This window comes from Alteromonas sp. S005 (assembly GCF_036864475.1).
In the GTDB taxonomy this organism is placed as follows: domain Bacteria; phylum Pseudomonadota; class Gammaproteobacteria; order Enterobacterales; family Alteromonadaceae; genus Alteromonas.
Genome location: NZ_JAZETN010000016.1, coordinates 57,672 through 115,342 on the forward strand (window position 1 = coordinate 57,672; position 57,671 = coordinate 115,342).

Genomic DNA, 57,671 nt, shown 5'->3' on the forward strand with positions numbered 1-57,671 from the left:
GCGCAAGCATTGGGGTAATAGAAATTAACGAAACCACGCAAAGTGCGGAAGCGCTTATCAAAGCTGCCGACAATGCGTGTTACAAAGCTAAGCACCTAGGTCGAAACCGTTACTTTGTGTTTCATGATAATGACTCACAAATGGCTATTGATGATAGTGAAAACCAAGTATTGCATGCGTTACATCATGCATTGCAAAACGACGGCTTCGAATTGTACAGCCAAGCTATTATGCCGCTTAACGTGCCAAACCAAGATATGGCCAGCCACTTACAGCATTATGAGATTCTACTTAGGCTTAACGGGCGTGAGAGCGGACTTATTAGCCCCGGACTATTCATCCCACTAGCAGAACGCCATGGCTTAATGAATAAGGTGGACATGTGGGTGGTGGATAACACCCTCAAAACACTCGAAAGTAACCCTGCTCACATTGATAACGTAGGCAAAGTTGCAATTAATTTGTCGGGTATTACTTTGGGTGATGAAATGGCGCTGCACAAGATTGCCAAGCGTATGCAAAGCACCACGGTACCTGCTGAGAAAATTTGTTTTGAGATTACAGAAACAACAGCGGTAACTAACTTAAGCGCTGCTAAACATTTCATTTCTACACTTCGCGATTTGGGGTGTAGCTTTGCCTTAGACGACTTTGGTGCTGGTATGTCCTCGTTCACCTACCTGAAAAACCTAGATGTTGATTACGTTAAGATCGACGGCTCCTTTGTGCGAAATATCGTTCACGACCCCATCGATCATGCTACAGTAACTGCGATAAATAATATTGCGCACAGCATGGGTAAACAGACTGTGGCCGAGTTTGTGGTCGATAACGCGACCGCCGAAGTTTTACGAGAGCTTAAAGTAGATTTCGGTCAAGGCTTTGCTTTAGATAAACCCAAGCCACTGGCGCATAGAGTTCAATGGCGAGTTAAACTTGCCTCTGCCTAAAAGGAAATGTCATGGGTTTATTTGATACCATCATGGGTAATGCGAGCGAGACTAGCGCTTCAGATGTTCAAGAAGAGCTTACGCCTATACTAGCTGCGAACGAGACTGTTACCTCAGCGTTTAAATTAGTTCGCGATTTAAGTGTATTCACGAACAAGCGCCTAATCCTTATTGATAAGCAAGGCCTTACCGGGCGTAAAGTGAACTATCACTCTATTCCTTACAAATCTATTACTCAGTTTATCGTTGAGACGGCAGGGCATTTTGATACTGACGCCGAGCTTAAAATTTGGCTGTCGGGCAAAGCCGATCCTATTGAGATTGAACTAAGTGCATCGTCTGCTCAGGCGGTACAGCAAAACCTAGCAACCCAGATGTTTAGCTAGTTTCTGTATTTGTAAAATTTGATTAATGTTTTGAACTAGCAAGTGAAGAAAGTCTAATCACCCTACAAGTGCAGCAAAGCACTACAACGCAACCATGTACAAAATAAGCGTTAATTAAACTGACGAAACAAAAAAGCGATGCCTTCATAAGCATCGCTTTTTGCTACTTTCTAGGACTTGTTGAGCTTAGATGTACAGTAGAGATCAACAGGCCCCAGGCTCTAAACGTATTAGTCTTTCAAGTTACGGTTAAAGAAGTTAGTAATAGTTTTGTATAAATGAATGCCCGTTTGCTTGCCACGGATGCTGTGCTTCTTGCCCGGGTAATCCATAGTTTCAAATGGAATTGCCAAGTCTTGAAGATGCTTGTATAGCATCGTTGAATGGGTAAACAACACGTTGTCATCTGCCATGCCGTGGTAAATCAAAAGGTCGCCCTTCAGGTCTTTTGCGTAAGGGAATACTGAAGACGCAGTGTATGCATCGTCATCCGTATTTGGGTTGCCCATGTAGCGTTCAGTGTAGTGGGTATCGTATAGGCGCCAGTCAGTTACCGGCGCACCTGACACACCCGCTGCAAAATAGTCGCCCGCTTTGAACATGGTCATTAGCGTCATGTAGCCGCCATAGCTGTGACCGTGGACACCAATACGCTCAGCATCAACGAAAGGAAGTGTGCGCAAGAACTCTACGCCAGCAACCTGGTCGTCCACTTCAATAAAGCCCATTTTTTTATAAATTGGATCTTCAAAGCCTTTACCGCGATAGTTAGAGCCTCGGTTATCTAGCGTAAATACCACATAGCCTTGATCAACCCAGTGTTGGAATAGCAAGCCACGGTTACCCGCCCAGCTGTTTGTTACCACTTGTGCGTGCGGGCCGCCGTAAAGGTAAACAATAACAGGGTGCTTCTGTTTAGGATTTTGCTTGGCACTGTCAGGCGTGTAAATTCGATACTTAAGGGTTGCGCCATCCTTTGTGGTGATGTCACCAAACTCAGGTGCCGTCCAGTTATCCATGTAAGCGTGTAGAGGGTGGCCTTCTTCGACTTTATTTTCTTCAAGCCAGGTAATTCGCTCGCCGGTGGCACTATTTAGGCTAACTTGTGCAGGCGAGTTAATGGTAGAGAAACGGTCGATAAAGATAGAGGCATCTTTGCTAAATGCCGCGCTGTGATACGCGCCTAGTTCAGTAATACGCGAAATCTCGCCGCCATCTAAAGGCACGCTATAAACATGGCTTTCTAATGGGGTGTCTTTGCGGCCAGAGAAGTACAAACGGTTGTTCGCTGTTTCAATAGCTTCAACACTGTCTACAACCCAGTCTCCTTTGGTTAACTGCTTAACCAGCTTGCCTTTATTGTTGAAAAGGTAAAGGTGTTTAAAACCGTCGCGCTCAGACGCCCAAATAAATTGGCCTTTGTCTTTTAGGAAGTAAAGGTCGTTGTGCAGGTTTACCCAGGTATCGCTTGTTTCTGTAAGCAGTACGTTTTCTTTTTCGCTGTTAAGGTCGAAGGCGCGTAACTCTAGTGTTTGCTGGTCACGTGTCTGCCACTGGTAGGTAAAGGTAGTGCTATTTGGCATCCACTTACCGCGGGCAAAATAAATGTCTTTATCTTTACCTAAATCAACCCAGGTGCGTTCGCCAGAGGTGATGTCTTGAATAGCAAGTTCAACCAATACGTTTGGCGTACCCGCTTTCGGGTATTTCTGTTCGATAAGCTTGATATCGTCAGCATAGATTTCAGAGCGCGTGATCACGTCTACCGGGCTTTCATCAACCTTGGTAAAAGCAATTTTAGTCTCATCTGGTGACCACCAGTATCCTGTCATGCGGCCCATTTCTTCTTGGGCTACAAACTCAGCCATACCAAATTTTATGTTGCCGCCGCCTTCTTTGGTAATTGCCGTTTCTTTACCTGACTCGATATGTTTTACATAAAGGTTCTGGTCGCGAATAAACGAAATGTAGTTACCTTTCGGCGATAATTTAATATCCGTCTCAAATGCTTCAGTATCAAGAAGCTGCTTTGCGCCTTTTTCACCTAGCTTATGATAGAAAACATCTCCGCCCAGTGGGAATAGCAAGGCTTTACCATCGTCTGACCATTGGTAGCTAACAATGCCGCTACCAGATAAGCGCATACGCTCACGTCGCGCTTTTTCTTCATCAGAGAGGACTTCTTCGCCGCTTTGAAGGTCGTTTGAGTCGAACAGCATGCGAGTTTGACCGCTTTCAATATGGTATTCCCATAAATCTAGGCGCTCGTAGTCAGTTTGCTTACCTTTTAAGAAGGTAACACGTTGGCCGTCTGGGGATACTTTCAATGAACGTGGTGCATTGCCATCAAGTGAAGGAGAAGAGAAAATGCGCTCAATAGTGAGCGTTTCAGCGTTTAAAGCAGTAGAGAGCATAGCGGCTCCAATTAAAAGGGCTTTTTTCATTTTTATCTGCATATTTGACTGTCGAAGGTTTGATTGTAGTTATATCAATTTATGATACAAGGTGCGACGTATGAAATCCGCAATGGTGCTAGGAGCGACAGGTTTAGTAGGACGAACGCTTGTAAATATGCTGTTACAGGACAGACGGTACAATGAAGTAACCTGCTTAGTCAGAAAACCGCTTTCTTCTAGCATGTTTAACGACCCACACAATAGGCTCAAGCCTGTGGTTATCGACTTTGACAACCTGCAAGACTACCAAGGTTACTTCAGCGTAAACCATGTTTATTGCTGCCTAGGGACCACGCTTAAAAAGGCGGGGTCTAAACAAGCCTTTCGCCGTGTGGATTTTGAGTATGTTCATGTTGCTGCACAGCTTACCCGTGCACAGCGCGCAGACAGCTTTGTATGGATATCTTCAGTAGGCGCTGATGCTAAAAGCAGTAACTTTTATTTGCGGGTGAAAGGAGAATTAGAGAACGCCATTATGCGCATGCCGCAATTACCCCATGCCTCGGCAGTTCGTCCTTCGTTGTTGTTAGGAGACAGAGGGGAATCACGAACTTTAGAAGATATTGCGCAGAAGACTGCGCCTATCTGGCAAAGCATAATGAACGGGCCGTTAAAGAAATATCGTCCCGTTCATGCCATTGATGTGGCTAGAAACATGATGTCGCTGCAGCGCTGGCAATAAGTATGTGCAATATTCGCTAACAGTATATGTCACCAGCTTAACGTGAAGCACAATCAAACTTGGTATAAACTGCGCGCTTTTTAACGTATCAGGTAAGTTGACTTCCTCATGTTCCGCTGTAAACAATTCACCGTAGCGCAAGATAAATGCGCCATGAAAGTGAACACCGACAGCCTAATTTTAGGAAGTTGGGCTATGCTTCGTGCAGACGTAAAACACGCACCGCGTATTTTAGATATTGGTACCGGCAGTGGTATTTTAGCCCTAATGATGGCGCAAAAAGCCGAAAGTCAGTTAGTCGACATTGAATTTCGAATTGATGCCATCGAAATTGATAAAGATGCGGCGGCGCAGGCAGTAGTTAACTTCAAAAAGTCAAAGTGGGCAGAGCAGTTGCATATTCACAGTTGCGATCTGGCTGATTTTAAGCCGGCTTATTTGTATGACACCATCATTTCTAATCCGCCTTATTTCGACACGCCAGCGAAGGTTTCTAATGCATACAATAAGCAAAGCCACAATCGTTCAGTAGCAAGGCAAACATCTACATTAAGCCCTGACGAGCTTTTTAACGCTAGCAGCGCATTATTGATAGAAAGTGGACAAATGTACTGCGTTTACCCCGCGTCGATGGAAGCTGACATTATCAAAACTGCAGCCGGTCATGGCTTATTGCTGGAAGCGATGCTTTATGTAAAGCATACATCGGATAAAGACCCGTACCTTTGTGCATTTCGCTTTAACAAAGAAATGAGGAATGCTAATGACGGACATGCAGATTGCACTGCATATGTAGACCGCCAGCATTTCACTGCAAAAGTTGCGAATGAAAATGCGCTGATAATTAGAGATCGCGAGGGTAATTACACAAATGAATACAAAGCCCTTTGTCAGCCTTTTTATCTTAAATTTTAACGAGCTTATATAAATGAACATAGTTGCAGAAGGTTTTGGCGCGATAGCCGTTGTTTTAAATTTTATTGGGTATCGCCAAACCAATGTCGATAAATATTTGCTTATTTCAGCCTTTGCCTTAAGCGCACTTAGTGTGCACTTTTTTATGTTGGAGGCTATGGCCGCAGGCATCGGGACTCTACTTGCCAGCGTTCGTAATTTCGTTGCCATTAAACATAGAAGTAATATCATTTTATTCTTCTTTGTTGCGGTGAATTTAGGTTTTCTGGCTTATGAATGGTTTGTACTAGATCACAGCTGGATCATTTTCATTGCCTATGCGTCGTCACTTATTTTTACAGTGGGATCACTGGTTATTCGCAACACACATACTATTAGAAAAGTCTTTCTTCTAGCTGAAACTTTGGGGCTGCTGTACGCCATTTCTGTAGGAAGTATTTTCGGCACGGTATTCAACGTAAGCAATTTGATCAGTATTTTAAGTAAGCTGCGCAAACCCTAGTTAAAACCTTCAATACCTTTATCTACTCAATTAGTCTAATTCCCCTCCCTTTTTGCTCAAAAAAAGTTCAGTTTCCGATGGTTAGAATTCTTAAAAATACTTAACCAAGCGGTCAATAAATATCATGTCAAATCTCTGCGCGCCTTGTTTTTAAAAGGGTATACCAAAGTCCAATGGGCTAAAGTTCAATATCTTAATTCTAATATAAGCGTATCATTATTAATCAGTAAGTATGGTTTCAGCAATTTTTCCTCTAGGTGTGTGGAAGTAAACTCGACGTGTAGTAATGAGGGGAGTATGCGCAGTGAAATTAGTCGATAATAAAGAACAATTTAGCCAATCTGATCTGCTTGAACAATCGTTTCAGAGCGCCATAAACGATGGTGCTGCCGTTAATGTATTTGAGCGAGCGAGACACTTTCGTGATGTCGCCTCGGCAAGCGAACAGCCCCGTCTAGTCGAAGCACGAACAAGCTTAGAAACAGAAAACCTGTGGAAAAAGCGCCTCAATATGTTGCTAGATGCAGAGAATAAACTTATAAAAGTTATACGTTTGCGCAAAATTACTGGTATATTTACTGTATTGAGCACGGCTATGTTTTTATTTTCCCTGTACTTAGCGCCGTCTATGTCGCCAGTCGTTTTTTACGCATTGAGCGCCATCGCTGCTTTCTGCATTGCAACTTACCCTGCGTGGTTTTTGGTATCAAAAAGCAATAGAAAGCGCAGAGATCACATCTCTAGTTTGTTTTACAAAAGCAATCACGAGGTAGAGATAGCAGATGGAAAAATGACGTTAATCAACAGGGCGAACTATGCAAGTGTAACGCAAATACACATAATGGATCGCAACTTTGGTTCAATGGCAAACTAATAAGCATCACTACACGTCACACCTAATTACTGTATTGTTGGTAGCGTCGTTTGTCCTTGGGGCGCTACTGCTAGCACCAATGGATGCGCTCGGACAACTCCTCGCATCCGTCACTATCCTCATCTTTATATCGCTTTGTAGTAAAGAAGCTAGGCATTCTCAAAAATATCAAAACTTATTCCGAGTGCTTGCGCTCGTGCTTGCTATTGCCCTCAGTGTTAGATATCTACTTTGGCGTGGCATCTATACTCTGACCTATTCGGATGTACTCTCGATGATTGCGGTTTGGCTTTTGTTTGCCGCAGAAATTTATGCCGGATTTACATCTGTTCTTGGGGCTATTGTGAATGCCTTTCCGCTCAGTCGTCCTCTTTTGACTTTAGAAGGAATGGACAAATCTTTACTGCCGACCGTAGACGTTATGATCCCGAGTTATAACGAAGATGAGGAGATTCTCGAGGTCACAATTCGAGCCGCACAAATGTTAGATTATCCAAAAGATAAGCTTCATATTCACTTGCTCGACGACGGCGGAACAGATCAGAAAATCAATGCAGATAACCCTATCGCGGCGGCATCAGCAAAGCAGCGAAGACAGGATCTTCAGACACTTTGTTCCCGCTTAGGTGTAACGTATCACACGCGCGCTAAAAATGAATTTGCAAAGGCAGGTAACGTTAACAGTGCTATACAAAACACTAGCAGCGACCTAATCGTTATTCTTGACGCTGACCATGTTCCTACTTCTGATTTTCTCGATAGAACCGTACCCTGGATGCTTAAAAATGAAAAAGTGTTCTTGGTTCAAACGCCTCATTTCATGGCTAACCCTGATCCAGTCGAAAGAAACTACTTCTCTGCGTTTACACGCATGCCGTCGGAAAACGACATGTTCTACGGTACTATCCAAAAAGGGTTAGATTATTGGGGGAGTTCGTTTTTTTGTGGTTCTGCCGCATTAATGCGAAGAGAGCACCTCGATTTGGTGGGCGGAATCTCTGGTGACTCCATTACCGAAGATGCAGAAACCGCGCTAGACCTGCACAAGATGGGCTATGAGTCTGTGTATGTTGATAGACCTATGGTAAGCGGACTTGCTCCTGAAACCTTCGATGCGTTTATTCAACAGCGTATGCGTTGGGCGCAGGGAATGACACAAATTTTACTACTCAAAAAGCCATTTAAAGCGGAAGGTCTGAAGTGGTACCAGCGGGTAGGCTACATGAGTTCAATCATGTTTTGGCTGTTTCCTTTTGCCCGTATTATTTTCTTGCTAATGCCGCTGGCGTACTTAGTTTTTGGCCTTCAAGTGTATCACGCCTCATTACTTGAAATTTTTGCGTTCACTCTGCCCCATGTAGCAGCGACATATATGATATCGACCATGCTCTTTGGTCGAACGCGATGGCCACTGGTCTCAGAGTTATATGAAATATTGCAATGTGCTTTTACGCTAAAAGCCTTAGTTAAAGTTTTCTTGAAACCTCGCGCTCCTTCTTTTGTGGTAACGCCAAAAGGAGAAAGTCTGGAAAAAACCTTTGTATCACCACTTTCGAATATTTTTTACTGGCTGATTTTGATCATCACTTTCGCACTAGGCTCTGGTATTTATAAATTTATTACTGAGCCGATCACCAGAGAGTTAACCGTAGTGGTAATGCTTTGGAACGTATTCAACTTAATATTATTGTTGTCTGTACTAAGTGTCTTACTAGAGCGAAAACAGGTTCGCAGTCAGGCACGTTTGCCTGCCACTAATAGCGTGGTTATCAAAACTGAAGACAGCCAGGCGTGGGTAGGTGATTTAGTAGATATGTCGCTTGGTGGGGCAAGGCTACGGTTAAAGGGAGAGGGCGCTTATGTCCCCGAAGGCGCGATGTTAACTTCATGGAGCCATGCGCTTAATAAAAATGTGCATGTTCCAATAAATGTGCTGCACTATGATAGTAAGACAAAAATGCTTCGTGTGCGCTTCGTGCCAAAAACTTCAGAGCAAGAGAATGAAGTCATTGCCCTTTCACTTTGTGATAGTTTGCGCTGGCTATCGTTTCAGCGAAGAAGAACACGGCCTATATCGTATTGGTTTGGGGCTAAACATGTACTTAAAGTCGGGCTCAAACCCGCTTTATTGCATATGCTTGTATTAATGGGTAAATTCGCCAGTAAATTGGGGCTGATTGCTAAGTCGGCAAAGGAATAAAAATGATAAAAAAATACCTTATGTTCATCTTTTGTTTGTGTATGCCTTTTACCCTTGCGGCACAAACTGATACCTACCGTCTCACCGATTTTTTCGGTGGCGATAGCACAGTTCGCCTCGAGGGAAAGGCTGCTTCCATAGACATTCCTATACCTTTGAGCCCGGCGACTGACGTAGATAGTGCACTATTAACGTTAGAAGTGGTTAGTTCACAGGCACTCATAAAAAAACGCTCACAGCTTGTTGTCAGGTTTAATAATGCCACCATTGGCCAAATTGCGTTTGACCCTGACAGGCCTTCTTTGGTCTCTGAAGTTGTTGTTCCGAAAAAGCTATGGCGTGAAGGGTTTAATTCATTGTCACTGGCTGTAAGTCAGCATTATGCAGAGCAATGTGTTGATGGGAGTGCCCCTGAATTGTGGAGTGAAATTAATGCATATAATTCAACACTTAAGATGTCTACCTCGCTTAATGAGAAGCGCTTCACTCTTGAAGAACTTAGCGGTTTTTTTCACCCAGGTATTGGTGGGCAGAGAAAGGTCCAGCTATACACGGCGCGACAAACAGATGAGCGAACTAAGTATCAAACTTTGCCTTTAGTTGCCCAAGCACTTGCATTGAGAAACCAATACCAACCTCTTGTTATCGAGACCGCTAGCTTCGATGACGGCTATGTTTTACCACAGATAGAAGATACAGAGAATAGCTTTTGGAATGAGCGCAATGTTGCAAGGTATGAGCGTGCAGCTTGGTATTTAAATGCAATCCCAAAGCAGCCAATTCACGTACTTGTCGGCACTGTTGAAGCGCTGTCTCCCGTGTTGTCTGACGAAGTTATAAATGACATTGACGGCGCGTTCCTTAAGACTCAACGCACCCCAGCATTCATTAGGGATAATCAAGTCATCGTGCCTGCGAGCTATCGTCTTATTGTCAGCGGTACTACTCAAAACGAAGTATTAGAGGCAGCAAAAGCATTAGCGGTGATGGATGATGTTATTAATCCTATTTCACAAGTCACAGTTCTCTCGCAGTCTCAAATGAACCCAGAAACGCTGCAGCGTAATCTTGTGCTAAACCCCGGTAATAATTATACCTTTGAAGACTTTGGTGTTTCTACGGCGCAATTCCGGAACGAGGGAAGTTTTAATAAACGGGTTTCATTTAGGTTACCTGCTGACTTTTATGTGCCCGAAAACGCAAGCGTGGAGTTACTCTTAGACTTTGGTTACGGCGCCGGTTTTGGACCGGGCTCTGTATTGAATGTGAACGTGAATGACGAGCTTGTTCATGGCTTATCACTGAACAACATTAACGGTCAGTCTTTCAGAGACTATCAATTACGAATACCCGCGCGCTTTTTCAAGGGCGGTATAAATAATCTAGATTTCGCTGTAACTATGCGAGCGCCTCTAGCGGGTGTGCCGTGTGATGATATTCCTGGCTCACATTTGGTTTTCCAACTCGATGACTCTTCCGCTATAAAACTTCCTGAGGCGGGAAGTGTGGCCGTGCAACCTGATTTGGCGTTGTTTTCTGAAACCGCATACCCATTCGCACGTTTCAAGTCGGCTCCCCCTTCGACGATTGCCATCCCATCAGTCGACTATTTAGATTCTGCATTAACATTATTGGCAAAATTAGCTCAGGTTGCGCAAGCACCTTTGTTAAATGTGCAAGTAGCATCGGGTAATGATCTTTCCACCGAGGGTTCTGTCATTGTGCTTGGTACGCCAGATACATTAGATGAGATAGAGCAGAGCGAATTCAATACGGCAATTGAAGCAACCAAACGTTGGTCGTACAGATTACAAAACAACTTATACAACCGTATTCGAACAATGACAGGCGACTTGTCTTACAAAGAGATGCGAGTTGACGGGCATACCGTACAAAAAAGTGATTTAGGTGAGCAAGCTATCCTTACCGCGCAGGCACACCCTGTATCCAGTCAGACTGATACCTTGTTCATTTTGGCAGCTCAAACCCCTGAGTTACTAAACGCCAGACTCGAAGATTTAGTTAGTTTGGCAATGTGGGGACAAATGGGGGGAGATTTCTTTGCGTGGAAAGATGGGCTTTCTCCGTCACTTATTATGCAGGTAAGCGATAAATATGAGGTTGGCGAAGCTGATGATACCTGGCTGCACTTAAGGTTATGGTTATCGAATAATCCGTGGTATTGGTTAATAGGCTTTGTATTTGTGGTGTTCTTTGTAAGCCTGCTAGTGTACTTACTGCTTAAACGCAGAAATAAACAAGTTCAGGACTCATGGTAAAAATGCACCGCGTTATCAAAGCAGCACTTTTGCTTAGCATTGCCTTTTTCGTAGTGTCTTGCTCTACCAAAGATAATAGCGAGTTTACATCCCAATACATTGCTTACAAGGCCTTGTTTATTGATGGTGACCGAGTGATAGACACAGGTAATGATAATGTGTCTCACAGCGAGGGGCAGGGCTACGGGATGCTCTTCGCTGTTGCGGCCGACGATAAAGATACCTTCGACGCACTATGGCATTGGACTAAACGCACATTAATGCGTGACGACGGGTTGTTTAGCTGGCGCTACCGCCCTTGTGCTGATAATTCTGCTTCATGTATCGATGACCCCAATAACGCCTCTGATGGCGAAATTCTTATCGCCTGGGCGCTACTGCGTGCGCATGAACAGTGGGGGGGAAGTTCGTATTTGGAAAACGCTAAAACAATTGTACGTGCTGTCGAACAGAAGTTGTTGATAACTAATAAAAACAGCGTTGTGTTGTTACCAGGTGAGTACGGGTTTACGTCTAAACAAGTAGGGAAGAACAGTTTGCAGTTAAATTTGTCTTACTGGGTTTTTCCCGCTATCACTGATTTGGCAAAAATATCGTCTGCGCCCGCACGCTGGGACAAGCTCTATAAGTCGGGCTTAGCTTTACTGTCTAAGATGCAATTCTCTTCTTATCAGTTGCCAAGTGATTGGGTGCGTTTTACGCCCACCAATACTGACTCAGGCAATAAGGATATTGGCACAGTAAGCCTAGACGAGGTGATATCCCCTGAATTCGGCTTTAATGCGATCCGCATTCCACTACAGCTTACGTGGTCACCGCAATTTCGAGAAAACACTCAGTTAACCGAAAAGTTGCTTGCTCCATATTATGCATGGTGGGCGATTACACCTACACCAGCTACCGTCAACTTGTTAAACGAGGAGACCGCTGAGTACGAGATGTCTGAAGGAATGAAGTCTGTTCAAATTGCAGTAACCAGCCTTATGAAAACAGAAGCGCCAGAAAAGCCTGAGTGGCCTTTAATTGACCGCAACATGGACTATTACTCTGCAAGCCTGACATTGCTCTCTATGCTAGCGGTTTTGGATAACGCATCGTGAAAGAAAGGTTTACACTCACCTCTCTATGCTTAGCTCTTAGCGCATTACTTACGTCCTTTGGGTCGATGCATGCGTACGGACAGACTAAAACAACCTACAAAGAAAAAGATCTGGGCATACTGCCGGCACAGCAAGAACAACCCGATTTAACTGGACTTTGGTATCACATTAACGAGCAGCAGGTAAAGCAAGCCAACGAGGAATTTACGCGCTTAAAGGCCCGTCACCCCGGCTGGAAGGTACCGAAAGAAGTCGAAACTGAGCTAAATAGAATTAATGGTCGACTAAAAGGCACTATTAAGCCTGTTGTTTCAGTACCGAGAGTAATTAAGTCAGACAAAACTTCGGCTGACCCCACATCTAACGCCTTGCGCGAATCGTCTCAACAGCAGTTCGCTAAGCCTGCTTCAAAAGCGCTTCCGCTAGAAAAGTTTGCACAATTAACGCCTAAAGCTAGAGCGACAACGCCAAAGAAAAAAGTAGAAAGACTTATTGCGTTAAGCAATCAGTTAAAGCGTACGGACTTTTACTTGCTTATGGGGTGGACTGCTATCGACAAAGGCATGTTAGAGATTGCTAGCCAACAGTTTACCGCAGCCTTGCAGTTGGCTGTTCGAGATATTGATAAACAATCAGCGCAGCAAGGTTTAAATAGTGTGAAGGGAATTAAACTCCAGCAGGCACTGTCACTGCGTGATACAACAACCCTGGCACAGTTACTTAAATCTGACACTAGTGGCTACGCGAGAGAAGTACTACAAGGCGCAGCGTGGCAACAATACGATTTAAAGAATTACAACTTTGCTGAAGCACTGTTTAGTTTGGTAGAAGATAATGAAGGCCGGTACTTGGCACTTAGCGCACAAAGCAGTGATATTGCCAAGCAAAACGCTTTCGATTTGGCATGCAGTATTGATACTGAGGATTTCATTAGACGTTGCGCTGATGGCTTGGCGAGTCGTCAGGCACAGCTTTACGATACGAGGCGTTACAAAGAGAGTATTCAAGCTGGCGAAGCCCTTGAACGCTTGCGACCTTTAAGCCTAGAGGAGCGTGCGTTAATTGGTTGGGCTGCAAAAGAAATACAAGACACATCCGCCGCAACGGCCGCGTTTGAGCATGTGCTATCGAAAACGCCAACCGATACGGTTATTGCTAATGAATTAGTGTCATTGAATCAAAGTGACGACGCTACATTAAATCGCCTAGCCTTAAAATACAGTGCAGTAAAGAGTATTTTGCAAGCGCGGAATAGACGAAACGCGTGGCCGAGAAAACAATTTTGGTTAGCATATCAAACCGATGACCAACAAGCGGTTACCGCACAAACTAAAGATGGCTTAAGTGCAGTTTACGGGATAAATACCCGCAGCCGAAGTGGGGGCGAGGGGCTTGGTAATTTTGATGTAGTGTCTCAATACATTGGCGTTGGCAGCGGTTATAAAAACTGGCTTTGGCAAGTTACATTAGACTATAAGCAGTTCTACAGTGGTTCTCCTCAAATTGATGATTGGTTCGGTGACAGGCAATTAAAGACAACATCTCTGGGCATTAGCGGTTTTGAAGACACAGGTGTGCGTGCTGAAGCCTATTATCAAGCGCCAGACTTTAATTTTTACGCCAACGTAGAATATGGCATGTTCGATCAACCCGTGGGCGCAAAAGTCACCGGGCAAATATCAGCAGCTAAGTTCCTGCCTCTCACAACAGTTGCAGCTACTCTCTTCAGAAAAGAAAAAGAAGACAGTCTATTAAGTCAGACAGGAACGCTTTATGCCAACCGCGAGCAGACTTGGGGCTATGTAATAGAAAGTGGTATCCGTGGATTAGTTGCCCATTCAATTGCCGACAATATGTCGGTTTCAGGTACTGCGCAGATAAGCCGATTGGAAGGCGAGCAGGTTGCTGATAATAGCGCGCTAACGCTTCGTGGTGACGTAAGCTACGAGATAGCTGATACCGTATCTCCTAACCTTGACTATTGGCGTGTAGGGCCATTTATAAGCTATACGAGTTTTGATAAAAATTTGAGCGGCTTTACTGTAGGAAACGGGGGCTATTTTAGCCCGAGTCAGTTTGTCAGCATTGGTGGCTACTCTGAATTGCTAACCTTAGAGGCACACAACTGGCAGGTTAAGCTGCGTAGTTCACTTGCGCTCTCGCGTGTTAAACAGGATGATGATTTGCGCTTTCCTATTGGAAGAGAGCACTCAAGCGTAGAAGAAGGGGTTTCTCTCGGAGAAATCTCAGATACGGGATTAAGCGGTAATCTTATGGCCGAAGGCCAGTATCGTATCAATAGCAACTGGATTGTGGCTGGCTACATTGGAAAAGCGTTTGCAGTCGAATATCAAGCGTTTGAAGCGGGCATTCAGATAAGATGGCGAGAGGGGCAGGGTAATGGAGTAACAAGTGATGAGCTCTTGCTATCTTCACCACGATTAAGCGGCTTTGCTTTATAAAGCCGCTTCCGTTAAAAGGCCTAATTATCCTTTTTAGACCTTGCTAACCTGTCGACGCCTAGCCAGCATGAAGCACCCTGCGCCAAATAAAAGGGCAATTGAAGCAGGTTCACTAACGTTAATAGCGCCAAACTGATAGTTATTTATTTGGCCTGTTGGTGCAGCGTAGGTTTCGCCATCGTCATTAATCAGTTCTTCGAACGGTGTTGCTAAGCGATTAGCAATAACGTTGCCGTCTACGTGGCCATTGTAGAAGCTTAGTTCTGCATACGGCGCCAGCACACTTCCTTTTACGCCTACACTGTGCAGGGTGAGATCTTTAGCATCAACAAAGTTAAACAAGATGTTGTTGGTATAAAGGCCGTCATGACGTTGACCTTCATTGTTGTCATTGTCTCTGTACTGGCCAGTTTCTGTAAAATACTCGTTTTCCTGCGTAAAGGCCGTATTAAAGAATCCGGTATTAAACAGTTCTACCGAATCTCCATACACATTGATAATGTTATAACTGGTGGTAGAAAAATCGTAAACGATACGTTTATCAGCTGCGCTGAACCAACTTGTATCAATATCATAAATATTGATGTCATCAGTACCTGAAAACGTGATGGTGTTTAATACAGTTGCGTCAGTATCGCTACACGAAGTAGCTTTTTTGGGGTCATCTGCATCTGTGCACGACAATGCTGTTGTGCCATTCACCGCCATTGATGCAAAATCCTTTGACTGCTCAGTAACCTCGGAGGCTATAGCGTCAAAGTCGATATTGCTTACGTCAGCCTTGCTCACACTGCCTTGTTGAACAGTGGTCGCTGAAGACCCGTTTGTAGCGGTGTAATTGTTTATATCGTTGAGGGTTACAACGCCTTTAATCTCGCTGCTATCAAGCTCAACGTTAGATTCGGCAAACACATTTCCATTTTCGACCTGAGAGCCATATTCATCAGTATTGCTAAGGCTGTCATAAACACTGTTAGGCCCACCAAGTTTTACGGTGTTTGCGTGCACATCACCTGATATAACGTTTGAGTTACCTAGTTTGACATCGCCTTTCGAAGTAATACCGCCAGATTTCACGGTCGAATTGATTAAATTTACAGTCTGCTCGGCATTTACTGCCTTATCGAAAGAAAGTTCAGAACCGAATACCATACCTGATACGGTAGTCGAGCCACCGTGAACATCACCGCGAGTGAAATGAAGGTCGCCGCCTACAGCAAGCGCAGATTCAGACATGTTTGGTGGTAACAGCAGGCCAACATTGAAGTCAGTAACGTCCATTTTGCCGCCGACAGCTAGCCTTCCTTCAACGTCGGAAGATTTACCTGTAAAGCTATCGAAGATGAACGCGTTGTAGTCGAACGCTTCGCTTAATTCAATTTTGGCTGCCGACACCTGAGGTGCTGACATCACCGCTGCTAATATAGCGGTGTAGATAAGTTTCTTGTGCATAATGGCTCCAGTGACATCCGAGTCTGGAACCGATTTTCAACATGGTTTATCCAGACACACCGAATAGTACGATCTGAACAAAATTCGTGCGATAGCACAAGAGATACTTTGGTATAAGAGGTCATACGAAAAAGCCACCCGAAGGTGGCTTTTTAGGATTTGTGTTTAATTATAAAGGCGCTTTAGCTGCTCTTTTTAACCAAAACAGATACTTTTTCGATACCAGCAATTTTAACTTGGTTCATAACTTCAACCACTGTACCGTGCTCGCTGTCTTCGTGAGCCTGGATTGCTGCTGAGTCAGTGTTGTTCTCTGCCAGGTATGTTTGCGTATTCGCAACCACGCGACGAATATCAACTTCACGGCCGCCCATCATGATTGAGCCATCAGCATCAATACGGATAGATAGCGCTTTAGAAGGCTTATCGTTTTTCGCTTGATTGTCTTCTGGACGGTTTACGTCTAAACCTTTCTCTTTCACGAACGAGGTCGTTACGATGAAGAAAATCAACATGATGAACACGATGTCCAACATGGGGGTCATATCAATCTGAGCCTCGTCTTCAGCCGAGGTATGCTTTTTTCTTTTCATCTCGTCTTCTTTCTTCTGTTACGTTCGAGCCATTTAGTATACTGCTTGTTACAAAAATATACAGACTTTTGTATAAAAACAGTGTGCTCATTAACACTTGTTGTTGAAAAAATACTCAGTTTCACGGTAATAAAACAACAAACTAGGTTTGTTTGCGTGAAATAGCGACACCTAATTGGTAAAAATACAACATCAATGCCTGATTGAGTGATGTACGCAAGTTACCATGAGGGTAAATGCCAAGTCTAGCTTCCGTTGATTTTTTTGTACCTTGCACTAAGAACGCATTTTTGATCTCGTGATCTTGAATGCAGGCTTCAAATGCACGGGCAGCCATCTCCTGAGGCATAGCATAATAATACATTTTTAGCGCGCGATCAGCCTCTACGGATCGCACAAAGTACTCATTTGGCCTTTTTTGATCATTTAAAAACAATAAAGAGAAACAATCGCTCAATTTTTGATTCAAAGGGTGAGCGTTCATAGGTGCATTATCAAGCCACGCCTGCGTAGCGAAACTTCCGGCAGCAACGCCGTCGAACATACGAGGCGCAATATAATGATCAAATGCGTGAAACCACTCGTGGGCGAGGGCCCCAGCTCCCGCGTTTTTAGCTAGCGCCAGCTGCCTTTTTGCGCTGTTGTAGTGGGCGCTACTGTGTTTTTGCCCCCCACTGCCAAAAGCAAGAGACAAAGACCCATTTAAAGACAGCACTTGCTCATTAATATTTAAGATCGCAACCAGATCGTACAGCGCATCAAAAAACAAATTGGCAGCGATCTGTTGTTCTTGTGCGGTTACCCATCTGCCAACCGTGATCGTAGCGAAATTAAACAGTTTACGAATATCTTGAAATGACACGTCCGCACCGTCTCGGTGGCTTGGGCCGTTACGATAGAACTGCTGATGAAGACGACCTTTATTTTCCAACGCTGATATCCAAGTGGATTAAACATTCATGCCATGGAGACCAGCAGCTGTTCACACCAAGCCTCAATGCGGGCATCGGTTTTGTCGTACTGGTTTTCATCGTCAAGAGACAGGCCGACAAACTGGGTCTTATCTTGGGTTAACGCTTTAGAGGCCGTAAATTCATAGCCTTCGTTAGGCCAGTACCCCACAATATTACAACCTGAAGGCATAATTGCGTCGTGAAGCATGCCTAGTGCATCTTGAAACCATTCGCCGTAACCTAGCTGATCGCCAAGGCCGAATAGTGCAATGGTTTTACCTGCTAAATCTAAGCCGTGCACGTCTTCCCAGTGAGACTCCCAATCTTCTTGAAGCTCGCCAAAATCCCAAGTGGATATCCCAAATATGATGATGTCGTATTCGGCCGTGCGCGTCAGGTTTACATCTTTAATGTTATGAAGGTCGACAATCTCTTCGTCAAAAAGGCTATTGAGCTGCGCTTGGATCTTTTCTGCCGCCATTTCGGTGTAGCAGGTTGTGGAGCCATAAAATAATCCGATGGACAGTGCGCTATCACTCATTAGATACCTCTTTGAACTAATCGTCTTTAGAAGCTGGGAATTCTACCTCTTTACCGTTGCTCAACAAAGCTTTGCACTGAACATCGGTGTTTTTCTGTGAAATTTTTAATACACCGATAGCGCAACCGTTGAATAATTCGCCATAACCCTTGCTGGGCTCCCGTGCTTTTACTGACATATTTCGACGTCTTGTAAAGAGGTTTAAAGGCGACTTAGAGCGATAAAGCAGGCGGTTTAACCTATCTAGCCACTTAATAAGTCCATCTGGAAATGCGTTTTTCAAGCCGCTGCAGGTGAACTGTGTAATATGGGGGCTGTTTCGTCTAAAGCGTAAACGCACATCGTACACAAAGGAATAGTGCACATCGCCCGATAAAATAATGAACTCAGGTGGGGTTTTATAGTGCCTGAAGATGTTTAGCATAACGTTGGCAGTACCTTTATGTGCCATCCAATTCTCTGCATCAACAGTGAGCGCCTTGCCAAAAAACGTGAATATTTTTTGAATGGCCTCGATAACTTTAACCCCATAAATAGGGGCGGCAGATACAACGATGACAGATTCTTTGCCAATAATAGAATGCTGGAAATCACACAGCGCTTCCCAATCCATCAAACCCGAGGGCTTGTTCATATTTGATTCACTGCGCCAGCGCTGTGTCCGTGTGTCTAATACCTCGATAGGTGGCGTGGTATCTAAACGATAATGCCACTGGTCAAAATCTAAAAGATCGTTAATAAACTCATCGTGTGCAGTGGATCCTTCTTCACTTATCGATTCTTGTACTTTCGCGATCAGGGGCGCAACCTTTTTTGGCGCATTGCCCCAGCCTTGGCATAGCAAGTAGCCGATGAGTGCATTGCCGATCATGCGTTTCGATAAAGGATTGCCATAAACTTCTTGTTCCCAACCACGAGTTAAGTTCCAATCGTCGGTCACATCGTGATCGTCAAAGATCATATAGGTTGGGATATGCGCTAGCGCTCGGCGTACCTGTGGTAATTGTTTAACGAACCCTGTAAGCGCGTCATTTTCTTTATCGAAAATGTTCGAGTACTTTTCTGAAATACCGTCTTTATCGATAGCGACATCAGACCACAGCGTATCGGACCACACCAGCAGATACATAGCGATGATCTCTGCACTGCCAATTAAATGGTTTTGTGCATTTACCGACGTAAACACAGGCTTTTTCTTGGCGCCAAAGAAAATGGAAGACAATACCGTATTGGTCGCTATTTGCGGCAGAAGCTGTTCACGTTCATAAAACCCAAATTCATGGGTTGCAAGTTCACTCGTGTTGCTCACCACTGCGCCTTCAAGCGTTTCGTGGTAAAGGCCTAAACGCTCTATCACAATGTGAATGGCTTTAAGCATAGGCCCTGCGACATCATCCGCATAAATTTGATCCCCCGTCATCAATAAAAGATCGGGAAAGTCCTCACCCTTTTCGAACGCATTCTTATGTAAAACGTCAACCCGCGCCAGCGCATCATCTTCGTGGAAGTGAGGCTTGCGGCAAGAGCCATGCAAAATAGTTTCGGGTGTTTCTGTGAAGTGAAAGCTTGGAGAAGATTGACCATCGTAAAGTATTGCCTGCTGTTCTTTTTCCCATGCGGCTTGGGCAGACGAATCGTCAAATAACAGTTGATAGCTAATTCGCACTCTGTCTTTAAAAGTGTCGGCCGCATAAAAAGAGATGAGGTGGATGAAAGCATAAGAACCTACGCGTACAGTTTCACTCTGACACTCACCTGCTATTGTCTGGTCACAAGACGATAGTTTTAGCGATGGTGTTTCTGCGCTACTAGTCACTACCCATATATGGCTTTCAGTAGGCGTCACTTTTCTAACTATTGGCCCTGCTATGACTTGGGGCAAGTGCTGCGTAGGAATGACTTTCTCCTTCAATACTCGATTTATAAGTTATAACCTTACTCTTTTTTGTGCATAAACGGTATGCTCGATATACTCCCTTACAATTTTTTCAGTTTTAGCTTTTGCTCTCGCTTTAGTGAGTCGAGAGAGGACTTCATATTATGCTTAAATATTTATCCGCCACCGTTTTAACCGTGATGCTGGTCACCGCATGCAGCGAACCCAAAGATGTCATTATTAGTCCAGAGCCCACCGATTTGACTGAAACAACGGTAGGCAAGTGGATCCTCGATGAAGATGAAAAAGTTATGTTTGACCCTCAAACATCAGGGCTTGTGGTGCTAGACGGACAGCTAGTAACCATTGCTGATGCAAGCGCGGATGTTACGCAGCAGTTGAAGTTACATACTATTTCGCCTGAAACGGCAAGGCTAAGCGCGTCTAGTAAGCGCTTTTCATTTTCACGAGCTGTACGTCGAAGCTGCTTTTATGGCTACTTGAGCGAGCAACCAGATTTAGAAGCGTTAGCGGTAGACCCTAGAGATTCTAATGTCATCTACACCGTCACTGAAGATGCAACCCGTACAGGTGCCTTAAGCCCGCGCTGTGAAACCAAATACGAAGATACAGGCTCTACAGACTACCCAACCCTATTGGTCAAATTAACTCGCAAGGACAATGGTGATGTTGAAATGTCAAATGTACGTCCACTACAATTTCCGAAAGAGTTCGAAGTAGGTAACTTCCCCAACGATGGTATTGAAGGCCTGACGATGGCTGACGACGGCACTTTGTATTTAGCATTAGAAAAAGACAAAGCGGGACAGCCAAGGATCTTTACATTGTCTGTCGATAAAGGCTTTTTCTCATCGAGCGATTTTGCAACTGTTAGCGAACCAGACCTTCAGCTTCCATCGTTTACCTCGGGTAATCACCCCATAAATGGCTTGGCTTTATATACGCATTCAACAGGCGCATCTTTTTTACTTGGTGCCGCAAGAAACGACAATGAGCTATGGGTCATTGATACCAGTGGCAGTAAGCCAACGAAACGCATTCCCATTATCTTTGTTGTTGCCAGTGATCAAAATTGCGAACAGTACACAATGGATAATTCGTCAATGGAAGGGTTAGTCACCATTGATAGTACGCTATGGATTATCAACGATCCGTGGGAAAAGAATTACATGAAAAATGCGGTATGTGAGGCGCATAAAAAGCGTTATGAAGATTTAGCGCCGTTGCTGTTTCCGATAGAAATCAATGACGTTTGGTTTGATTAGCGTCTATCTACTCGCGATGTCCTTAAAACCGAAAAAGGGTTGCTACCAAGCAACCCTTTCGTTTTTAGCCAGACTGAAAACGCCGCTAAAAAAGCTGACATTACCTATGCATCGCTACGAAGGCGAGAAGCAAAAGTCTTTTTGAATTTTGCAAGCTTAGGTGCAACCACCATAGAGCAATACTGGTTCTGCGGATTGTTTTTGAAATAATCCTGATGGTAGTCTTCGGCGTCATAGTAGTTATTCACGGCTACTATTTCAGTGACTACCGGGTCAGGCCAAATTTCTTCTTCTGTGATTTGTGCAATAATTTTTTCAGCTTCTGCTTTTTGAGCATCGTCGTGATAGAAGATTGCACTACGATACTGTGTACCCACATCATTACCCTGTCTGTTTAGCTGAGTAGGATCGTGTAGCGCGAAGAAAATCTCTAGAATTTCACGGTAGCTGATGTTGTCTGCATCAAACGTTACTTGTACCACTTCTGCATGACCAGTGCTTCCCGTACATACCTCTTCATAGGTTGGATCGGCTTTTTCACCTCCAGCATAACCAGAAATAGCTTTTTCTACGCCTTCAACAGTGTTAAACGCAGATTCGATACACCAAAAGCATCCGCCTGCTAAAGTGGCCACTTGTAAATTTGCCATAATAAAACCTCTCTTAATCTTTGCTTGTAGTGTGGGTGTCAGTAAGTCACAACACAAGTCATCCAAGCGTGTTTTTTTATCGTATAAACGAATATTAAATAAGAATAACGTGCGACGGCTTAAAACGGTTTTAAACTGGCCGCGACAAGAGTGCTGACAGTGCACGGCAAACGCGATTTATTTTTTGTTTTTCCATGTTTGCATGGGCGAAATCGTCTTTTAAGCGATAAGCGTCTTATTTAGCAGAGGTAGGTAGAAGTGATTATTTTTTACGATGGTTATTGCCCCTTGTGCATAGCCGAAATGCGTCATCTACGCAAAAGAGACCAACATAATAAACTCACTTTGGTCGACATTCAGGCCCCTGATTTTGCAAGTCGTTATCCAGACATGGATTGGCATGCGCTTAATGCCAGGATTCACGGGCTTCGCGAGGACGGTACTCTAATTACCGGACTTGATGTTACCCATGAAGCGTGGAAGGCAGTAGGTATGGGCTGGATTTATGCTCCGCTTCGCTGGCCAGTCATTCGTTATGCCGCGGATGCTTTCTACAATGTATTCGCAAAACACAGATATACCATTTCTTACTTTTTAACGGGAAAAAAACGCCAGTGTGACCGCTGTGTACCGGGAGAGCCGAATGAAAAATAACGTACTCATAGTTGGCGCATCTGGCGGTATAGCGTCTGCGCTTATTGAACAATATCGCAGTGCAGGCGCAAGGGTGTTTGCAGTAAGTCGTGCAGCTACAAACGAAGAAAACAACTTAGAAGATGTTTCCTATCATCAAATTTCTGAACAGGATGATAAGCATATCAGTGGTTTTGTAAAACAACTCGCTGAGCAAGACGTTGTGTTAAATACGGTAGTAATAACAACCGGTTTGTTGCATAACGAAAGCGAAGGAATTCACCCCGAAAAACGCTTAGAAGATGTTAGCGAGGAAGCCCTGACCGCGTACTTCGCGACAAACAGCATTATTCCCGCTTTGTGGCTTAAGCATTTGGTCAATATTATGAGTAAAGAAGGGTCCACCCTTGTTTGCCTAAGTGCGAGAGTAGGGAGCATATCAGACAACGGGCTTGGCGGATGGTATGGCTACCGTTCATCAAAAGCCGCGCTCAATATGTTTGTCAAAACAGCCTCGGTAGAGTACAAGCGCAGATTAAAAGATGTCATGCTTGTTTGTTACCACCCAGGTACTGTTGATACTGGCCTGTCGAAGCCTTTTCAAAAGAATGTGTCCGCTAAAAAGCTATTTACCCCGGAATTTACTGCAAAACAACTTATTCACCACCTTTCAGCGCTTGATCGTGACCAAGCTTGTCATTTTATCGACTGGAATGGCGAAGTGGTAACTTGGTGATACGGCCTAACATCATTTCAGCAAGTTCAACATCAAGACTTTTTATTTCACTGCTGTTACCATGCTATTTTGGGAATGGTGCAGCGTATTGATACGCCCATAGAGGCAGCAATACAACGCGTTGACGCCACACGTGAGTCATAACAACAAACGCCATCCTGATAATAAATAATATCAGTTCGCGCAGCTTGATACCGATGAGTATCGAGCGCAAACAACAAGTACACATTATGAGTGCAAAAAGTCTTTTCTCTAACCAAGGTATTTTTGTATTTCACAATGAGTGATAAGCGAACTGTTATAACAATAACTCAACAAGAGGAAGGGATATGAGCGGGGCCAGAGAACAGTTCGGATCGCGCATAGGTTTTATATTGGCTGCTGCAGGTTCTGCAGTGGGCATTGGTAATTTGGTAGGTTTTCCAGTCGGTGCAGCTAAAAACGGTGGTGGTGCATTTCTGTTAATGTACGCTATCTTCGTTTTTGCCATTTGTTTACCGGTAATGCTGGCAGAAATGTCAGTGGGTCGCCATGCGAAAAAAGACCCGCTGGGCGCGTATAGTGCTATCAGTGGCAACGAAAAGAAATGGAAGTTTGCAGGGTGGCTCGCGATTGCCACGCCGTTTATGATTGCCGTTTTCTACATGGTTATCACTGTGTGGCTATTTGGTTATTTGTTTGAAGCCGTCAGCGGTAACTTAGACAAACTGGCCGACCCCGCAACCTTCGGGGTATTTATTAATTCAGAGTCTATCTTCGCCTACATGGCTGTCGTTGTTGGTGTGGTTTATCTTATCCTCCAAGGTGGTGTAAAAGAGGGGATTGAAAAAGCAGCGAAGCTGCTGATGCCCGCACTTTTTGTGATGCTTATCGGCCTTGTTATCTTCGTACTCACTCGCGAAAACGCTATGGCAGGCGTAGAATTTTATATTGTTCCTGAGTTTTCAAAAATTACAGCGGAAGTGGTGAACGGTGCGCTATCCCAAGCCTTTTTCTCGCTGTCGTTAGGTATGGGTATTCTTATTACCTACGGTAGCTATATCGACAAACGTGCAGATGTACCTAGCGCTGCGAAGCTAGTGGCGCTGACAGACACAGCTGTGGCTTTTACGGCCGGCCTAATGATTCTTCCTGCGATCTTCTCTTTCAACCCCGATATCAATCCTGATGACCTAAGCGAATCGTCCGTAGGTATGATTTTCACTTATCTGCCTAGTATTTTCCTAGCGCTACAAGACTCCATTGGTTATATGGGCGCTTCTGTCGTCGCTAGCTTGTTCTTCTTACTAGTTTTCTTTGCGGCCATTACATCGCTAGTGTCAATTTTTGAAGTACCGGTTGCGGCATTGATGGACGAAAAAGGTGTTAGCCGTAAATGGGCCCTTGGTTCTTTGGGTAGCATTATGATTTTATTGGCTATCTTAAGTGCATTGTCGTTTGGTAAAGTTGATATGCTGACGTCATTTATGCACTACGCAGGCGCCGATAAATCGCTGTTTGACGTAATTTACGATGTATTCTACGACACTATTTTGCCGTTAAACGGGCTGCTAATCTGCTTGTTTGTTATTTATCGCTGGAAGAGTGCTAATTTTAATGCTTCTTTGGAAGAAGGCAGCAGCGGCTATAAAGGCAGCTGGTTTGAAAAGTATGTGGATGTTTCGTTAAAAACCTTTATTCCGCTAATTCTACTTGTGATTTTTGTAAACACGGTGGCTGTCAAATACTTTGGTTTAAGCCTTTTCGGTTAAGAGGTTTATCACACAAATCTATTCTACTTGCTGTGTGCTAGCAGTAAATTCGGATAATAAACGGCAAGCCAGAGGCTTGCCGTTTTCGTTTTCTTTTAGCGTATTTGTTCTTAATTCATCGCTCTTTGGCAACTTATTAGCGAATACACCTTAATGAATCTACAATCGTCTTAGCGAGCTAAACGAACATATCGGTATAAACCTTAAAACATGCTATAGGGGTCACCATAGGTAGGCGTAATGTTAAGCCTGTTCCAACTTTGTGTAGCGTCGATAACCTTGCCGCCAGGCTGAGCTTTTGTATCAGAAAAGTGTGGGGCGTCTATACCCATCGCGTTAGCTGCATCTACATAATAAATACCGCGCTTAGGGTGAGATAAGCTGCAAAGGTGTATAACGTCGTTTAGCGGCTTGTCGCAAATAATCGAGGTTAACGCAGACACAATGTCGTGCACATGAACAAGGTTAATTCGTTTATTTCCTGCATCCAACTGTCTTCCACTTAATGAACGAGCAGGGTGACGGTCTGGGCCTACTAAACCCGCTAAGCGAACAATACTGATATCAGCTTGGTCTCGCATGGACAGTAAGTAGTTTTCAATAGTCACGTGGGCTTTCGCCGAAGCAGTTTGTGGGTTCGTGTCACTTTGTTCCGTAAGGACGTTACTCGTGTCATCCCCATAAACTGATGTGGTACTAATAAAAATAATATGCGCGACGCCTGCGCCTAGTGCTGCATCAATAAGTTGCAGCATATTTTCAGTAAATGACTCGAGGTTGGTGTTTTTTCTACCAGGTGGGATATTTAATAATAAAGTCGCGTCTTGCAAGTAGCTACATAATACAGATGTATCATCGCCCAGCGCATATTCAATTGCGGTGATACCTTGTTCCTTTAACGCTAGGCGTTTCTGTTGGCTTCGAGTAGTGCCTATAATATTGACCTTACCTGACAGTGCGTTGCCTACATAGCCGGCTAACCAGCCATAGCCACTAATTACTACATTCTGAGTCATCGATTAAATTCCCCTTTGTTTGGGCTTAAGAGTACATCAATCGGGGGGCGGATGTCGTTAATACGCCTACCAATAACTGAAAAAGCAGAAATCTGAGTGAGGTGAGATATTAAAGAGTTAGCTAGCAACTGGTATAAAAACTAAAAACCGACTGGTTTCAGTCGGTTTCAAAGTAAGCGATACAGAAAGGTAAGTAGTTTGTTGTAGCGGGTTTAGTTCGCTAAATTACACGACTACATTTTCATTTCGTCGTTATGGCCGTGTTGGGCTGGTTGACCAATGTCCAGCAGGTTCAAATCATCAAGCCCAGAGATAGATGCCTGCATTTTACCTTCGGCATAGTCGGCTTTCTTCAACACTTTACACAAAGCATCGCCTTTCTCTTCTAGCGAAGCGGCTTGGCTTTCTAATCGGTATTCTAAATCTTCACCCCAGCGCTCCATTTTTTGTTCAAACTCAGACATATCACCACCTTCCCACAGCATTTGTGTGCCAACCGCGATAAGAATTCGGCCCATAGATTCACTGATCAAAGATTCAATTTGTGTTTCAAACTCTTGCTCCCAGCTTTCGTCAAACCAGCCTGGCTCGTCAAATTTCGTAGAATCTACGCGAATATTACCCGCGTCATCATAAAATGAGGTGTTTAATTTAGTTTCTAGTGAGTTGAACAATTCATTGAAATCATCACTCATTTGGTCACCGCCCAGCAGTTCAGTAAATACTTCAGTTACTGCTACGTTGGCAATTTGCAGTCCTTCACTGGCAATGGTAAGAGTCATAGGAATAGCAATATCAATGTTGTTGTAGTATTCACTTACCCAACGTTGCTGTTCGCTGTCTAGCGAAACTGACTCGCCGTTAATAGTCATATTGTGTTGGGCATCAATGGTCATTACTGAACCATTGTCCATCTGAACCGTGAGGTCGCCTTGGTAATACTGAATATGGCCATCTAGCTCCATGTCGCAGCTATTGTTCTGAAAGCTTGTGTCATGCGCGAATGCGTGGCCACTTATCAAAGCACTGGTAACGGCAACAGAAAGTAGTAGTTTGTTAGACATTGTTCATTCCTTAGTTTACATGTGACGCATTGACCTTGGTAAATGGGCTCAATGGCTTGTAGAGTCACTGTTAAATAAACACTAGCGTTGTTCGCTGGCATATCTTTAACAGAGCAATGGCCTTGCCAAAATTTAAAACTTATATATTTCAGTGGGTTAAGTTTTTTGTTGGTTTTTAGCGATGGTTTTCAATTCACTATTTAGTGAAATTGCAAACTAATTAGTAGTTTTGACTAAGATCAATTAATACCAATAGCGATACATTTAAGCCAATCCAAGCATGGTGAAATCTTATTTATTGGTGCATAATACCGCCAATATTTTTAAGGGGTTATCACAATGGCTGATTGGATTAATGCAATTATGTTTGGTGTTGCGCTAATTGCCTTTACGCTAGGGCTAAGCAGCGTCGTTATGGGCTTTATGACTGCTAAAGCAGGTGCTGAAGGTATGCAGGAAAAAATCGAGTACGGTTTTTTTGGCGTTACTGGTTTAGTACTTTGCTTACTGATGGCCTACGCACTGGCTTAAGCGATAAATACTATGAAAAAACCGGCTATTACAGCCGGTTTTTTTTCGCCTTTTAAAAGATACAGATATCAGTTCTATTGCCGTTGTTCTTGCCGCCGTGTCAGCTCTTGTTCTGATCTCCTTCAGGCGCATTAACTTGCCTTGGCGTATTAGCACTTTTATCATCAATACGGTGCTGAGCAGGTTCCTGTCGGGCATCGCTTTCGTCAGTGCTGTTAAATACGCTGTGTTCACGATGAGCAAGCAAGGATAAATGCCCATCACGTTGATAAGCGCGTAAGTCGAACAAATCCAGCATGGCCATGACATGGTCAAAAATATCGGCCTGCACTTTCTCGTACTTCACCCACTCTTTTTGAATGCTAAAGCAGTAAATTTCTAAAGGTAAACCCAGCTCATTGGGCGGTAGCTGCCTAACCATCAAGGTTAGTTCTTGATTTATATCCGGGTGCTTGCGCAAGTATGCCTCTAAGTAGGCTCTAAAAGTGCCAATGTTGGTAAGTCGGCGATTGTTTAGCAGATCCGACTCATCGATAGAATAATCTCTGTGATAGGCACGGAGCTCATTTTTCTTCTTGTCGATATATTCATTGATATAGCGAATTTTCGAAAAGCGCTCAAGCATATCGTTGTCACAGAGCTTGATAGAGTGCACATCAATATAAATAGCGCGCTTAATTCTGCGTCCACCAGACTCTTGCATGCCGCGCCAGTTCTTTACTGCTTCTGTGGTGAGGCTATAGGTCGGCAGCGTCGAAATAGTTTTATCCCAGTTTTGTACTTTAACGTTAGTAAGGCCTATTTCGAGTATCTCACCATCTACTTCATATTTGGGCATCGCAATCCAGTCGCCCGTATTAAACATGCGGTTGGCGGCAATTTGAATACCTGCAACAAAGCCTAAAATGGTGTCTCTGAAGATGAGTAGCAATACAGCTGCAATGGCGGTTAGGCCTGACACGATTAGCAGCGGGCTTCTATCTACAATCAAAGAAATACTAAGCAGTATCGTAATGATTGCGAAGGCAAGTTTGGTTACCTGAATGAAGCCTGTAATAGGGGCGCGCCGGGATAGGGCTGAAGCATTGTAGACATCTTCTACTGTACTTAGCATGGCGTACAAAGCTAATAGCCCACTATACAGCATGTATAGTTGAGCACTCTTAATCACCAATCCATGTATGACTGCTTCGCTATCAATGAGTACAGGGGTAGTGATGTAAATAAAGAGAGCCGGGAAGAGGTGCATTAAACGTCTAAAAAAGCCGTGCTCTTGTAGCGCGTTATCCCACCTGTTATTCGACTTATATACCCAGTTAGCAATTTGAGGCCGCACTAGCAGGCGCGCAACCACGTAGATTAGGACTGCTACGAATAGTATAGAGCCTAGTGCAAGCAAATTGTAAAGCGGATCTTCAGTGGTCAATTTTGGAAAAACGTCTTTAACCAAATGAATGAAATGATCGCGTACTGAAGCACTGACTTCCATTATTTACAACTCCAACAGTTTCTTTATTCGATTGTCTTTATTTTCCCATAGACCATTCAACCATTTTTGGAAATAAAGACGAAACTCAGACTCAGTGCGTTCTGATTCTTGTTGTAGCTCTGGCACTGGGGTAACGTTTACGTCGATAACGATTTTTGTCATCTGACCGCTTAACATTGCCATCATGGGGTGACGTTTATTTTCAGGGTAAAGCAGAGAGATATCTAACACATTAGTGAACAGTTCACCCATAGCTGATAGCGTGAAAGACACACCGCCGGCTTTAGGTGGCAGCAGGTTTACGTAGGGGCTTTGCTTAGATAAATGCTTTTGGGTTGTGAAGCGCGTTCCTTCTACAAAGTTAATTACTGTAGTAGGAACCGTTCTAAACTTTTCGCAATACGCTTTAGTGGTTTCTAAATCTTTGCCTTTTTTGTCCGGATTTTTTTCCAAATATGCGCGGGTGTACCTATGCATAAAAGGCATATCAAGCGCCCAAGCGCCTAACCCCACAAAGGGTAACCAGATGAGCTCTTTTTTTAGAAAGAACTTAGGCGCGGGAATGCGGTGTGTGGCAAATTCAATAAGCAGAATAATATCTAAATAACTCAGATGGTTGGCGATAATAAGGTACCAACTGTTTTTTGAGAGCTCACCGTGAACCGAGCACTCTATATCAACCTTATTGAATAGCCTGATTAAAAGTACGCTAATCCGTCCAAAGCTAAACATTAGGGCATGCATAACCTTGTTCCAAGCAGTTCTAATTCTTCCATTTGGTAACAGCAGTTTTACTAAGCCAAGTAGGATAATTAGCCCGCCCCAAAAAGCGAGGTTGAAAATTTGCAGCGAGGTGTGCAAAACAAAGATAAAAGGCGCAAGTACTACACGAATCATAATGGTTTCTGAGTTGCGTTAAGTGAATCTAAAAGTTGATCTTTGGCGTGCCATTGTTCATTCAGCCATGTTTGAAAACGGGCGCGAACTTGTGGGTCGTCAAAGTAACTATCGTTAAATACGCCATTTTCCATAATGTCTTTAATAGGCATTACTTTGATATTTACACGAATATCGCGCACTTTACCGCTCACGAAGTCCCAGAAAGAAGGAACGCCGTTTGGGTAGTCTATGGTTACGTCGATAAGCTTGTGCAAATGCTCCCCCATAGCTGACAACACAAAGGCCACGCCGCCAGCCTTGGGCTTCATTAAGTGAGCGAACGGCGAAGCTTGTTTGTCATGCTTTGCTTGCGTAAAGCGCGTGCCCTCTACGAAGTTCATAATGCTGACGGGTTTATTGCGAAACTTTTCACACGCTTTGCGTGTGGTTTCCATATCTTTCCCTTTCAGATGGGGGTTTTTAGCCAAGAACGATTTTGAATATCGACGCATAAACGGAAAATCCAGCGCCCACCAAGTAAGGCCTAGTATTGGCACATAAATTAGTTCTTTTTTAAGGAAAAACTTTAGAAAAGGGATCTTTCGGTTGAATACACGTTGAAGAACTAAGATATCGACCCAAGATTGATGGTTAGCAATAACGAGATACCAATCGTCTCGAGTAAGTTTTTCAAGTCCGTTTACTTGCCACTTGGTACGCCCACTAATGCGCTGATTGAGGTTATTAACACCAATCCACGCAGTGGCGCATGCATCAAGCAAATAGGAGATGAAGCGACGCCATGGGGCAAAAGGGATTAACTTAAATATCGCGAGTATGAATATAGGTGTTGACCACAAAACTGTATTCAGGAAATAGCAGATAACCGAAATAGTGCCAACAATATGATGCAACAGGGCTTTTACCATTGTACTTACCTCAAAAATTAGGCGCTTAGTGTAAACGAACTTGATCTAAAATCCGATAGAGCCTTTACTGATTCCACAATAAAGGTGCAAATTTATGAGTTTAAGGAGCTGAAATGGAGCTTATTGGCGAAAATAAAGCATTTGGGGGCCAGCATTTGCGCTATACCCACAAAGCTGAAACCACACAATGCGATATGACTTTCGCAATCTTCCTTCCCCCGTTTGCCTCGAAAGAGAAGCCGGTGCCGGTGTTATATTGGTTATCGGGTCTAACTTGTACCGACCAAAATTTCATGCAGAAAGCCGGTGCAATGAAACTTGCGGCGGAACTAGGTATGGCCATTGTTGCGCCTGATACATCGCCCCGTGGTGAAGGGGTGCCAGACGATGAAGAAGGGTCTTATGACTTCGGTTTAGGTGCAGGCTTTTATGTGGACGCCACACAAGCACCGTGGGATAAACACTACAACATGTATAGCTACATTGTTGATGAACTGCCAGCGCTTATCGAAAGCGAATTTCCTGTGACTAAAGAGCGGGCGATTAGCGGACATTCTATGGGCGGGCACGGTGCGCTTGTTATCGGCATGCGTAATCCCAATAAGTTCGTATCGGTATCGGCGTTTAGCCCTATTTCGAATCCCTCAGATTGTCCTTGGGGCGAAAAAGCACTCGGTGGATATTTAGGGAGTGACAAAGCATCATGGAAGGAGTTCGATGCAGCGCTATTGTTAGCAAGCAAAACCCATAGCGTTCCTCTACTTGTCGAGCAGGGTACAAAAGATGAGTTCTTGCACGAGCAGCTGAAGCCTCAATCGCTTGTGCACGCTGCTCAGCAATCAGATACGCAGCTTACGCTGAATATGCATGAAGGTTACGACCACAGTTATTTCTTCATTGCATCCTTTATCGAAGAGCACTTAGAGTTCCATGCAGGCCATATGGGCTTAATTTAAGCGTATTTATTTAAGCCAAGAAAGTGCATCAAGCAGCCAGAAGACATGCTGGCTGCTTGTATCGTTTTAGTCAAAAGGCCTAAGGTTACGTTAACTTATGCGCCTGAGAGATGAACTCATCAATCGCAACGGGTTGCTGATACAAATATCCTTGGCCGTATGCGCATTGGTGATTCTTTAGAAACTGCTGTTGTTGTGGCGTTTCAATGCCTTCAGCAATAATTTTGATATTTAAATTACTCGCAAGCCCGAGAATCGCCTGAACGATAGCTTGGTCGTCGGTATTTTTCTCAAGCTCACTCACAAAAGAACGGTCAATCTTAAGCTCATCAATCGGCAATTTTTTCAAATAAACGAGCGAGCTGAAACCCGTACCGAAATCGTCAATCGATACAGTAATTCCCATAGCTCTGAGCTCGTTAAGCAAAACAGATACTGTGTTTAGGCTATCAACGAATACGCTCTCCGTTAATTCGATAGATAAGTTCGAGCCTTGTAGTTGATGGTCATCCAGTGCGTTTTTAATTTGATTAAGCAGTGTTAAATCTGATACTTGGCGACCTGATATATTAATTGCCAATCGAATGTTTAAGTTAGCTGCTTTTAACGCTTCAATAGCATTACAGGCTTCATTAATTAGCCATTCGCCAAAGGGGAAAATGAGTTCACTTTTCTCTGCCAAAGGAATAAATATTTCTGGCGAGATAAATTTATTTTCAGGCGTTATCCACCTTGCAAGCGCTTCACACTTTACGACTTTTCCAGAAGAGAGATCGACGATGGGCTGTAAAAAGAGTTTAAGCTCGCTATTTTTAATGGCGTTGCGAAGCTCTGTTTCAAGCTCATGAATGTCATGATGCTGCCTTTGTAGTTCTTCACTGTATGCAAGGACGACGTTTCTGCCCTGATATTTAGCGGCTTGAAGTGCAATATCTGAACATTGCAGCAGCGTTTCTGATGAACAGCAGTCCTGTGGAAAACTCGCCTCACCAATATTAACACCTAGGTTGGTCTCGTTGCCGTTAAGCACGGTGTAGGTCTGGGTGAGTTTGGTTAAAAGCTGTTTAACATACTCGGCAGTACTGACTTCTTTAAAAGTATCAATGCGTTTTACCAGGGCAAACTCGTTACTGCCGATTCTCGCAATAAATCCGCTGTTGCCAACGAAGGTTTGTAGCCGTAAGGCAAAAGACTTTAAAATTTCATCCCCAGATTGATAGCTCAGCGCCTCATTAATCTTTTTGAAGTCGCAAATGTCAATGATAAACAACTTAAAAGGGGTTTCTTCCTGTATCAGCCGCCTGATCGTGCTGGTAAACGAATTGCGGTTCGCAACTTTTGTTAGCGAATCCATGCCGCTGGCGGTAAGCACGTTCTGCTCTTTACTGTGTATGTGCGTGATATCAGTAAATAGGTATACCCAGTGGGTGAGCTCACCGCCTTGTAGCACCGGATGAATGGTAACTTGAAGCCAGACTTTATAATCGTCTACTGGTTGCCAATATATTTCACCTTGCCATGGTGCTTTGCGCTGTACTAACGCTGGTAGAAAAGTAGATGGCGCATCGATGTCTTTTATCAGCTCGCTGATACGAAGAGAACTTGGTGTAGTGCTATTACAGAGCAGAAGCCGATGTGATGCTTTGTTGTCTAAAATTAACGCGCCCTCATTATCTAAAATAACAACGCCCGTTTCTAGATTATGTATAGCTTGCTGTATGGGGGGGACTAGCTTTTGTAATCGAGTGTTTTTGCGCAATACATTGTTCAACTTGTGCCTAATGTACTCATGCTGCCCTACAATTTCATGGTGGTTTAACAGTAGTTCACGAGCCGCTTGCAACGTTTGTCGTTTTTCATCAAATTGCTCTTCAACGTTTTTCAGCACGAGGTAGCGAGAGCCTGAGCCGCTATTTATAGCCAAGGCTTCAAGACGCAAAACCTGATGTTCGCTTTGTTCTGTCCAAAAGCCCGAAGATAGCGTAAACGAGGTGTTACCTTTCCAAACCTCATCAGCGTCAGTAAAAAAGTCATATAAATAGATAGAGGAGATATGTTTCTTGTGCAGTTTGTTGTTATCGTCGAGCGAAACAACGTCAGCTAACCATGGAATTTCGGGTGTTAAACACGCAATGTCGGTTTCAGAGTTGAACTTAAACAACGCGCAGTTAGTGATGCCCAACGCATTCAGTAAATGGATATCCATGGCATTCTCCTACCAAAACGCAATCGTGTTGAATAATTTTTCTACATTTTCACCGGTTTTCGCACTTGTTTTGGTAAGTGATGCAAACCTCTGCGCGTAATTATCCAATTCCTCCTCACTCCAATGCCAACTGGTAGGAAGGTCAGTTTTATTAACCACGAAAAAGGCGGGAATGTCTGGGTAATGTTCTCGCGCAAGGTCGAGAATTTCTATACCCTCAAGTAAAGATTGAGAGCGAGTTTGATCAACAACGATAATATAAGCGCTGGCTCCGCGAAGGTAGCGGGGATTAAAGCCACAGTATCTATCGATACCCTCTAAGTCCCAAAGGAGAAGCTGAACACCTCGTCCTTCTTTATTGACTTGTTTTTTGTCTATTTTTACGCCAATAGTTGTCTTGTATTTTTCGGAAAAAATACCTTCAACAAACTGCTTTACTAGACTTGTTTTACCAACACCAGTGGGCCCTAAAATACAAACTTTTTTCTGTATCACCGCAAAGCTTCCTTACTATTGCTCACTGGATATTAAAACATTTAACATAACTGAACGCCCCATTGATGCATTCTGCAACGGCAGCTCCCCTAAGCTTACAGGTATAAGGATATCACTTTCTACACCAAGTGAAATTAATGAACTCACAACATTATCTGCTCGTTTTTTGCTAAGGGTGCGATTGCGTGCGGTCGAGCCTGAGTTGTCACTGGCACCCATCACGACAATACTCACAACAGTATTTGTCTTGTCTGCGAGCGTTAATAATCGCTTTATGTCGTTCGCCAGTGCTTCTAATTTTGCTAACTGTACTTCAGAAAGCGCCTCTTGGTTAGTAGCAAAAAGTACACTTTGTGAAGAAACCTTGTTAACGAGTCGATTTAACGATGCTTTTTGGAGCGCAGCATCATCAACGTTATAAGCCGGTTTTACGTTTAGGGCAGTAGTGTCTACGGAAACTGCCGATATACCTGGGATTGCACTTATCTGCTGAGTAAGGTCTATCGCGGTTGTATTAAACACAGTTCCTGATATCAAGAATCTGCGGTTTTCCTCTTTTTCTATAGTTATACTTTCAAGCTCGTTGAGCGGGTATTGGTTCACGAGCGTTTCAAGTTTACGCTCTACCACACTTGGTTTTAAAGAGACAAAGGGCTCTTCAATTACCGTGACCTTTTCTGCATCGATTCCATTGTCGCTGAACCATTGATCAACGCTGGTGGAAATAGGGTCGCGCAGTACTTTTGTATGTACAATGCCATTTGATATATAGGTATCGGTGACAATGATACCAGGGGGAGGCGTAAGCTCGTGCAGCTCGCTCTTCAAAATACTTAGCGATAGTCGCATGAAAGAAAGTATCGCTAAGGCGATGAAGATTACCATTAGCACGACAGCGCCTATCATGCGTTTCGATCTTTTACCTTCACTTTCTTTCCTTTCACTGATCAAGCAATCCGCAAGAATAGTTTCGCATCCCTCAAAAGGAGCATTGTCGCCTTCATAATGAATTAAAGGTTGTTGGTAAAACTGATGAAATTCCTCCAGAGCCTGCTGAAGTTTACCCCGTACTTCAGGCGGAATACTTCCAGTAACTGCAGCAACCAGCAGTGCTTGCGGACCAATTTTAATCAGTAGTGTAAAGTCTTCTGTTTTTATCTCGCCTAGCTCGTTTTCAGATTCGGTAGCTGTTACGCCAAACGCATCTGCAACGAAGTCATTGATGGCGACAAGCATCGAAGAAATGAGATCTGCATCTTTTTCTTTTTCCGGATCGGACGAGATACTGTGAAGTAAAGTGCCGGTTTCACGGTGAATGACGAGCAGCTGTTGAACTTGATACTGATAGATTTGCGACGCGACATATTCCGAGTATTTAACGCCAGACTGCCAGGCTTTGAAGCGCCACGAGATACTTTTGGGACTGAAGCTATTTTCGATTAATGCGTTGGTTCGCTCAATAAACTCCACTAGAAACGAAGAAACGGCTTTTCTTACAAGCGTACCGACTAACGGATAAAGCGTGCCCACGATTTTTTCGCTATTGGCTTCTATAGACCGGTGCAGCGACTTTTCAACAAGGGGAACTAAAACCTTGTTAACCGAACCATCTTTTGTTTCTCGATCAAACAGTGCTTCGGAGACGACATTAGTCACGATGCCTTTGGCATCGTGCTTTAGCTTCTCTTGAACGAACTTGTCATCCCGCCCAATAAGAAGCTCTCTGATTTTCTCAAGAGAGTTGTCTGGCAATCCAGACGGCGGCGCCTTGTCACTCATCAATTAATGGTCGGTAGCAAGGTTGGTTGCCATGGTTGAAAGTAAGTTCGCCAGTGTTTTCCTGTCGGTTTTACTCTCTGAAAGCTCGCTGGTAACTTGCTGTAGCTTTTCTAACAACTCTTGATGGCGCTTGCTGAACAGGTTGTCGAGTGATTCCAACTCTTTCACCACATGTGCTTCTAGCGCGTCGTTGTCGTTTTTAGCAGCTGTTTCGGCTATTTCCAATTCACTTTGTAGCTTATCTGTAGTGTGCTGCAACTGCTCTTGCACGTTACTGTGATTGTCATTGGCACTGGCTAACTGGTTTGAAAGTTCGGTGATCTGCTGGTCGATAAGCTTACGTATATCGTTGAACTGGTCATCAAGGTGTGCGTTTAGTTTAGTAAAGCTGTCGTTCACTCGTGACTCTAGAGCAGAAAGATCTGCGCGAAAAGCACGGTTTGTTTGACCGAATAATATTTCTCTAAGTTGTGCAAGCTCATCAGCGGGTTGAGGAGCGCTCTGTGTTGCGTTAACGTCTTGCGCTTGCTGGTCCTTCGGCTTCTTGTCCGCCATAAAATGTCTCCGGAAGGTGCAGTACGCTTACTATTAGTAGTAAATAGCCTGCGATCACATTTTTGTCTGTGCTAATAATTTTAGGTTTCTCTTTATACAATAGCCGCTAATCACTTACTTTGAAATAAGCTAAAAGCATAATAGTGGCAAATATCTACAAAAACTCTTACACAAAAAAGCGCCATCTTTTCAGTAAGTTGAATGAGCTATAAATACTTTCTTAAGTAACATGCGATTTGAACTGTTTTTTAAGACGGAAATAGGCCTATCAAATAATGGCAAGCGACATTGTTTTTTTATTGAACATAGGTACTCTACGCCGCTCGCGTCTACGCGAGGTTTATAAGTAATAATTGTGTCTGAGGCTCCTGTCGTGTCTATCACTCCAACAAATCGTAAGTTCTCTGTCGCTCCAATGTTGGATAGTCACGCCTAATTTTAAAACGCCTTGATATATATGGGGATTTCGGTAAAAAGTGACACTCGTTGTATTCCTATTGCGTTCCTCAGTTTAAGGATGTTGACGGAAATATCCAGAAACAACTGATGGGTTTATCCTCCATTTAGCCTATCTTTTATAATTTCGATGAGTATGTTGGTTTCGTCATAATCTGCGACAGTGTACTTTGTTATATCAACCTTCATGCGCTCCAAGACGCTATTGTTGTTTAGCAAAGCCTGCGTTATGTAGGTCATAGTTTTCTCCTTCGCAATGGCCGCGATTTCGTCCGCTAACAACATTGCAGTGGCATTCATAATGTCGTAATCCTGAGCATCCATGTAACCTTGGTCGTAAAGCGCATCTGTTACAGGAGGAATTTTGCTGTAGTGTTTTATGACATAATAGATATCAATGGCGTCTTTTCCCTGATACTCACGACCTCGTTCAGTCCAGGCGATAAGTTTTAGCAATAAGATGCCTGCCGTAGATGCTACTTTTACACTAAGTTCAGGACTTTTTGACAGAGTAACATCCCACGCGTTTTGATAGACTTCATCGAACCCTAGCACGCTCATGACTATATCTTGTTTTGGCGGCCAAGCGATCTGGCCGTGATCATCGCTGACCCCACCAAATGGAATCAAGTCGATTTCCCAAGGCAAGCCGTCACTGTCAGTCGTGTTTAGTTGATGTGCTTTCTTCGAGTGCGGTGTAAATCCCGCTGCTATCAGTGCAGTTCGTAGCACTTCGTAATGCTCCCAATTCTGCACTTCGATACCAAAGTCCACATCTTTCGTACCGCGCTCGATAGCAGCGTTGTAGCCGTGAACCAAGATAATATCCCGTGCAGTAGCCCCTACAATTAGCAACGGAACACTTAGCTCTGCGGCAATACCGTGGATTTGACCATATACCTCGACAAGCCCTTTGGGCAGTTTTTCGGATACATCAAGCGAGATGGTCATGGTAGATCCTTTTTGCGGTTTCAAGATTGCGAGGGTCATCGCTGTTGAGTAGTTCAGCATAGACTAGCAATGGCGCGACATAGCCAGGTAACTCACCCCTAATTTTTTCGATTCCTACAGGCGGCTCTATAATTTTCAGTATATTAACGTCTGTCTCTTCAGCACGTAGTCGGCGTAGCCTGAAAGTTTTTAATAGGGCTTTATGTGCTTCAGTATCAGCATACACCTGGTATGTTTTGGGGGTAAGGTAATGGGTATAGGCATCGGCGGCGACCTCTCCGCCCCAGAGTGCTCCGTACTTATCTAGTGGTGCGTTACGAAGCTGCTCAATATTCTGAGGAACATATAGCTTTTGCTCCAGTTTTGCTTCCATGTTGTGTGGATAAGCGTCCAGCCACCGCGTTAGAAGCAGATCTTTTTCGTTGAGGACGAATCCCTTTTTCCCTTTTTCGAGAATAAATGTGAGCTGCTTAAGGTCATCTAAAACTTGTTTTACCGTGCCTAAAGCAATTTCAGCTTGCTCCGCAAGTACCCGCATTGGCTGATTAACAAGCTCAGGCTTCAATAACAACATCATGACCAGTTTCATGCCTTTAGGTTGGAATGCCTTTCCTGTTAGCTTTCGCGCGCGTTGTATTTGATGCTCTTGAGGTGGTTTCTTGCCTCTAATATCGATATAAAAGGGAGGTATGTTGAGGTACGCGTTACCTGCTAGATCGAGATAATCGATTTGCAACTCCTGGCAAAGCTCGGCAATGTTCTCATTGATATAGGTTGTGACTATAAGTGTTTTTTTGTTGTTAAAAACTATTTTTTCTAGTTGAAGCTTGTGTAGCCTGTGGCGAGTAAGCCTCTCCTTTTCTTCCACACACCAAGTATGTTTCTGGTTTCCGTGAGTGATCGTCAGCTGTCCGTCAGTTTTCTCAGCATTTCGGGCATTGTGATGCGTATAAGTGACATTTAGCTTGGTATTCGCGGCTAATAGTTTCGCAGCTTCAGCTAGTAAGTTATCCATTTGTTCATTTATATCTTATGTTCACTATTATTGAACGGTACGAAAAAATGAACAATATTGCAACTTTTGTTCATTATTCTTAAGCGTTCACTTTTTATGAACTTTAACTTTTAATGAACAAGAAGACATTCATGTCTAACACTTTTTTTAGGGGAGAAACGGGGCCGCTTCAACAACGGGTTACTGTGTACAGTGCATCCCAAGTTTTGGCTTCTCTTATCCTGTCGTTGATTCACCTAGTAATATCGATACATGTATTAGAATTGCCGTCGCCATGTTGAAGCCTCATTGGCTTTGTAATTCTCATACTCGACTATCAACTCACCAAAAGATACTTCTTTATATCCTGCAACCAAACTTGTCTCATCAGCCTCTAGTTGCGTTATCAGTCCGCGCGCCCACTTCCGTGCCGATGTGCGTGAAGTGAACGTTTTGGACTTGGAGAAAACTATCTTGCCTTTGTTTTTCTGTTTTACAGAAGTAGAATATACGGTTCGTTCTCCGCGAAGCCGCTTGTTGATTGAGTAAAACGCCATATTTTTGTATTCCTATTGTGTTCCTGAAAGGGAAAAATCGACGGAATACCACGGAAATGTCACTAATTTTGAAATCGGTAAAAATGCGATGAGATTTACTTTTTCACATATTAATCAAGGTTTTAATGTCTATGTCTGACATCTCTTTCAACCGCAAATTTTCAGTCGCCCCAATGCTGGATTGGACAGACCGCCACTGTCGCTACTTTTTACGATTAATGTCTAAGCACACGCTGCTTTATACTGAAATGGTCACTACAGGCGCGATCATTTACGGGAAAGGTGATTATCTTGGTTACAACCAAGAAGAACATCCTGTGGCAGTTCAACTAGGCGGCAGCGATCCCGCTGACATGGCTAAGTGTGCTGAGTTATCTCAAGCGCGCGGCTACGATGAAGTCAATATAAACGTAGGCTGTCCAAGTGATAGAGTAAAAAACGGCAGCTTTGGTGCCTGTTTGATGGCGCAACCTGAAGTGGTAGCTAGCTGCGTTAAGGCTATGCAGGCTGCCGTAGATATCCCCGTAACGGTAAAATGCCGTATCGGTATTGACGACATGGATGAAGATGAAGACTTTGCTCGTTTCATCGATATAGTGTCAGACGCTGGGTGTGACACCTTTATCGTTCATGCAAGAAAAGCCTGGTTACAAGGTCTAAGCCCAAAAGAAAACCGTGAAATACCGCCTTTGAATTACCCTCGGGTCCACAGACTAAAACAGGCGCGCCCTGAATTATCAATTAGCATTAACGGTGGTATAAAAACGCTCGCTGAAACCCAGCAACAGCTAGAAAGCGTTGACGGTGTTATGGTAGGGCGTGAGGTTTATGCAAACCCCTATATCATGTCTACCGTTGATAAAGATATATTTGGTGATGCTAATGCACAGAGTCTGTCACGTCGTGAAATAGTACTTCAGATGCAGCAATACATTGAGCGCCAAGACGACCCGTATTTTAAACCTTGGCATGCAGCTCGCCACATTCTAGGCCTTTATCAAGGGCAAGCGGGTGGTCGAATTTGGCGAAGATACTTAAGCCAGAATGGCACAGGTAAAAATCCAGATCCTAATCTACTTCTCAATGCTTTAGATGCCGTAGAGAGCGCACAAAAAGAAGTGGCTGAATACAATAGTCAAAAAGACTAACAACTTAGTACTTTTGACCAAAGTTTAATATTTGTTCAATTTTCACCAAGGCTCGCATTTTTGCGGGCCTTTCTTTAAGTTCTTAAAAATCAGCTGCTTAAGTTGTATTTAAGGAGTTGGCATACCTCTCGCAATCCTCTAAGTATCGCGACGACAACGTGTTGTTGCACTGACTAAATCTAGAGGGATAACATGAAAACTTCACTAATCGCAGCAACTTTACTGACAGCAAGCATGACAAGCGGTGTAGCAAATGCAGAAGAGTCAGTGCTTCAAACATTTTTGACGCATGTAGTTTCAAATGCAGTAACTACAACTACACAAGAGATAAAGTCTGATGTATACCAAGCAGTGGCCAACGCTACTTACCATTTTGAGTTGAGCCCTCAAGAGGTACGTGGAAGCGGTAAAGTTAGTGTTACCGACTTAGCCGTCACGGAAGCGGACAACCAAGACACTGATAAAGACGCTGATTAATGTTCAATCAGCATTGATAAAAGCGCCTACGGGCGCTTTTTTGTGTCTATTCAACAGTGAAATAAGTTTATTAGGGAAAGACATAAATGCCATGAAATCGGAAGTGGTCAATTTAACAACAGGGTTGGTTAAATACACTAATTTATCGTAACTTAACTTAGAAGTAAAAAGCAGTTTTAAGCTAAATTCTTAATAAATTCTATACATATCAATAGTATAAATAAATGGCATAGTCATTGTAATACTAAAAGTGTTGAGGAGAACTCAGTCAGCGGCAGCTAGCAGTGTGTAAAAGAGAATAAATGCTGGAAGCCACAACACTATTTTTAACGGAGAAAGAATCATGGGTATGTTTTCACGCATTAACGATATTGTTCAAGCAAACATCAACGCGATGTTGGATAAAGCTGAAGATCCTGAAAAAATCATTCGTTTGATTATTCAAGAAATGGAAGAAACCCTGGTTGAGGTTAGCACCGACGCGGCGCGCTTTATTGCTCAGCAAAAAACACTAGCGCGTCATATGGAAGCAGCAAACAAACAAGTTGATAGTTGGCAGCATAAAGCACAAATTGCAATGAACAACGACAAAGAGTCTTTGGCAAAAGCGGCGCTAATAGAGAAGCAGAAGTATGTTTCGAAACTTGACTCTCTTAAAGAGCAAGAAGCGCAACTAGCTGAAAGTATCGAAAAAATTCAAGGCGATACTGCAAGGTTGAACAGTAAATTAGCAGAAGCCAAAGCTAAGCAAAAAACCTTAGTTCAGCGCAAGAATTCAGCGCAAACACGCTTGAAGGTGAAGCAGGCTGACCACGAAGGCAAAATTGACGATGCAATGATGCGTTTTGAAAGCTATGAACAGCGTATTGACCATCTTGAAGCGCAAGTGGATGCATATGACTTAACGAAGTCTAATGAAGCAACGTCATTACAAGCTGAGTTCGACGCAATGGAAGCAGACGAAGCGATTGAAAAGGAACTGGCAGAACTTAAGAAGAAAAAGGTTGCGTAAGCGACCTTGGGTGCCGCCAACTTATATTGTAGATATCGAAGAAACATTTTGGAGAAAATGATGAAAGTACCATCACAGAAGCGAATTTATAGAGACCTTGATTCTGGCATTATTTCAGGTGTGTGTGCAGGTGTTGCACGTTATTTTGATATCGATGCAGTATGGGTAAGAGCGGCAGCGGTAGCGGGTTTATTTATCGCAACCCCCATCACGCTAGTAGCTTACGTGGCAGCCGTTATCCTATTACCGAGATTAGTGTAATGAAAAACTTTTTAATTGCGTTAGTCATCGCCATTATTTTGGTGAACTGTTTGGGAAGCCTTGTAGATAGCTGGCTCGGCATGCACCTTGTTATGTCTGACGAGTTGCTAAGTCCTTGGGAAAACGTGGCAGTGCTTTCGTTAATTGGTGTTGCCCTTGCCATAGTGGGCTTTGTTGTTGCCATAAGCGTTATGGGTACAATTCTTTTAGCTTTAGGTGCGGGCTTTTTGGCTTTGCTGGTGTTGGGTGTCAGTGCTTTCTGGCCAATTATACTAATTGGTATCGCGCTATATGCTCTGAAAAATCGTAAATCTGCTGCTTATAGGCAACAAAATGACGTAAACATGCGCCATACTTTATAATTAACATAAATAAATTTAAATTGTGTTAACGTAGTAAAAGGTGGTGTTATACCGGTAACCGTCATAAAGGTTTCGCATTTTTCACGTAATATTAGTTGTTTCAAATAGCTGACCACCGTCGGCTATTTGTTATTTAAAAGGAAGGTTGGTGTTTATATGAGACAATCTATTAACTCAAAACAGATAGCGATTGTCGCTGTGGTGATTTTTTTACTGTTCTGGTTAATCGGGTGGTATTGGAGTTTATCTCCAGACACGTATGATGTTAGAAAACGTTTGGAACAGAACTCACCCGTTGAGAACCCTACCAATATAGCGGGTTACACATTGACCACTACTATGATCGATGTGTCAGAAACTTTGCTAGATAAGCCTGGTGGTTACCTTTCAAATGATGTCATTCCTCCTGGTGTCTTTTTAGATAACATGCCTGCGTGGGAGTTTGGTGCACTGGAAATGGTGCGTGATCTGGCTCTTTCTATGCGTAAAGATTTCAGCCGTTCTCAATCTCAATCAATTGAAAACCCTTACCTGACAAAAGCCCACCCTAAATTCAATATGGATCATAAAAGCTGGGCATTGCCTTCGTCTGAATCCAGCTATGCTGAAGGTATAGAGCTTCTTAAAAAATATCGAGACGAGTTGGCAAACACACGCAATTCAGACAGTCAGTTCTACACCCGTGCAGATAATTTGCGCGAATGGCTGAAACAGGTAGAAAAACGATTAGGTAGCTATTCGCAAAGACTCAGTGCCAGCGTAGGATCTGCGAGAGTTAATACAGATTTAGCTGGTGACGCTAACGCAAAGCAATCTACGCCTAGCAGCAACCAGCGAGTTGTACAGACAAGCTGGTGGAAGTTAGATGATAATTTTTATGAAGCGCGCGGTGCAACATGGGCTTTACTACACTTTCTAAAAGCCGTAGAAATTGAATTTAACGATGTGCTTGAAGATAAGAATGCCCTAGTGAGTCTTCAGCAAATCATTCGCGAACTGGAAGCAACACAACAGTCTGTTTACAGTCCGATGATTTTAAACGGTGGCGGCTTTGGTATGTTAGCTAATCACTCTTTAGTTATGGCTAACTATATTTCTCGTGCAAACGCTGCTTTAATTGAAATATCAGAACTTCTTAATCAAGGATAATTAATGAAAAAGGGTCTTATCGCTGCCGCATTGGGATGCGCATTATTTTCAGTTTCATCTCACGCAGACACTATTGCTGGCGTGTATGTTGGTGCACAAGTGTGGCAAACCGATACACAAGGTGGTTTTGCTGATAACAATAACACCGCTGACTTCAATTTTGACGATGAAACCAATACGGCGTTATATATTGCCTTTGAACATCCTGTGCCTTTCTTACCGAATGTGAAAGTGAATCACACTACGTTAGAGAATTCTGGGACTACAGCGCTTCAATCCGAATTTACTTTTGATGATGAATTATTTCGAAATGATGCTGTTGTAAATACAGATATTGAAATTGATACAACGGATTTCATTTTATATTACGAGCTATTCGACAATGATTTAGTCAGCTTTGATTTGGGTGTAAATGCAAAGTATATCGACGGAGCACTAAGCGTTGTAGAGCGTGATAGCGACACGAGTGGTTCTGCTGAATTCTCTGGCATTGTGCCAATGGCGTATTCAAAAGTGCAGCTAGGGCTGCCGTTCACAGGGCTATCTGCATATTTTGAAGGTAGTTATTTATCATTTGATGATCATGAACTAAGTGATTATCAAGCAGCTGTTCAATATTCATTCATAGAAAGTTTAGCAGTCGATATGACCCTTCAAGTTGGTTACAGAAACGTAACGGTTGATATTGAAGACCTTGATGATGTTTACGCTGACATGGAATTTGACGGCGTATTCGCAGGCTTAGAACTTCATTTTTAAGTACTAACTATATGATTTTAAAGGCGTGGCTGCTTGTGTAGTTCACGCCTTTTTTATTTCCCGGGGGGAATGTTCACGTACGTTATTACCTATTCACACAGTCATTAGCACTTTCAGTAATAAAAAAGTTTCATTTATTCTTTTCTCTTCTTGTAGAAAGCCGTTAGCCTTAGCGCCATTGATAAAAGGCTAAAAGACTATGTCACAAGATTCTAATTCGAACTCAGCGCCAGGCGCGGTATTAAACGAACAGCAGTGGAATGCGATTACGCAAGCCATTGCAGGCTTAAATCGTGATCAACTTACTTGGGTAAGTGGCTATGCTGCAGGCATGGCGGCTGTTCAAGGTGGTTCGGTTGCCCCAGCGTTACAAAGTGCCCCTGCGGTAGCCGGTGATGCACCAACGCTAACTATTTTGTATGGCTCACAAACGGGTAATGCGAAGGGTGTGGCTGCGCAGTGTCAAGCCAAAGCAGAGGAAGCAGGCTTTAACAGCAAGCTTGTTAGCATGGCTGATTACAAGCCACGCAACTTAAAGGCTGAAACTCATGTGGCGGTATTTGTAAGTACCCACGGTGAGGGCGATGCGCCAGATGACGCCATAGAATTGCACGAATTCTTAGCGGGTAAAAAAGCACCTAAGCTGGCAAGCACTAAATACGCAGTGTTGGGTCTAGGCGATAGCAGTTATGAGTTTTTCTGCCAAACAGGTAAAGATTTTGACGAGCGTCTAGGCAAGCTTGGTGGCAAACCTATCGTTGAGCGTCTGGATTGTGATGTTGATTATGAAGCAGAAGCCGAGGCTTGGCTTAATAAGCTGATTGAATCTTTAAAAGATGATTTTAGCGCAGCACCACAGGCGGCGGTAGCGGCGCAAACTGGCGCAGCAGTACAAGGTGTAGCAGCACAGACATACACTAAAAAGGCACCGTTCAAAGCAACGTTAATCGATGCGCAGAAGATTACGGGTCGCGATTCAGTTAAAGATATCCGTCACATTGAAATTAGCCTTGAAGATAGCGGAATTACCTACAAGCCAGGTGATGCGCTAGGTGTTTGGTTTAAGAACGCAGCTTCTTTGGTATCAGAACTTATAAGTACATTGTCACTAAACGGTAATACTGAAGTATCTGTAGGTGATGCGACTATGCCGTTAACTGAAGCGTTAACGTCTAAACTTGAATTAACCTTAAGTTACCCAAACTTCATTAAGTCATATCAAGCTGCAACAGGGTCTGAATCGCTAGCGACTTTGATGGAAGATAAAGCACAGCTACGTACTTATATGGCCGAACGCCAAATCATTGATATTGTGCGCGACCACCCAGGCAAGCTATCTGAACAGCAGCTCGTAGATGCACTGCGTCCATTAACACCACGCTTGTACTCTATTGCATCAGCCCAAGCTGACGTAGAAGACGAGGTGCACTTGACGGTAGCTCACGTTGACTACGAAGCGTTTGGTCACCGCCACCAAGGTGGTGCGTCTGGCTTCTTATGTGAGTATTTGGAAGAAAATGGTGAGGTAGAAGTTTTCGTTGAAAACAACGATAACTTCCGTTTGCCAGAAGACCCGAATACACCCGTAATCATGGTTGGCCCAGGTACGGGTATTGCGCCGTTTAGATCGTTCATGCAAGAGCGTGATGTGCAAGGCGCTGAAGGTAAAAATTGGTTGTTCTTCGGTAACCCTAATTTCACCCAAGATTTCTTGTATCAAGTTGAGTGGCAAGCGTACGTTAAAGAAGGCCTGCTAGACAAAATTACGCTGGCATTTTCTCGTGACCAAGAAGAAAAAGTATATGTTCAGCACCGTTTACTAGAAAACGGTAAAGAGGTGTATGAATGGCTAGAGCAGGGCGCACACTTCTATGTGTGTGGCGATGCAATGCACATGGCGAAAGATGTAGAGAACGCCCTAATTAGTATTGTGCAAGAGCATGGCGGTAAATCTGAAGCCGATGCAAAAGCCTATGTTGTAGAGTTACGTAAAGCGAAACGTTATCAGAAGGATGTCTATTAATGAGTAACGAAAAATCACCATTTATCGTTGAGGGCAAACTGGCTGACAACGAGCGTTTAAAGCGTGAAAGTAATAATTTGCGCGGTACCATCACTACCGATCTTAAAGATGATCTTACCGGTGGTTTCACAGCTGATAACTTCCAGCTTATCCGCTTCCACGGAATGTACCAACAAGACGACCGTGATATCCGCGCTGAGCGTGCAAAGCAAAAACTTGAGCCGCTTCACAATGTGATGCTGCGTGCGCGTTTACCGGGCGGCGTAATCACGCCCGACCAATGGCTAGCGATTGATAAGTTTGCCGCTGACCACACCATGTACGGCAGCATTCGCTTAACCACTCGTCAAACTTTCCAGTTTCATGGTGTGTTAAAGCCTAAGATTAAGTCTATGCACCAAATGCTGAACAAAGCAGGCATTGACTCTATTGCAACGGCGGGTGATGTAAACCGAAACGTACTGTGTACGTCTAACCCAGTTGAATCTGAGCTTCACCTTCAGGCGTTTGAGTGGGCCAAAAAGATAAGTGAACACTTACTTCCTAAAACTCGCGCCTATGCTGAAATTTGGTTAGACGGTGAAAAGGTTGAGACTACTGAAAAGCCTGTTGAGCCTATTTTAGGTGATAACTACCTGCCGCGTAAGTTTAAAACTACCGTGGTTATTCCTCCGCAAAACGACGTAGATGTCCACGCCAACGACCTTAACTTTGTTGCGATTGCAGAAAATGGTCAACTAGTTGGCTTTAACGTTCTTGTTGGTGGTGGTCTTGCAATGACCCACGGTGATAAGAGCACCTATCCGCGTAAAGCATCTGATTTTGGTTTTATACCGTTAGAAAACACGCTAGACGTTGCCGCAGCGGTAGTTACTACGCAGCGTGATTGGGGTAACCGTGTTAATCGTAAGAACGCGAAAACGAAATACACCCTCGAGCGTGTTGGCGTAGATAACTTCAAAGCTGAAGTTGAAAAACGCGCCGGCGTGACTTTCCAAGATAGCCGCCCTTACGAATTTACCGACCGTGGCGATCGCTTTGGCTGGGTTGAAGGAATTGACGGCAAATACCACCTGACTGTGTTTATCGAAAATGGTCGTATTTTGGATTACCCTGGTAAAACGCTAAAAACAGGTTGCGCAGAAATTGCCAAGATCCATAAAGGCGACTTCCGTTTAACCGCAAACCAGAACTTGATTATTGCCGGTGTTCCACCCCAGGACAAAGACAAAGTAGAAGCCTTGGCTCGAGAGCATGGCCTTATTGCCCCAAGTGTTTCTAACCAGCGTCTTGATTCAATGGCCTGTGTTGCATTGCCAACTTGTCCGCTAGCGATGGCGGAAGCTGAACGTTACCTGCCAGATGCTGTTACCGAGCTAGAGGGCTTACTTGCCAAACACGGTTTAGAAGAAGACAGTGTTATTTTCCGCGTAACTGGCTGCCCAAATGGCTGTGGTCGCGCAATGTTGTCAGAAGTCGGCTTGGTTGGTAAGGGCCCAGGCAAGTACAACTTGCACTTAGGCGGTAACCGAGAAGGTACACGCATACCACGTATGTATCGTGAAAATATTAGCGAACAGGAAATCATGGCGGAGTTAGATACGCTACTTGGTCAATGGGCTAAAGAGCGTGAGGGTGGCGAGGCCTTTGGTGATTATGTTGTTCGTGCTGGTGTTGTAAAACCAGTAGTAGACTCCGCACGGGATTTCTATGACGAATAATACAGCAGAAAAGCAGCAGGCACTTACACTTGATATCAGCAAGGAAGCCCTTGCTGATATCAACGATATGTTGGAAAAAATGACGGCGCAAGAGCGAGTTGCTTGGGCGCTGGATAACTTGCCAGATACTCATATCGTGTCTTCGAGTTTCGGAGCACAGTCGGCCGTTATGCTGCACATGCTTACTCAAGCACAGCCGGAAATCCCCGTTGTGCTTACTGACACCGGTTATCTTTTTCCAGAAACGTATAAGTTTATTGATGAGCTGGTTGAAAAGCTTAACTTAAACTTGCACGTTTACAGTGCAAAAATGTCATCTGCGTGGCAAGAAGCGCGCTTTGGTAGGCTTTGGGAACAAGGCATTGAAGGTATTGAAAAATACAACAAAATGAACAAAGTTGAGCCAATGCAGCGAGCGTTGGGAGACTTAAAAGCAGGCACTTGGTTTGCCGGCTTGCGCCGAAGCCAATCTGATACCCGTGGCAAATTACCTGTGCTACAAAAAGTAGGTCAGCAATTTAAGCTCTATCCAATCATCGATTGGAGCAATAAAGACCTTCACTATTACCTTAAAGACAATGACTTATCTTATCACCCGCTTTGGGAGCAAGGTTATGTGTCAATTGGTGATTGGCATACAACGCAGTCGCTGCAAGAGGGGATGAGTGAACAAGATACTCGTTTCTTCGGGTTAAAACGTGAATGCGGATTACACGAGTTTGGTGACGGTATTTAACTTATGTTAAATACCTCTCCTAATACTTTTCTTAATTCTTGTAGATACGTTTCGTTAGCAGATTTTGTAACCAGCTTGTAAAGCTCACTTCCAACGGGAGTGAATTTATAATATACCAACGCAACTCCCGACGTTTTGCACGTCAGCGTAATATTTTCGTTAACACATCGCCACGTGAATTGTTGTCCCTCTATATATTCTCCACTCTCGATTTCGCTCGCATAAATTAACTTCATTTCCTGAAGCGACAGCAGATCGGGATAACTAAGACCAACAGAGGCTAGATTGAGTTGCTCTGGAGTTGGTTTTTTAAGAAACGAGAATAGGCCTTTGCGTTTATGATAGCCCACTAATATGCGCGGAACGGCATCATTGCTCCTTCGACTTGCTACGTTCACGGCCTTATTAAATACTTTTGCATCTCTATGGGTGAGTGTTTTTAGCAATTGTAGAGTACGAAGTGAAAAGCTCCCGGGACGGGCGACTTCAACGGCAAAAATTTTGCCCCACAATTCTTGCATTGGTTGGCTGAAAATCTCCTCGGCCATGGTGCTGAAAGCAAAAAACCAATCTGCATCAAGATTGTCACTAGTTTGTTCGTTGATTGAAACATTTAGTGCTATATTTAGTACAGTTTGAAGATTGTTCGCTTTTTGAGTTTCTAGAATTTGTTTCCTTCGTTCTAGCGCATGTTTTTGCTTTTTGGGATCAGGAGACAGCATGGATGGGCTAATCCCTACTCTAGCAAACCACGACAGCATGCGCTGACGGCTGGCATCGGTTTTGACCGAGCTTTCTATCTTCTCAGCAGCAGACTGGTCAATGGTCGCTTTAACGCGAGCGCTAGCCGCTTCGGTGTTCTGAGTTTTTTTAATCTCAGTGTGCAAGTGCTGAGGAGTAATCTTCATATTGGTTTAATTAAATGAATGTAAATGAGCATGTAACATGAGAGCACTATTGCATTGCGTAACCCATTAATCAATGCGATTGTATTCTTAGTACAGTAAGTGATGTATTCTTGGTTTGTATGTATCGGGGAAATGAGCGGTAATGTCGGCAATGGATTACGATAACGACGAGTTAATTTTTTTAGATGATGATGATTCAGTTGCAGAGCCTGTATTACTGGGCAAGGACTGGAACATTCTTATAGTCGATGATGATGAAGAAATTCACACGGTAACACGTCTGGCGCTATCTGATCTCACCGTAAACGATCGCAAATTAAACTTCATTCACGCCTATTCTGCAAAACAGGCAAAAGAAAAGCTTCATGAATTCGGTAACAGTATCGCTATCATTTTGCTTGATGTTGTTATGGAAACCGACGATGCCGGCTTTGATGTCGTCAAATATATTCGTGAAGACATGAAACTGAACGAGCCCCGTATCATTTTGCGTACAGGGCAGCCAGGTTATGCACCTGAAGAGCAAGTCATTAAAGTTTACGATATTAACGACTACAAAACGAAAACTGAACTTACGCGCTCCAAGCTACTTACGACCATTATTTCTTCGCTACGCTCTTACCAGCAAATTATAACTATAAGTCAAAGTCGCGCTGGTTTAGAAAAGATAATCACCTCTTCGGCTAATTTGTTTGAAGAGCATTCGGTCAAAGAGTTTTGCGAAGGTGTTGTCACGCAAATTAGTTCTCTTATAGGTCTCGACTCTGAAGGGCTGTTGTGTGCCCGAGCCGGCTCCCTTTTAGACCAAGACGACGAACAAGTATATGTCCTTGGTGCTGCGGGTGAATATGCGAAATTTATCAATCATCCAGTTGTAGACGTTAACAACATTGAAATTGAAGAAAATATAAGCCGTTGTTTACGCCTTAAAAAGCACATATTTGAGGCGAGTTGTTCTGTACTTTATATAAGTCGCGCTGGTTTCGAAGCCGCTGTGTATGTTAGGCAAACTCACGAAATCAGTGAATTAGACAAAAACCTTTTAGAAGTATTCTTATCCAGCATTTCGGTGGGTTATGAAAACGTCAATCTCTTTCATGAACTAAGAAATGCTGCCTTCAGAGATTGGTTAACTCGATTACCAAACCGCAATGAATTTATTAACATGCTAGACAAGCCTCACTTGTTTGCTGGAGAAAACTTTAGTGTTGCACTTATCGATGTTAATCATTTTTCCGATGTTAATGATGGGCTAGGGCAAGAAGTTGGCAACGAGTTGTTGCGTGCAATTAGCGAGCGCTTTCAAACGTCGTTTGACGGACGAGTTAAGAAAGGACGTATCGGAGCTGATGTTTTTGGTCTTATCGGTCCCGATGAGCTAGTCTGTCCAGAAGCTATAAACGCACTGTTTCAGTCTTCTTTTAAAGTTTGTGACCACACGCTACCTGTGAATGTAACAGTCGGATTTTGCAAATTAGACAATAAACGCCATATTGGTATTGAGGTTTTAAAGCGCTCTAATATTGCGCTAAATCGCGCGAAGAAAAAACTGACGGATAACTTTGAGTATTACGCTAAAGATATTGAGGATCAGACCACGTGGCGTTTGGATATGATCCGCCAACTGAGGAACGACTTTGCGGCTAGAAAGCTAGAGTTATGGTTTCAGCCGCAAGTTGATTTGCTCAATGAAAAAGTAGTAGGTATGGAAGGCCTGCTTCGCTGGCCAGATGGAGAGGGTGGTTATATCTCTCCAGCTGTTTTTGTCCCCCTTGCTGAATACTCTGGTCTTATTGTTGATATTGGTGAATGGGTACTCGAAGAGTCATGTCGCCGATTACAAGAGCTAAAGGAAAAGGGTTATGGGCACCTAAGAGTCGCTGTAAACATATCTATTCCTCAGTTTCGCGATAGATTATTTGTTGAAAAAGTTAAACATGCGCTGTCAAAAGCTAACTGTGAACCCAGTCTATTAGAGCTTGAAATAACCGAAAGTGTTGTGATGGACGAGCCGCAAATTGTGATAGATGCTTTGCGTGTGTTGAAAGAGTTTGGTGTTCAAATCGCTATTGATGACTTTGGTACCGGCTTTTCGTCCATGAGCTATTTGCAGCAGCTTCCTTTAGACCGTTTGAAAGTCGATCGTTCTTTCGTTAAAGACATCAAGCCAGGGGCCAATGCTGTACTTGCGGAAACCATAGTAACTTTAGGAAACAAGCTGGGTTTACTTACCATTGCCGAAGGCGTGGAAAAAAGAGAGCAAGCAAGCTATATGATTAAACTAGGTTGTGATGAGGCCCAAGGTTATTTATACGCCAAGCCCATGCCATTTGATGCACTTCTAACGTTTCTTGAATCGCACGACTAATCAGATAAAGCTGAAAAAATAGTACGCTGCAATTTGGGAAGTATAGTCAGCTCGAACCAAGGGTTTTTAGCAAGCCACCTGTTATTCCTACCAGACGGGTGAGGTAAAACGAAGTGTGTATTTGTCGGCGCGCCTACTGCTTCAGTTAAGGTTTTGTACTGGGGCAGATAATACTGCTGCGAGTAACGGCCTACGTAAAGCGTGATTTTCGGTTTTAAGTAAGTGAGAAAAGCATCGTGCCAAGTCGGTGCACACTCTTTTCTGGGCGGGGCATCAGCACCGTTTTTATACCCTGGAAAGCAAAACCCCATGGGCAGTACAGAGATTAAGCGCGGGTTATAAAAAGTTTCTTTAGATACACTGAGCCACTCACGCAAGCGGTCCCCGCTGGGATCGTTAAATGCAGTATTGCATTCATGTGCTTTTAAGCCTGGCGCTTGCCCTACTATAAGTATCTTAGTTGATGGTGAAGTACTGAAAATAGGGTTAGGTTTATGGGGAAGGTGGGGTGCGCACAGTGTGCAATTCTTTGCTTTGGTCACCAACGCATCGTGGCCTTTCAAAATTTTCTCCAATTATTTCTCTCTGTAATACTTTTGTCACAATTGTATGATCTCAATTTGACTATCTAATGTATATACAGTATGTTTAATAGTGACAGCAGTAGACTGTAACACAGGAGAAAAAACATGCGTAAAGTAGTACTAACATTAGCTCTATCAGCAGCCTTTGGTATTGCGCATGCGGAATCTGGTGAGAACCAGCTTTTCGATTGCATGGATGCGAAAACATTCGAAATGAATAACCAATGTATGTCGGATCAAATCGGCAATAACATTCGTTTCCGTGATGCACAAGCAAAGCTGATCGACATTGCAAGCGAAAGTCAGGGTGACTACGCCATTGCAACAATGACATTCGATCAAGAAAATATGCACATCGACATCGTAGCACATAAAGACTCGCTTAACGCGCTTGCTGCGAACCGTAACTAATTTTTAGTTAACGCATATAAGCCGGCGACGATTTCGCCGGCTTTTTTGTATCTGTTAAAAAATCCTATTTAACCCGTTGATGGCAGCAACACGGTAAGCTTCCGCCATGGTCGGATAGTTAAATGTAGTGTTGACGAAGTAGTCTATGGTGTTTCCTTCACCTTTTTGCTGCATGATGGCTTGGCCGATATGAACAATCTCAGAGGCACGTTCACCAAAGCAGTGAATACCCAGTATTTCTTTCGTTTCCCGGTGAAATAGAATTTTAAGGCTACCTGTTTGCGTTGATGCAATCTGCGCTCTGGCCAAATGTTTGAACTGAGCTCTTCCCACCTCATAAGGTACTTTGGCTGCAGTAAGTTCTTGTTCTGTCTTACCTACCGAACTAATTTCCGGGATGGTATAAATACCTGACGGAATATCTTCTACTAACGCTGAATGTGTATTTATGCCGAGCATCGCCTCAGCGGCAAATCGACCTTGATTATAGGCTGCCGATGCCAAACTTGGGTAACCAATCACATCGCCAACCGCAAATACATTGTCTACGTCAGTTTGATAACTTTCGTTAACCTTGAGTTGGCCTCTACCATCAGCTTTTAAACCAATATTCTCAAGTTTCAGGGTATCTGTGTTGCCCGTACGCCCATTGGCAAATAATAAGCAATCAGCCCGCATGCGCTTGCCTGACTCTAGGTTTAAAATTACTGAATCATCGGTAGCTTCTACAGAGGAGTAGGTTTCGTTGTGACGAATTAGTACACCGTTGTTCCATAAGTGGTAACTTAGCGCATCAGAGATCTCGTCATCTAAGAATGACAGTAGACGATCTCGCATATTAACCAGATCGACTTTTACTCCCAAGCCTCTAAAGATACTGGCATATTCCGACCCGATTACACCTGCACCATAAATTATGATGGACTTAGGATCATGATCTAAAGATAAGATGGTGTCAGAGTTATAAATACGCGGGTGATTAAAATCGATATCTTTCGGGCAATAGGGGCGCGAACCTGTGGCTATCGCTATTTGACCTGCTGTGACGGTATCTTTCGAGCCATCTTTTCGGGTTATCTCTAACGTATGCGCATCAACAAAGCTGGCTTCACCGTGAAAGAGAGTAACTCGGTTTCTATCATAAAAAGAAGAACGCAGGCGAGTTTGGCTTTTCACTACACCACTAGCATGGCTCATAATGTCGGAAAAAGTAAGGCTTTTACTTAAGTGGTTGTCGGCAAACAGTGGAGACGTATTGTATTCAATAAGACGACTGACAGAATGACGAAGTGCTTTAGATGGAATGGTTCCCCAATGGGTACAGCCACCGCCAACTGCCTCATAGCGTTCTACAACAGCCACTTTTTTTCCAGCCTTGGCAAGCTGCATAGCAACACCCTCTCCACCAGGGCCTGTGCCTATAACTATCGCGTCGTAATGATAAGACGGAGCTTTAGTTTTTTGCTTCGTTGCCATCTTGCTTTCCCCTTTTGTTATCTTCGTATTACGCGGCTGATCAAAAAAGTGATCCGCAATACAAAATAGGTGAGTCTAGTTTTAGTATAACGACCCTATCCTACTATAGAATAAAAAAAACCACATAAGCAGATACTTATGTGGTTTTTGTTTGAGTCGAATGATGTAGATGAACGCGTAATACTACGCCATTTGTAGTGACAGGCTTTGCAGCTGCGTCCATTTCTCTTTCTGCACTGCAAAGGCGTGCTTCATCTCTTTATATTTGTAAGCAAGCTCTAACCCTTCAATGCTGCGTTTTAATGTACGCTTCTTAACTCGCATAACGCGCTTTTTCGTTGCGTAGTATTCACTCATACGCTGCATAAGCAGGTCGTACTCTTCTTGAATAGTGTGCATCATTTCTTCCGCATTCGGCAATAACGATACTTTTTCACTTGCCCTTTGAAGCTGCATGGCCGCCAAGGCTTTTTCGATGCGCTCTTCAGGTACTTTGCGAAGATTCGACGTTAAACCTACATAAGAGAGCCCTTTAATTAGCCATTTAGTAGGATCAAACTGATACCAACGAATGCCATTGCGGTAGTCGTACTCAAATATGTGATGATAGTTGTGATAACCCTCACCAAAAGTGAAAAATGCTAAAACGCCATTATCACGTGCCGTATTCTTATCAGTGTAAGGCTGACTACCCCAGAAGTGAGCAAGTGAGTTAATAAAGAAGGTAACGTGGTGAACTAGCACCAAGCGCAATACACCAGCTACTAATATCATGCCCATGACGTCGCCGTTCAGATAACCCAACAGACCAGTAATACCAAAGTTAGCAGCGAGTACGATAGGCAAGTAGTATTTGTGCTGCCACATTACAACGCTATCTTTTTGTAGATCTTTACAGTTGCTGTAATCATCGTAACGCTTAGCTTGATACTCCCGTAACATCCAGCCGATATGCGCAAACCAAAGCCCTTTCTTTGCAGAGTAGGGGTCTTTGTCGTTGTCATCTACATGGCGATGGTGAACGCGATGATCTGACGACCAGTGCAAAATACTATTTTGCAGGGCCATGGCCCCACCAATCGCTAATATGACACGAACTACAATGTTGGCATCATAGGTTTTATGTGACCACAAGCGATGATACCCAGCAGTTATCGACATACCGGTGAAATAGAATAGGAATATAGCAGTACCGATTTCTGTCCAATCGATACCCTGATATGCCACCCAAAGCGGCACACCTATAAATGCAATTGCGCCTGATATTATAAATACCAGCACATTAGTAAGAATAAGAGGAGGTTTTTTCATTTTATACAACTTGGCTTACAACTGTTCGCTAATTTATCTTTTTACGAGGCTTCAGGCAAGAAAAACTCTGATTAGTTCTGCTTACATGTGTAAAGTTTAATTATAGCCGAGGGAGGCTAATTCGCAGAGAAAATATACGAATTAATGCTTAACCCTTGTTTATAAAAGAGATGATTTTGTTTCTCTTCCCCCACTAGTACGTGTTGCGATAAACTAGGCGTGCTAGTCTTTGATGTACGAGGTTCGATTGCGTTAATGGTTATTCAGATGACGTTGAGAATAGTCTCTAAAACTAAAAATCATCAGACCATTAAAAGTTAATGAACACAGGGTGCGAACGTGAGCCGACAAGAACAGAAACTAAAAACCCGCCAAAATATTATTCATGCTGCATTTTCATTGTTAGACGAAAATCGCAGTCTATCGGCAATTAGCTTGCGTGAAGTTGCCCGAGAGGCCGGTATTGCTCCCACGTCTTTTTATCGACACTTTAAAGATATGGACGAGTTGGGTTTAACGCTGGTGGATGAAGCGGGTTTGGCGCTTCGCCAGCTTATGCGTCAGGCTAGAAGGCGCATTGCTTCAGGTGGTGGCGTAATCCATACCTCTGTTGAAACCTTCATGGAGTTCATTGCGGCCAATACAAATGTATTTCGATTATTACTGCGAGAGCATACCGGTACGTCTTCGGCTTACCGACTTGCAGTATTCAGAGAAATTCAACATTTCATTGATGAACTTACTGACTACATTATCGAACAGCAAGGCGTGGAATACGCCTGCGCACAGTTACAAGCCGATGCAATGGTAAGACTGGTCTTTAGTGCCGGA

At 43.6% G+C, this 57,671-nt stretch carries 51 protein-coding genes (2 of these 51 cut by a window edge); 29 read left to right on the top strand and 22 right to left on the bottom strand.

What is annotated here, in order from left to right:
• Both V7R55_RS16190 and V7R55_RS16195 read left to right on the top strand, forming a co-directional pair.
• On the top strand, positions 1 to 950 hold the 3' portion of the coding sequence (locus V7R55_RS16190; RefSeq protein WP_334060309.1) for a putative bifunctional diguanylate cyclase/phosphodiesterase. Its footprint begins 2,029 nt before the window's first position; only the last 950 of its 2,979 coding nucleotides appear in the window; the start codon falls outside the window, past its left edge; it ends in the stop codon at positions 948 to 950.
• A gap of 11 nt (positions 951 to 961) precedes the next feature.
• Positions 962 to 1,336 (top strand): PH domain-containing protein, encoded by a 375-nt coding sequence (locus tag V7R55_RS16195; RefSeq protein WP_014950757.1) that lies wholly within the window; start codon positions 962 to 964, stop codon positions 1,334 to 1,336.
• Positions 1,337 to 1,566: 230 nt separating this feature from the next.
• On the opposite strand, the gene V7R55_RS16200 is transcribed toward V7R55_RS16195, so the two are convergent.
• Positions 1,567 to 3,780: a S9 family peptidase gene (locus tag V7R55_RS16200; protein WP_334060310.1), complete on the bottom strand. Its 2,214-nt coding sequence runs from the start codon at positions 3,778 to 3,780 to the stop codon at positions 1,567 to 1,569.
• Between the two features lie 70 nt (positions 3,781 to 3,850).
• Between V7R55_RS16200 and V7R55_RS16205 the strand changes: the two genes are divergently transcribed.
• From V7R55_RS16205 to V7R55_RS16240, 8 genes are all read left to right on the top strand, one after another.
• Positions 3,851 to 4,474: an NAD(P)H-binding protein gene (locus V7R55_RS16205; protein ID WP_334060311.1), complete on the top strand. Its 624-nt coding sequence runs from the start codon at positions 3,851 to 3,853 to the stop codon at positions 4,472 to 4,474.
• 153 nt (positions 4,475 to 4,627) lie between these two features.
• Complete coding sequence (locus V7R55_RS16210; protein ID WP_334060312.1) at positions 4,628 to 5,389, top strand: tRNA1(Val) (adenine(37)-N6)-methyltransferase; 762 nt, start codon at positions 4,628 to 4,630, stop codon at positions 5,387 to 5,389.
• A gap of 13 nt (positions 5,390 to 5,402) precedes the next feature.
• A complete protein-coding gene (locus tag V7R55_RS16215; protein WP_334060313.1) occupies positions 5,403 to 5,891 on the top strand; it encodes a YgjV family protein in 489 nt (162 codons plus the stop codon).
• 304 nt (positions 5,892 to 6,195) lie between these two features.
• A complete protein-coding gene (locus V7R55_RS16220; protein WP_334060314.1) occupies positions 6,196 to 6,765 on the top strand; it encodes a hypothetical protein in 570 nt (189 codons plus the stop codon).
• Complete coding sequence (gene bcsA / locus V7R55_RS16225) at positions 6,746 to 8,965, top strand: UDP-forming cellulose synthase catalytic subunit (RefSeq protein WP_334060315.1); 2,220 nt, start codon at positions 6,746 to 6,748, stop codon at positions 8,963 to 8,965. The genes V7R55_RS16220 and bcsA overlap by 20 nt, the downstream gene beginning before the upstream one ends.
• 2 nt (positions 8,966 to 8,967) lie before the next feature.
• Positions 8,968 to 11,244, top strand: coding sequence for a cellulose biosynthesis cyclic di-GMP-binding regulatory protein BcsB (locus tag V7R55_RS16230; protein ID WP_334060316.1), 2,277 nt, complete (start codon positions 8,968 to 8,970; stop codon positions 11,242 to 11,244).
• A gap of 2 nt (positions 11,245 to 11,246) precedes the next feature.
• Entirely contained in the window at positions 11,247 to 12,344 is a 1,098-nt protein-coding gene (locus V7R55_RS16235; RefSeq protein ID WP_334060317.1) for a glycosyl hydrolase family 8, read from the top strand.
• The gene (locus tag V7R55_RS16240) at positions 12,341 to 14,806 is read left to right on the top strand and encodes a cellulose synthase subunit BcsC-related outer membrane protein (protein WP_334060318.1); all 2,466 of its coding nucleotides are present in this window, start codon (positions 12,341 to 12,343) and stop codon (positions 14,804 to 14,806) included. Before V7R55_RS16235 ends, V7R55_RS16240 begins: the two co-directional genes overlap by 4 nt.
• 33 nt (positions 14,807 to 14,839) lie before the next feature.
• Here the strand turns inward: V7R55_RS16240 and V7R55_RS16245 are convergent, their stop codons facing one another.
• The 5 genes from V7R55_RS16245 to V7R55_RS16265 all read right to left on the bottom strand — a co-directional run bounded on the left by V7R55_RS16245 (position 14,840) and on the right by V7R55_RS16265 (position 20,227).
• Complete coding sequence (locus V7R55_RS16245) at positions 14,840 to 16,258, bottom strand: collagen-binding domain-containing protein (RefSeq protein ID WP_334060319.1); 1,419 nt, start codon at positions 16,256 to 16,258, stop codon at positions 14,840 to 14,842.
• A 182-nt stretch (positions 16,259 to 16,440) separates the two neighbouring features.
• Positions 16,441 to 16,851: an ExbD/TolR family protein gene (locus tag V7R55_RS16250; protein ID WP_015068094.1), complete on the bottom strand. Its 411-nt coding sequence runs from the start codon at positions 16,849 to 16,851 to the stop codon at positions 16,441 to 16,443.
• A 142-nt stretch (positions 16,852 to 16,993) separates the two neighbouring features.
• On the bottom strand, positions 16,994 to 17,782 hold the full coding sequence (locus V7R55_RS16255) for a CLCA_X family protein (RefSeq protein WP_334060320.1): 789 nt from the start codon (positions 17,780 to 17,782) through the stop codon (positions 16,994 to 16,996).
• Positions 17,783 to 17,808: 26 nt separating this feature from the next.
• Complete coding sequence (gene fldB, locus V7R55_RS16260; protein WP_334060321.1) at positions 17,809 to 18,345, bottom strand: flavodoxin FldB; 537 nt, start codon at positions 18,343 to 18,345, stop codon at positions 17,809 to 17,811.
• 16 nt (positions 18,346 to 18,361) lie between these two features.
• Positions 18,362 to 20,227, bottom strand: a complete 1,866-nt coding sequence (locus tag V7R55_RS16265; protein WP_334060354.1) for an alkaline phosphatase family protein — start codon at positions 20,225 to 20,227, stop codon at positions 18,362 to 18,364.
• Positions 20,228 to 20,385: 158 nt separating this feature from the next.
• Here V7R55_RS16265 and V7R55_RS16270 point away from each other — a divergent pair, with 158 nt between their 5' ends.
• A complete protein-coding gene (locus V7R55_RS16270; RefSeq protein WP_334060322.1) occupies positions 20,386 to 21,507 on the top strand; it encodes a hypothetical protein in 1,122 nt (373 codons plus the stop codon).
• A 104-nt stretch (positions 21,508 to 21,611) separates the two neighbouring features.
• On the opposite strand, the gene msrA is transcribed toward V7R55_RS16270, so the two are convergent.
• A complete protein-coding gene (gene msrA / locus V7R55_RS16275; protein WP_269918363.1) occupies positions 21,612 to 22,157 on the bottom strand; it encodes a peptide-methionine (S)-S-oxide reductase MsrA in 546 nt (181 codons plus the stop codon).
• A 258-nt stretch (positions 22,158 to 22,415) separates the two neighbouring features.
• Between msrA and V7R55_RS16280 the strand changes: the two genes are divergently transcribed.
• From V7R55_RS16280 to V7R55_RS16290, 3 genes are all read left to right on the top strand, one after another.
• The gene (locus V7R55_RS16280) at positions 22,416 to 22,811 is read left to right on the top strand and encodes a thiol-disulfide oxidoreductase DCC family protein (protein WP_334060323.1); all 396 of its coding nucleotides are present in this window, start codon (positions 22,416 to 22,418) and stop codon (positions 22,809 to 22,811) included.
• On the top strand, positions 22,801 to 23,526 hold the full coding sequence (locus V7R55_RS16285) for an SDR family NAD(P)-dependent oxidoreductase (protein WP_334060324.1): 726 nt from the start codon (positions 22,801 to 22,803) through the stop codon (positions 23,524 to 23,526). The genes V7R55_RS16280 and V7R55_RS16285 overlap by 11 nt, the downstream gene beginning before the upstream one ends.
• Positions 23,527 to 23,855: 329 nt before the next feature.
• The gene (locus V7R55_RS16290) at positions 23,856 to 25,277 is read left to right on the top strand and encodes a sodium-dependent transporter (protein ID WP_334060325.1); all 1,422 of its coding nucleotides are present in this window, start codon (positions 23,856 to 23,858) and stop codon (positions 25,275 to 25,277) included.
• A gap of 203 nt (positions 25,278 to 25,480) precedes the next feature.
• On the opposite strand, the gene V7R55_RS16295 is transcribed toward V7R55_RS16290, so the two are convergent.
• Positions 25,481 to 26,293 carry an NAD-dependent epimerase/dehydratase family protein gene (locus V7R55_RS16295; RefSeq protein WP_334060326.1) on the bottom strand — a complete coding sequence of 271 codons (813 nt, stop codon included), beginning with the start codon at positions 26,291 to 26,293 and terminating at the stop codon, positions 25,481 to 25,483.
• A gap of 233 nt (positions 26,294 to 26,526) precedes the next feature.
• The gene (locus tag V7R55_RS16300; RefSeq protein WP_334060327.1) at positions 26,527 to 27,357 is read right to left on the bottom strand and encodes a DUF2884 family protein; all 831 of its coding nucleotides are present in this window, start codon (positions 27,355 to 27,357) and stop codon (positions 26,527 to 26,529) included.
• A 339-nt stretch (positions 27,358 to 27,696) separates the two neighbouring features.
• On the opposite strand from V7R55_RS16300, the gene V7R55_RS16305 reads away from it, so the two are divergent.
• Positions 27,697 to 27,888 carry a hypothetical protein gene (locus tag V7R55_RS16305; protein ID WP_334060328.1) on the top strand — a complete coding sequence of 64 codons (192 nt, stop codon included), beginning with the start codon at positions 27,697 to 27,699 and terminating at the stop codon, positions 27,886 to 27,888.
• Between the two features lie 100 nt (positions 27,889 to 27,988).
• Here V7R55_RS16305 and V7R55_RS16310 read toward each other — a convergent pair whose 3' ends face one another.
• The 3 genes from V7R55_RS16310 to V7R55_RS16320 are packed head-to-tail and all read right to left on the bottom strand — an operon-like array spanning position 27,989 to position 31,185.
• Entirely contained in the window at positions 27,989 to 29,377 is a 1,389-nt protein-coding gene (locus V7R55_RS16310) for a mechanosensitive ion channel family protein (RefSeq protein ID WP_334060329.1), read from the bottom strand.
• Positions 29,378 to 29,380: 3 nt separating this feature from the next.
• The gene (locus V7R55_RS16315) at positions 29,381 to 30,274 is read right to left on the bottom strand and encodes an acyltransferase (RefSeq protein ID WP_334060330.1); all 894 of its coding nucleotides are present in this window, start codon (positions 30,272 to 30,274) and stop codon (positions 29,381 to 29,383) included.
• The gene (locus V7R55_RS16320; RefSeq protein WP_334060331.1) at positions 30,271 to 31,185 is read right to left on the bottom strand and encodes an acyltransferase; all 915 of its coding nucleotides are present in this window, start codon (positions 31,183 to 31,185) and stop codon (positions 30,271 to 30,273) included. The genes V7R55_RS16315 and V7R55_RS16320 overlap by 4 nt, the downstream gene beginning before the upstream one ends.
• A gap of 113 nt (positions 31,186 to 31,298) precedes the next feature.
• On the opposite strand from V7R55_RS16320, the gene fghA reads away from it, so the two are divergent.
• Positions 31,299 to 32,141 carry an S-formylglutathione hydrolase gene (gene fghA, locus V7R55_RS16325; protein WP_334060332.1) on the top strand — a complete coding sequence of 281 codons (843 nt, stop codon included), beginning with the start codon at positions 31,299 to 31,301 and terminating at the stop codon, positions 32,139 to 32,141.
• 85 nt (positions 32,142 to 32,226) lie between these two features.
• Here the strand turns inward: fghA and V7R55_RS16330 are convergent, their stop codons facing one another.
• From V7R55_RS16330 to V7R55_RS16355, 6 genes are all read right to left on the bottom strand, one after another.
• Positions 32,227 to 34,347, bottom strand: a complete 2,121-nt coding sequence (locus V7R55_RS16330) for a sensor domain-containing protein (protein WP_334060333.1) — start codon at positions 34,345 to 34,347, stop codon at positions 32,227 to 32,229.
• Between the two features lie 9 nt (positions 34,348 to 34,356).
• Positions 34,357 to 34,842 (bottom strand): Rab family GTPase, encoded by a 486-nt coding sequence (locus tag V7R55_RS16335; protein WP_334060334.1) that lies wholly within the window; start codon positions 34,840 to 34,842, stop codon positions 34,357 to 34,359.
• A 15-nt stretch (positions 34,843 to 34,857) separates the two neighbouring features.
• Positions 34,858 to 36,621 (bottom strand): OmpA family protein, encoded by a 1,764-nt coding sequence (locus V7R55_RS16340; protein ID WP_334060335.1) that lies wholly within the window; start codon positions 36,619 to 36,621, stop codon positions 34,858 to 34,860.
• 3 nt (positions 36,622 to 36,624) lie between these two features.
• Positions 36,625 to 37,176, bottom strand: a complete 552-nt coding sequence (locus V7R55_RS16345) for a hypothetical protein (protein WP_334060336.1) — start codon at positions 37,174 to 37,176, stop codon at positions 36,625 to 36,627.
• A 552-nt stretch (positions 37,177 to 37,728) separates the two neighbouring features.
• Positions 37,729 to 38,583, bottom strand: coding sequence for a nucleotidyl transferase AbiEii/AbiGii toxin family protein (locus V7R55_RS16350; RefSeq protein ID WP_334060337.1), 855 nt, complete (start codon positions 38,581 to 38,583; stop codon positions 37,729 to 37,731).
• Positions 38,567 to 39,598, bottom strand: coding sequence for a type IV toxin-antitoxin system AbiEi family antitoxin (locus V7R55_RS16355; RefSeq protein WP_334060338.1), 1,032 nt, complete (start codon positions 39,596 to 39,598; stop codon positions 38,567 to 38,569). Before V7R55_RS16355 ends, V7R55_RS16350 begins: the two co-directional genes overlap by 17 nt.
• A gap of 661 nt (positions 39,599 to 40,259) precedes the next feature.
• Between V7R55_RS16355 and dusA the strand changes: the two genes are divergently transcribed.
• The 10 genes from dusA (at position 40,260) to V7R55_RS16405 (ending at position 49,782) form a co-directional block, all read left to right on the top strand.
• Positions 40,260 to 41,282, top strand: coding sequence for a tRNA dihydrouridine(20/20a) synthase DusA (gene dusA / locus V7R55_RS16360; protein WP_438823602.1), 1,023 nt, complete (start codon positions 40,260 to 40,262; stop codon positions 41,280 to 41,282).
• Positions 41,283 to 41,474: 192 nt separating this feature from the next.
• Positions 41,475 to 41,759, top strand: a complete 285-nt coding sequence (locus tag V7R55_RS16365; protein WP_334060340.1) for a hypothetical protein — start codon at positions 41,475 to 41,477, stop codon at positions 41,757 to 41,759.
• A gap of 343 nt (positions 41,760 to 42,102) precedes the next feature.
• Positions 42,103 to 42,771 carry a phage shock protein PspA gene (gene pspA, locus V7R55_RS16370; protein ID WP_334060341.1) on the top strand — a complete coding sequence of 223 codons (669 nt, stop codon included), beginning with the start codon at positions 42,103 to 42,105 and terminating at the stop codon, positions 42,769 to 42,771.
• 60 nt (positions 42,772 to 42,831) lie between these two features.
• A complete protein-coding gene (locus tag V7R55_RS16375) occupies positions 42,832 to 43,032 on the top strand; it encodes a PspC domain-containing protein (protein WP_025254029.1) in 201 nt (66 codons plus the stop codon).
• Entirely contained in the window at positions 43,032 to 43,394 is a 363-nt protein-coding gene (locus tag V7R55_RS16380) for a hypothetical protein (protein WP_334060342.1), read from the top strand. Before V7R55_RS16375 ends, V7R55_RS16380 begins: the two co-directional genes overlap by 1 nt.
• A 156-nt stretch (positions 43,395 to 43,550) precedes the next feature.
• Complete coding sequence (locus V7R55_RS16385) at positions 43,551 to 44,543, top strand: DUF2333 family protein (protein ID WP_334060343.1); 993 nt, start codon at positions 43,551 to 43,553, stop codon at positions 44,541 to 44,543.
• 3 nt (positions 44,544 to 44,546) lie between these two features.
• Complete coding sequence (locus V7R55_RS16390; RefSeq protein WP_334060344.1) at positions 44,547 to 45,302, top strand: TIGR04219 family outer membrane beta-barrel protein; 756 nt, start codon at positions 44,547 to 44,549, stop codon at positions 45,300 to 45,302.
• 199 nt (positions 45,303 to 45,501) lie between these two features.
• Positions 45,502 to 47,325 carry an assimilatory sulfite reductase (NADPH) flavoprotein subunit gene (locus V7R55_RS16395; protein ID WP_334060345.1) on the top strand — a complete coding sequence of 608 codons (1,824 nt, stop codon included), beginning with the start codon at positions 45,502 to 45,504 and terminating at the stop codon, positions 47,323 to 47,325.
• Positions 47,325 to 49,046 (top strand): assimilatory sulfite reductase (NADPH) hemoprotein subunit, encoded by a 1,722-nt coding sequence (cysI, locus tag V7R55_RS16400; RefSeq protein ID WP_334060346.1) that lies wholly within the window; start codon positions 47,325 to 47,327, stop codon positions 49,044 to 49,046. Before V7R55_RS16395 ends, cysI begins: the two co-directional genes overlap by 1 nt.
• Positions 49,036 to 49,782: a phosphoadenylyl-sulfate reductase gene (locus V7R55_RS16405; protein WP_334060347.1), complete on the top strand. Its 747-nt coding sequence runs from the start codon at positions 49,036 to 49,038 to the stop codon at positions 49,780 to 49,782. The genes cysI and V7R55_RS16405 overlap by 11 nt, the downstream gene beginning before the upstream one ends.
• Here the strand turns inward: V7R55_RS16405 and V7R55_RS16410 are convergent.
• On the bottom strand, positions 49,779 to 50,690 hold the full coding sequence (locus V7R55_RS16410; protein ID WP_334060348.1) for a TIGR03899 family protein: 912 nt from the start codon (positions 50,688 to 50,690) through the stop codon (positions 49,779 to 49,781). The two genes, V7R55_RS16405 and V7R55_RS16410, sit on opposite strands and share 4 nt — an antisense overlap.
• 142 nt (positions 50,691 to 50,832) lie before the next feature.
• Between V7R55_RS16410 and V7R55_RS16415 the strand changes: the two genes are divergently transcribed.
• Positions 50,833 to 53,058 (top strand): bifunctional diguanylate cyclase/phosphodiesterase, encoded by a 2,226-nt coding sequence (locus tag V7R55_RS16415; protein WP_334060349.1) that lies wholly within the window; start codon positions 50,833 to 50,835, stop codon positions 53,056 to 53,058.
• On the opposite strand, the gene V7R55_RS16420 is transcribed toward V7R55_RS16415, so the two are convergent.
• Positions 53,055 to 53,633 (bottom strand): uracil-DNA glycosylase family protein, encoded by a 579-nt coding sequence (locus V7R55_RS16420; RefSeq protein WP_334060350.1) that lies wholly within the window; start codon positions 53,631 to 53,633, stop codon positions 53,055 to 53,057. The two genes, V7R55_RS16415 and V7R55_RS16420, sit on opposite strands and share 4 nt — an antisense overlap.
• Before the next feature lie 114 nt (positions 53,634 to 53,747).
• Here V7R55_RS16420 and V7R55_RS16425 point away from each other — a divergent pair, with 114 nt between their 5' ends.
• Complete coding sequence (locus V7R55_RS16425; protein ID WP_025254039.1) at positions 53,748 to 54,053, top strand: hypothetical protein; 306 nt, start codon at positions 53,748 to 53,750, stop codon at positions 54,051 to 54,053.
• Positions 54,054 to 54,107: 54 nt separating this feature from the next.
• Here V7R55_RS16425 and sthA read toward each other — a convergent pair whose 3' ends face one another.
• On the bottom strand, positions 54,108 to 55,529 hold the full coding sequence (gene sthA, locus V7R55_RS16430; RefSeq protein WP_334060351.1) for a Si-specific NAD(P)(+) transhydrogenase: 1,422 nt from the start codon (positions 55,527 to 55,529) through the stop codon (positions 54,108 to 54,110).
• Positions 55,530 to 55,712: 183 nt separating this feature from the next.
• Positions 55,713 to 56,840 (bottom strand): acyl-CoA desaturase, encoded by a 1,128-nt coding sequence (locus V7R55_RS16435; protein ID WP_269918393.1) that lies wholly within the window; start codon positions 56,838 to 56,840, stop codon positions 55,713 to 55,715.
• A 339-nt stretch (positions 56,841 to 57,179) separates the two neighbouring features.
• Here V7R55_RS16435 and fabR point away from each other — a divergent pair, with 339 nt between their 5' ends.
• Positions 57,180 to 57,671, top strand: the 5' portion of a protein-coding gene (fabR, locus tag V7R55_RS16440; protein ID WP_269918394.1) for an HTH-type transcriptional repressor FabR. The gene runs 102 nt beyond the window's last position; only the first 492 of its 594 coding nucleotides appear in the window; the start codon lies at positions 57,180 to 57,182; its stop codon lies beyond the right edge, outside the window.

Bases quoted from the DNA above. Each gene is read 5' to 3' on its own strand.
- V7R55_RS16195 (WP_014950757.1), top strand. From the start codon at position 962: ATGGGTTTATTTGATACCATCATGGGTAATGCGAGCGAGACTAGCGCT.
- V7R55_RS16200 (WP_334060310.1), bottom strand. From the start codon at position 3,780: ATGAAAAAAGCCCTTTTAATTGGAGCCGCTATGCTCTCTACTGCTTTA.
- V7R55_RS16205 (WP_334060311.1), top strand. From the start codon at position 3,851: ATGAAATCCGCAATGGTGCTAGGAGCGACAGGTTTAGTAGGACGAACG.
- V7R55_RS16210 (WP_334060312.1), top strand. From the start codon at position 4,628: ATGAAAGTGAACACCGACAGCCTAATTTTAGGAAGTTGGGCTATGCTT.
- V7R55_RS16215 (WP_334060313.1), top strand. From the start codon at position 5,403: ATGAACATAGTTGCAGAAGGTTTTGGCGCGATAGCCGTTGTTTTAAAT.
- V7R55_RS16230 (WP_334060316.1), top strand. From the start codon at position 8,968: ATGATAAAAAAATACCTTATGTTCATCTTTTGTTTGTGTATGCCTTTT.
- V7R55_RS16235 (WP_334060317.1), top strand. From the start codon at position 11,247: ATGCACCGCGTTATCAAAGCAGCACTTTTGCTTAGCATTGCCTTTTTC.
- V7R55_RS16245 (WP_334060319.1), bottom strand. From the start codon at position 16,258: ATGCACAAGAAACTTATCTACACCGCTATATTAGCAGCGGTGATGTCA.
- V7R55_RS16250 (WP_015068094.1), bottom strand. From the start codon at position 16,851: ATGAAAAGAAAAAAGCATACCTCGGCTGAAGACGAGGCTCAGATTGAT.
- fldB (WP_334060321.1), bottom strand. From the start codon at position 18,345: ATGAGTGATAGCGCACTGTCCATCGGATTATTTTATGGCTCCACAACC.
- V7R55_RS16270 (WP_334060322.1), top strand. From the start codon at position 20,386: ATGCTTAAATATTTATCCGCCACCGTTTTAACCGTGATGCTGGTCACC.
- msrA (WP_269918363.1), bottom strand. From the start codon at position 22,157: ATGGCAAATTTACAAGTGGCCACTTTAGCAGGCGGATGCTTTTGGTGT.
- V7R55_RS16285 (WP_334060324.1), top strand. From the start codon at position 22,801: ATGAAAAATAACGTACTCATAGTTGGCGCATCTGGCGGTATAGCGTCT.
- V7R55_RS16290 (WP_334060325.1), top strand. From the start codon at position 23,856: ATGAGCGGGGCCAGAGAACAGTTCGGATCGCGCATAGGTTTTATATTG.
- V7R55_RS16295 (WP_334060326.1), bottom strand. From the start codon at position 26,293: ATGACTCAGAATGTAGTAATTAGTGGCTATGGCTGGTTAGCCGGCTAT.
- V7R55_RS16300 (WP_334060327.1), bottom strand. From the start codon at position 27,357: ATGTCTAACAAACTACTACTTTCTGTTGCCGTTACCAGTGCTTTGATA.
- V7R55_RS16305 (WP_334060328.1), top strand. From the start codon at position 27,697: ATGGCTGATTGGATTAATGCAATTATGTTTGGTGTTGCGCTAATTGCC.
- V7R55_RS16310 (WP_334060329.1), bottom strand. From the start codon at position 29,377: ATGGAAGTCAGTGCTTCAGTACGCGATCATTTCATTCATTTGGTTAAA.
- V7R55_RS16315 (WP_334060330.1), bottom strand. From the start codon at position 30,274: ATGATTCGTGTAGTACTTGCGCCTTTTATCTTTGTTTTGCACACCTCG.
- V7R55_RS16320 (WP_334060331.1), bottom strand. From the start codon at position 31,185: ATGGTAAAAGCCCTGTTGCATCATATTGTTGGCACTATTTCGGTTATC.
- fghA (WP_334060332.1), top strand. From the start codon at position 31,299: ATGGAGCTTATTGGCGAAAATAAAGCATTTGGGGGCCAGCATTTGCGC.
- V7R55_RS16330 (WP_334060333.1), bottom strand. From the start codon at position 34,347: ATGGATATCCATTTACTGAATGCGTTGGGCATCACTAACTGCGCGTTG.
- V7R55_RS16340 (WP_334060335.1), bottom strand. From the start codon at position 36,621: ATGAGTGACAAGGCGCCGCCGTCTGGATTGCCAGACAACTCTCTTGAG.
- V7R55_RS16345 (WP_334060336.1), bottom strand. From the start codon at position 37,176: ATGGCGGACAAGAAGCCGAAGGACCAGCAAGCGCAAGACGTTAACGCA.
- V7R55_RS16350 (WP_334060337.1), bottom strand. From the start codon at position 38,583: ATGACCATCTCGCTTGATGTATCCGAAAAACTGCCCAAAGGGCTTGTC.
- V7R55_RS16355 (WP_334060338.1), bottom strand. From the start codon at position 39,598: ATGGATAACTTACTAGCTGAAGCTGCGAAACTATTAGCCGCGAATACC.
- dusA (WP_438823602.1), top strand. From the start codon at position 40,260: ATGTCTATGTCTGACATCTCTTTCAACCGCAAATTTTCAGTCGCCCCA.
- V7R55_RS16365 (WP_334060340.1), top strand. From the start codon at position 41,475: ATGAAAACTTCACTAATCGCAGCAACTTTACTGACAGCAAGCATGACA.
- pspA (WP_334060341.1), top strand. From the start codon at position 42,103: ATGGGTATGTTTTCACGCATTAACGATATTGTTCAAGCAAACATCAAC.
- V7R55_RS16375 (WP_025254029.1), top strand. From the start codon at position 42,832: ATGAAAGTACCATCACAGAAGCGAATTTATAGAGACCTTGATTCTGGC.
- V7R55_RS16380 (WP_334060342.1), top strand. From the start codon at position 43,032: ATGAAAAACTTTTTAATTGCGTTAGTCATCGCCATTATTTTGGTGAAC.
- V7R55_RS16385 (WP_334060343.1), top strand. From the start codon at position 43,551: ATGAGACAATCTATTAACTCAAAACAGATAGCGATTGTCGCTGTGGTG.
- V7R55_RS16390 (WP_334060344.1), top strand. From the start codon at position 44,547: ATGAAAAAGGGTCTTATCGCTGCCGCATTGGGATGCGCATTATTTTCA.
- V7R55_RS16395 (WP_334060345.1), top strand. From the start codon at position 45,502: ATGTCACAAGATTCTAATTCGAACTCAGCGCCAGGCGCGGTATTAAAC.
- cysI (WP_334060346.1), top strand. From the start codon at position 47,325: ATGAGTAACGAAAAATCACCATTTATCGTTGAGGGCAAACTGGCTGAC.
- V7R55_RS16405 (WP_334060347.1), top strand. From the start codon at position 49,036: ATGACGAATAATACAGCAGAAAAGCAGCAGGCACTTACACTTGATATC.
- V7R55_RS16410 (WP_334060348.1), bottom strand. From the start codon at position 50,690: ATGAAGATTACTCCTCAGCACTTGCACACTGAGATTAAAAAAACTCAG.
- V7R55_RS16415 (WP_334060349.1), top strand. From the start codon at position 50,833: ATGTCGGCAATGGATTACGATAACGACGAGTTAATTTTTTTAGATGAT.
- V7R55_RS16425 (WP_025254039.1), top strand. From the start codon at position 53,748: ATGCGTAAAGTAGTACTAACATTAGCTCTATCAGCAGCCTTTGGTATT.
- sthA (WP_334060351.1), bottom strand. From the start codon at position 55,529: ATGGCAACGAAGCAAAAAACTAAAGCTCCGTCTTATCATTACGACGCG.
- V7R55_RS16435 (WP_269918393.1), bottom strand. From the start codon at position 56,840: ATGAAAAAACCTCCTCTTATTCTTACTAATGTGCTGGTATTTATAATA.